The organism is Aquabacterium sp. (genome assembly GCF_021768455.1).
Classification (GTDB): Bacteria; Pseudomonadota; Gammaproteobacteria; order Burkholderiales; family Burkholderiaceae_C; genus Aquabacterium.
Genome location: NZ_JAIZVX010000013.1, coordinates 1 through 46242, shown reverse-complemented (window position 1 = coordinate 46242; position 46242 = coordinate 1). Strand labels below are relative to the sequence as shown.

The window sequence follows — 46242 nt, the reverse complement described above, 5'->3', positions numbered from 1 at the left end:
CACGGGGCTGGCGACCACGAAAATCTGCCCCAGGCCGGTCAGCAACCCACCCTGCGCACCGAGCGCGAGGCCAGTGGGCCGGCCCAGGCTGCCGTGCGCGTGCGCCCCCAGCTGCTGGACCGCCTGGTCAACCACGCGGGCGAGGTCTCCATCACCCGCACCCGCCTGCAATCGCAGGTGGGGCAGATCCGTGGCTCGCTCACCGACCTGACCGACAACCTCGACCGCCTGCGCCAGCAGCTGCGCGACATCGAGCTGCAGGCCGAAACCCAGGTCAACACCCGCATGGAAGCCGCCCGCGCGGCCAGCCAGAACTTTGATCCGCTGGAGTTCGACCGCTACACCCGCTTCCAGGAACTGACCCGGATGATGGCCGAGTCGGTGAACGACGTGGCCACCGTGCAGCGCACCCTGCAGCGCAACCTCGAAACCGCGGAAGACCAGCTGGCCGCCCAGGCCCGGCTGACCCGTGACCTGCAGGACGATCTGCTGCGCACCCGCATGGTGGAGTTCGAGGGCCTCTCTGACCGCCTTTACCGCGTCGTGCGACAGGCCGCCAAGGAAACCGGCAAGCAGGTGCGCCTCGACATCGTCGGCGGTGCCACCGAGATCGACCGGGGTGTGCTGGAGCGCATGACCGGCGCCTTCGAACACCTGCTGCGCAACGGCATCACCCACGGCATCGAAACGCCCGAAAAACGCCTGGCTGCCGGCAAGGACGCCAACGGCCTGATCACCGTGTCGCTGCGCCAGGAGGGCAACGAGGTCAGCATCGAGTTCCGCGACGATGGCGCGGGCCTCGACCTGCTGCGCATCCGCGACAAGGCCAAGGCCCAGGGCCTGCTGGCCTGGGACGCCGAGGCGAGCGACGCCGACCTGGCCCAGCTGATCTTCACCCCCGGCTTTTCCACCGCCGAGGTGGTGACCGAGCTGGCAGGGCGTGGCATCGGCATGGACGTGGTCCGCTCCGAGGTCAACGCCATGGGCGGCCGCATCGAAACCGGCACCACCTTCGGCCAGGGCACCAGCTTCCGCCTGGTGCTGCCGCTGACCACGGCCGTCACCAAGGTGGTGATGCTGCGTTGCGGCGGCCTGAACGTGGCCGTGCCCACCCACCTGATCGAGATCGTGCGCCGTGCCAGGCCGCAAGAGGTGGAGCAGGCCTACCGCCAGGGCAGCTTCGCCTTTGGCGAGGCCGTGCTGCCGTTTTACTGGCTCGGTGCCTTGCTCGACGCCAGCCCGCGTGGCACCGAGGGTGGGCGCAGCCTGCCGGTGGTGATCGTGCGTTCGGCCCAGCAGCGCATCGCCCTGCACGTCGACGAAGTCCTGGGCAACCAGGAAGTGGTGGTCAAGAACCTGGGCCCACAGCTTTCGCGCCTGCCCGGTCTGGCCGGCATGACGCTGCTGGCCTCCGGTGCCGTCTCGCTCATCTACAACCCGGTGGCCCTGGCCACGGTGTACGGTGACCGGGCCCTGGCCCTGACCGCCGAGGCCCTGGCCACCCTGGGCGATCAGCCCGCCGGCTGGCTCTCTCACAGCGCCGAGGCCCACCTCGCACGCCCGGCCGAGACCGCCGCCGAATCCCAGGCGCCCATGGTGCTGGTGGTTGACGATTCGCTCACGGTGCGCAAGGTCACGCAACGCCTGCTCTCGCGCGAAGGCTACCGCGTGGTGCTCGCCAAAGATGGCCTGGAGGCACTGGAGCGTCTGGCCCAGGAGCGCCCGACGGTGGTCCTCTCCGACATCGAGATGCCCCGCATGGACGGCTTCGACCTCGTGCGCAACATCCGCGCCGACCAGAAGCTGGCCGATCTGCCCATCATCATGATCACCTCGCGCATCGCCCAGAAGCACCGCGATTACGCCGCCGAACTCGGCGTCAACCATTATCTTGGCAAGCCCTATGGCGAAGAAGAACTACTGGCCCTCGTGGCCCGTTATGCTTCGTCTCAGGTCGGTGCCCTCTGAGCCCCACCTTTGCCGTGATGCAGGCCTTGCCCCACTCAACCTCGCTCCCTGACGGCCACGCTCCGCGTGCGGACCATGCCATCGACCAGCTCGCCGCGCTCACGGCGCAGCGGGACCGCGAAATGCTGGACGTCTCCCTGGCCCAGGGGGTGATGGAACTGCTCGGCGCCAACAGCGTGGGTGTCTACCGCCTGCTGGGGCAGGAGGGTGAGGCGCGGCACTGGATGTGCGGCGGCCTGGCCCGACCTGGCCAGCTGACCATCAGCGATTCGCCCTGGGCCGACGTCGACACCCTCTCGCGCGAGGCCGACCATCCGGCGCGCCAGCAGGTGCTGAACTCGCGGGCTCTGACGCAGAGCGAGCTGCCTTGCACCACGGTGGAAGACGCGTCCCACCGCTTTGTGGCCGTGTTGCCGTTGATGGTGGAGCTGGGCTCGCCCGGTGTCCTCGAGGTTCACACCGACAAGCCCTTGCCTCCCGGGGCGCTGCGGCCCATCCAGACCCTCCTGAAGGTTTTTGCCAACTTTCAGAACCTGCTGGAGTCCAGCCAGCGGGACTCCCTTACCGGCCTGCTCAACCGCCAATCCTTCGACGCGACCTTCATGAAGGCCACCATGCCCATCGTGGAGGAGGGCGCCGCCGAACGGGGGGGCAGCGAGCGTCGCACGGCGCCGGTCACCGGCTACTGGCTGGGCGTGGTGGACATCGACCACTTCAAGCGCGTCAACGATGGCTTCGGCCACCTCATCGGCGACGAGGTGCTGGTGCTGCTGGCGCGCATCATGCGGCAGTCCTTTCGCCACTACGACCGGCTCTACCGCTTCGGCGGCGAGGAGTTCGTGGTCCTGCTGCGCGCGGGCTCGGAAGAGGACGCCATGGGCGCCTTCGAGCGCTTCCGCCTGCATGTGATGGGTTATCCCTTCCCGCAGGTGCAGCACGTCACGGTCAGCATCGGGGTCTCGGCGGTGCAGCACCATGAAACACCCAATGGGGCTTTTTCCCGCGCTGACCAGGCCGTCTACCAGGCCAAGCACCAGGGGCGCAACCAGGTGATTTGCTACGAGGCCGAGGTGCGCAGCGGCGCCATGCAGTCCGAGCAGAGCCACATCGGCGACGTGGAACTGTTCTGAGCCCGGCGCTCAGCCCGTTTTCACCACTGCATACCGCGCCAGGGTTTCCGCCCGGGCCACGTCGTGCTGCACGATGGGCTGGGGGTAGTCGCGGCCGATCACCACGTCGTCGGCCGCGGCCAGGTCGGCTGGGCGGGCCTGCCAGGGCGCGTGGATGGCCTTGTCGGGCAGCGAAGCGATCTCTGGCACGTAACGGCGGATGAACTTGCCCGTGGCGTCGAACTTCTCGCTCTGGTTGATGGGGTTGAAGATGCGGAAGTAGGGCTGGGCGTCGCAGCCGCTGGATGCGGCCCACTGCCAGCCGCCGTTGTTGGCGGCCAGGTCGAAGTCGAGCAGCTTTTCGGCGAAGTAGGCCTCGCCTCGGCGCCAGTCGATCCCCAGGTCCTTGATGAGGAAGCTGGCCACCACCATGCGCAGGCGGTTGTGCATGTAGCCCGTCTGGTTGAGCTGGCGCATGGCCGCGTCCACCAGGGGGTAGCCGGTGCGCCCACCGCACCAGGCCTCGAAGTGGGCATCGGCCTCCTTGCCCTTGGCCCACTTGATCTTGTCGTAGTCGCGCTTGTAGGCGTGCCCGACCACGTGAGGGTGGTGGAAGAGGATCTGGTGGTAGAAGTCGCGCCAGATCAGCTCCGAGAGCCACACCTGGGCCCCGGCCGAGCCCGCCTGGGCCCGCTCCCAGGCCAGGCCGGCCAATTGCCGGATCGACACCGTGCCAAAGCGCAGGTGGGTGGAGAGGTAGCTGGGGCCCTTGACGCTGGGGAAGTCGCGGGTTTCGTCGTAGCGGTCGATGCGGTCGAGGAAGTCGTCGAGCAGGGCGGCCGCGCCGCTCATGCCCGGGGAAACCTTGAGCGGGCCGGGGTCTTCAAAGCCGATCTCGCCCAGGCTGGGCACGTGTGGGGCGCCCACGGCAGCCACCTTTGCAGGGAGGGCGGCCAGGCGGGCGGCGTAGGGCGCCACAGGGTAGGGCTTGACGTAAAACGGGTCGAGCTTCTTCAGCCAGGCGTTCTTGTAGGGCGTGAACACGCCGTAGGGCGAGTCGTTGCCGGTCAGCACCTCGTTGCGCTCGAAGATCACGTGGTCCTTCGAGGTGTAGAGCGCCACGCCCAGGTTGCTCAGGTGGCCACGCACGGTGGCGTCGCGCTGAAGGGCGGCCGGTTCGTCGTCGTGGTTGGCGTAGACGGCCTGCACGCCCAGCTCGGCCGCCAGCTTCGGGACTTCGACCTCGGCACGGCCGTGGCGCACGATCAGCCCGGCGTCGGTCGCCAGGCGGGCCAGGCCCGCGTCCAGCTCGACCAGGCTCTCGCGGATGAAGGCCACACGGCGGTCGGTGCGGGGCAGGGCGTCGAGGATGTCGCTGTCGAACACGAAGGCGCACCAGACCTTGCGCGCGCCTTTCAGGGCATGAAAGAGCGCGGCGTGGTCGTGGTCGCGCAGATCGCGGCGGAACCAGACCAGGGCAGAGGCGAGCGTGTCGGGCATGGCTTTGTGTGTGCTTTGCAATGGATGTGCGGGCAATTGGCGGAGCGGCGGTCAGGGCGGCGCAGGGCGACTAAAATCGGGGCATGCCAGCCACCGCCTCCACCCCCATCAACCTGACCAACCAGTTTCTCATTGCCATGCCCGGCATGGGTGATGGGCATTTTGCAGGCACCGTCGTCTACATGTGCGAGCACAACGACAAAGGTGCGCTCGGCCTGGTGATCAATCGCCCGACCGACATCAACTTGCAGAACCTGTTCGAGAAGGTCGACCTCAGCCTGGAGCGCGACGACCTGGCCACCCGCCCCGTCTATTTTGGTGGCCCGGTGCAGACCGAGCGTGGCTTCGTGCTGCACGAGAGCCTGGGCGACGACGGCGGCCACTACAGCTCCACGATGAAGATCCCCGGAGGCCTGGAGATGACCACCTCGCGCGACGTCCTGGAAGCGCTGTCCAACGGCGCCGGCCCGCGCAAGGTCTTCATCACCCTGGGCTACTCGGGCTGGAGCGCCGGCCAGCTGGAAGAGGAACTGGCCCGCAACGGCTGGCTCACGGTCGATGCCAGCCCGGAAATCATCTTCGAGACCCCGATCGAGCAGCGTTATGACAAGGCTTTGTCTCTGCTTGGGGTGGACCGCAACTTCCTGATGGGCGAGGCCGGGCACGCATGAGCGGGCCGATCCGCACCTATCTGGCGTTCGATTACGGCCTCAAGCGCGTCGGCCTGGCCACGGGCAACAGCCTCACGCGCCAGGCGCAACCCCTGCGCACCATCGCCGCTGAAGGCAAGGCCCGTTTCGAGGCCATTGGCAAGCTGATCGCCGAATGGCGTCCCGATGCCCTGGTGGTGGGGGTGCCCTATCACCCCGATGGTGCCGAGCACGAGAACACGCTCAAGGCCCGCCAGTTCGGTCGCCAGCTCAATGGCCGCTTCCACCTGCCGGTGCACGAGGTCGATGAGCGCTACTCCACCACCGAGGCCAAGGCCGGCGGTGCGCGCGACCTGGACGCCGCCTCGGCTGCCATCCTCCTGCAACAGTATTTCAACGATGATGCCGACCGGGCGCCGCCGCCCGCCGCATCCCCCAACGAAGAAGAGAGGCCCGCGTGAGCGCCACCACATCCTCCCTGCACCTCGATGCCGAGGCGCTTTACGGCAACCTGCTGGCTGCCGTGCGCCGCATCGTCACCCCCGAGACCACCCTCGTGGGCGTGTGGTCGGGTGGCGCCTGGCTGGCCGAGCGCCTGCACGCCGATCTTGGTCTGAGCACGCCCTGCGGTGTGATCTCCTCGGCCCTGCACCGCGACGACTTCGGTTCGCGCGGCATGGCCACGGGCAAGGACGCCACGAACCTGCCCTTCGAGGTCGATGGCCGCCACATCCTGCTGATCGACGACGTGGTCTACACCGGCCGCACCACGCGCGCCGTGATCAACGAGCTGTTCGACTTTGGCCGCCCCGCCAGCGTGACCCTGGCCGTGCTGGTCGACCGTGGTGGCCGTGAGCTGCCCTTCGAGCCCGCCTTGTCGGCCGCCCGGATCACGCTGCCCGCCCAGGAGCGCGTGGCCCTGGTCCGCGCCGACGACGGTCGTTTCCAATTCCAATTCGAGAGGGTTTGATGACCTCCATCCGCAAGCCACAGCGCAACCCGCAGCTCAACAGCCACGGCGAGCTGATCCACCTGCTGTCCACCGAAGGGCTGCCCAAGCCCATCATCCACCAGATCCTGGACACGGCAGAAACCTTCCTCAGCGTCAATGACCGCGAGGTCAAGAAGCTGCCCCTGCTGCGCGGCAAGAGCGTGTTCAACCTGTTCTTCGAGAACAGCACGCGCACCCGCACCACCTTCGAGATCGCCGCCAAGCGCCTGAGCGCCGACGTCATCAACCTCGACATCGCCAAGTCCTCGGCCTCCAAGGGCGAGAGCCTGCTCGACACCATCGCCAACCTGAGCGCGATGAGCGCCGACATGTTCATCGTGCGCCACTCGGAGTCGGGCGCGCCCTACCTGATCGCCCAGCACGTGGCGCCGCATGTGCACGTGGTCAACGCCGGTGATGGGCGGCATGCGCACCCCACGCAGGCCCTGCTGGACATGTACACCATCCGGCACTACAAGAAGGACTTCAGCAACCTCACCGTGGCCATCGTGGGCGACATCGTGCACTCGCGCGTGGCCCGCTCCAACATCCACGCCCTGACGACCCTGGGCGTGCCCGAGGTGCGCGTGGTCGGCCCGCGCACCCTGGTGCCCGGTGACCTGCGCGAGATGGGCGTGCGCGTCTGCCACAGCATGGAAGAGGGCATCAAGGATGCCGACGTCGTCATCATGCTGCGCCTGCAGAACGAGCGCATGAACGGCGGCATGCTGCCCAGCGCGGGCGAGTTCTTCAAGGAATTCGGCCTGACCGAAGCCAAGCTGGCCCTGGCCAAGCCCGATGCCATCGTGATGCACCCGGGCCCGATCAACCGCGGCGTGGAGATCGACTCCGCCGTGGCCGACGGCAAGCAAAGCGTCATCCTGCCGCAAGTCACCTTCGGCATCGCCGTGCGCATGGCCGCGATGTCCATCATTGCTGGAAACATGGCATGAAGATCCTCATCCAAAACGGCCGATTGGTCGACCCCGCATCCGGCCTGGACCAGGTCGGTGACCTGGCCATCACCTCGGGCCGCATCAGCGCCATCGGCAGCGTCAGCGCCGACTTCGCCCCCGACCGCACCATCGACGCCAGCGGCCTCATCGTGGCCCCGGGCCTGGTCGACCTGGCCGCCCGCCTGCGTGAGCCCGGCTACGAACACGAAGGCATGCTCGAGAGCGAACTGGCCGCCGCGGCCGCCGGTGGCGTGACCAGCGTGGTCTGCCTGCCCGACACCGACCCGGCACTGGACGAGCCCGGCCTGGTCGAGATGCTCAAGCTGCGCGCCCGCAAGCTCAGCCGTTGCCGCCTGTTCCCGCTGGGTGCGCTCACGCGGGGCCTCAAGGGCGAGAACCTCACCGAGATGGCCGAACTGGTCGAGGCCGGCTGCATCGGCTTCTCGCAGGCCGAGGTGCCCGTGCAGAACACCCAGGTGCTGCAGCGCGCCCTGCAGTACGCCGCCACCTTTGGCTACACCGTCTGGCTGCGTCCGCAAGACGCCTGGCTGGGCAAGGGCGTGGCTGCCAGCGGCGCCGTCGCCACCCGCCTGGGCCTCTCCGGCGTGCCGGTGAGCGCCGAGACCATCGCCATCCACACCATCGTGGAACTGGTGCGCGCCACCGGTGCCCGCGTGCACCTGTGCCGCCTCTCCAGTGCGGCCGGCGTCGAACTGGTCCGTGCGGCCAAGGCCCAGGGCCTGCCCATCACGGCCGACGTCAGCATCAACTCCCTGCTGCTGACCGATGTCGACATCGGCTACTTCAACCCCGCCATGCGTGTGAACCCGCCGCTGCGCCAGGGCCGTGACCGCGATGCCCTGCAGGCCGCCCTGCTCGACGGCACGCTCGACGCCCTGGTCTCGGACCACACCCCCGTGAGCGAAGACGAGAAAACGCTGCCCTTCGGCGAGGCCGAACCCGGCGCCACCGGTCTGGAACTCCTGCTCAGCCTGGCGCTGAAGTGGTCCGGTGCCGACCAGACCGACGCGCCCGACCCGGCCAAGCTCCGCCGCGCCCTGAGCGTGGTCACCCAAGGTCCCGTCAAGGTGCTGGGTGAGGCGTTGGGCTCGCTGTCCAGCAGTGCCGGTCGCCTGGTGCATGGTGGCGTGGCCGACATCGTCGTCTTCGACCCGGCCGTGCGCTGGGCCGTGCAGCCCGAGGCCCTCGTGAGCCAGGGCAAGCACACCCCCTTCGCCTTCGAGTCGACCGGCTTCGAGCTGGCCGGTCGCGTGCGCCTGACCCTGGTTGCAGGCCAGGTCGCCCACGAAGCCGCCGCATGAGCACGGTCGCAGGGCAGGGCGCGGACACCCCGGCGACCGTCAAGGCCGCACCGCTCACGGGCCACTGGGGCCGCGCGCCCCTGGGGGCCTGGCGCCTGCTGCGCGTGGTGGGCCACATCCTCTCGGGTGTCGGCATCGTCTTCACCCGCTGGGATGCCTTTGATGCCGCCCGCAAGCGGGCCGAGACCATCCGCTGGTCGGCCCGCATGATCGACCTGCTGGGCGTGAAGCTCACGGTGAGCGGCCAGGCCCATGCGGGGGCCAAGCTCATCGTTGCCAACCACATCTCCTGGCTCGACATCGTCACCCTCAACTCGGTCGAGCCTTCGCGCTTCGTCTCCAAGGCCGAAGTGGGGCAGTGGCCGGTGGTGGGCAAGCTGGTCGATGCGGCCGGCACGCTCTACCTGGTGCGTGAACGCCGCCGAGACGCCGCCCGCGTGCTCGGCCTCATGGCCCAGGCCCTGCGTGACGGGGCCACCGTCGCCGTCTTCCCGGAGGGCACCACCGGCGATGGCCATGGCGTGCTGCACTTTCACCCCAACCTGGTCCAGGCGGCCATCGATGCCGATGTCCCGGTGCAGCCGGTCGTGCTGCGTTACAGCAACCCCGGCGTGCCCGTCAGCAGCGACACGGCCTACATCGGCGACACCACCCTGCTGCAGTCCCTGTGGCGTGTGGTGACCGCGAAAGACCTCTGCGTGCACGTGCACATCCTGCCGGCCCAGCAGGTCACGCATGCCGACCGACGCGCCCTCACCACCCAACTGCACGCGCAGATCGAGGCCTGTCTGGCCGATGGCGTCAAGGCGGCGAACGGCTCTTCCTGAGTCAGCAGGACAACCCTGAGCCCGAACCCAAGGCCGCTGTGAAGCGGCTTTTTATCTGGCGAAAAGCCAAATCCGTCACAGGCAATTCAGGACATTGCCCATGAAGTTTCTTGTCAAAGTGGCGATGTGACATGAGCGCAAGGGGGCCAATGTGGCCGCCCTGTCACCCGGCTTGTAGGAAGCGGGTCGCGCCAAGACATCAACCCCGCTTTGAGGAGCCTCCATGACCCCAACCAAGCTTGCCCGCCTGCCCATCCTTCTGGCAGCCCTGGCGGCCTGTGCCGGCGCCCGCGCCGACTACACCTCGCCCGACGGCAACTTCCGCCTGTCGGGCTTCGGCACACTTGGCTACTCACGCAGCACCTCCGACGACGCCCTCTTCAACTACCCAGGCCAGGGGGGCGGCTCCACCCGCAGCGGCAGCTTCGATCCTGACAGCAAGTTCGCCATGCAGGGCAGCTACAAGTTCACGCCGACCGTGTCGGCCACGGCCCAGCTGATGACCAAGTACGACGCTGCCGGCCAGTACGTGCCCAGCATGGAGTGGGCCTTTGCCAAGTGGCAGGCCACGCCCACTTTGAGCGTCCGCGCTGGCCGCATTGGCGCCCCGTTCTTCATGATTTCCGACTTCCGCGATGTGGGCTATGCCAACACCACCGTGCGCCCGCCGCTGGACGTCTATGGTCAGGTGCCCGTGAGCCAGTTCGAAGGTGCCGATGCCTCCTACCAGCTTCACCTGGGCTCCGCCTCGGTCACGACCACCCTGTGGACCGGCAACTCTGAGGCCGATTTCGCCTCCTCGCTCACCCGCGACCCCAGCACGGTCAAGCTCAAGCGCCAGGTGGGCCTCAACGTCCTGACCGAGCTCAGCAATGGCCTTTCGCTGCGCCTGGGGCGCAGCCAGGGCAAGCTGAGTGTCACCTCGCAACTGGGTGAGCAGCTCACGGCTGGCGCCACCAACGCAACGCTGCTGGCCGGTCTGGCCGGTTACGGCGCCACCAGCAACCCGGGTGCGGCGGGTGCAGCCGCGGCCGGCGGGCAACTCGCCGCCGTGGTCGATCTGCTCAATCCGAACGGGGTTGACGCCTCCTTCACCGGCATCGGCCTGGGCTATGACCAGGACAACTGGGTGGCCGGTCTCGAGTACACCAAGCGCAAGACGAAGAGCTACATCCCCGACACCACGGGCTGGTACGGTTTTGTGGGCTACCGCGTGGGCAGTTTCACGCCCTACGTCGGCGCCTCGCAACTCAAGGTGGACCGTTCGACGTCCAACCCCGTGAGCGCGATCGCGACCGCGTCCTCGAGCCTGAACACCAGCGTCAACACCATCGCCGCGGGCACCAACATCCTGCTTGGCACCCAGAAACTCGCGCAGCGCACCAGCACCCTGGGTGTGCGCTGGGACGCCAGCCCCAGCACCGCGCTGAAGTTCCAGTACGACCGCATCGCCAAGCCTGCCGACTCCAACGGTCTGCTGCTCGTGGCCGACCCGACCCAGGCCTCGGCCGCCGCCTATGCGGCAGCCAAGAAAACCATCAGCGTCCTGACCCTCTCGGTCGACTTTGTGTTCTGAGCCGAAGGGAGCACCACATGATGTACACCACCAAGCTGAAGCACACCGTCCTGCTGGCCGCCCTGACCCTGGCTTCCCTGGCCGCCCAGGCCGAAGTGGCCGTGATCGTCAACCCCAAGAGCAGCCTGGCCTCGCTCTCCGCCGACCAGGTGGCCGCCATCTTCCTGGGCAAGAGCGCCACCTTGCCGTCTGGGGCCACTGCGGCACCGGCCGACCTGCCCGAGTCCAGCGCGACCCGCGAGCAGTTCTACAGCAAGGCCGCGGGCAAGACTTCCGCTCAGGTCAAGGCCACCTGGGCCCGCCTGACCTTCTCCGGCAAGGCCACGCCACCCAAGGAGCTCGGCAGCGCAGCCGACGTCAAGAAGTTCGTCGCCAGCAACCCGGACGCCATCGGCTACATCGAGAAATCGGCGGTCGACGGCAGCGTCAAGGTCGTGCTAACGGTCGATTGAGCGACAACATCGCGACAAGGGTGTCACGCCAGCCTCCAGCGCGACACCCTTTCTTGTGATATGGCAAGCCACGTCACATTGGGGCCCCTACAATCTCGCGTCCCGTTGAAAGGTCCCTGATGTTTGATTCCGTGTTCCTCGGCAGCCTGCACGACAGCCTCGTGCAGTGGGCCGTGCAAGGCCTGGCCGATGCCAGCTGGTGGCAGGTCGTGGCCTACACCCTCCTGGTGACCCATGTCACCATCGCTTCGGTCACCATCTTCCTTCACCGGGCCCAGGCGCATCGCTCCCTGGAGCTCCATGCGATCCCCTCGCACTTCTTCCGCTTCTGGCTCTGGCTGACCACCGCCACCGTCACCAAGCAATGGGTGGCCGTGCACCGCAAGCACCACGCCAAGTGCGAAACCGCTGAAGACCCCCACAGCCCGGTGGCCCACGGCATCAAGACCGTGCTGCTGGAAGGCCGCGAACTCTATGCCGCCGAAGCCGCCAAGGCCGAGACGCTCAAGAAGTACGGCCACAACACCCCGAACGACTGGCTGGAGCACCACCTCTACACCCCCCATGCCACGGCCGGCGTCTTCCTGATGCTGGCCATTGACCTGGCCCTGTTTGGCGCCATCGGCATCACCGTCTGGGCCGTCCAGATGATCTGGATCCCGATCACCGCTGCCGGCATCATCAACGGCCTGGGGCACTGGTGGGGCTACCGCAACTTCGAGGCCGCTGACGCGTCCACGAACATCTCCCCCTGGGGGATCATCATCGGTGGCGAAGAACTGCACAACAACCATCACACCTACCCGACCTCGGCCAAGCTCTCGGTCAAGCCCTATGAATTCGACATCGGCTGGGGTTACATCCGTGCCCTCGAAATCGTGGGCCTGGCCAAGGTCCGCAAGACCCCGCCGCGCCTGACCCTGGGTTCGGTCAAGCCCGTGGCCGATGCCCAGACGCTCGAAGCCATCGTGGCCCACCGCTACGAACTGATGGCCGGCTACGCCCGCGAAGTGCGCGCAGCGTGCGCCAGCGAACTGGCCCGCCTCAAGGCATCCGGCCAGACGGCCTCTGCCTCCCAGTTGCAGCGCGTGCGCCACTGGATGCACCGCGACACCGAGCAGATGCCCGCAGGCATGCAGGAAGAGGTGGACGCCGCCCGAGCCGCCCACCCCAAGCTCGACAAGCTGATCGCCATGCGCGAAGAACTCCGCGCCATCTGGACGCGCACCAATGTCTCGGCCGAACAGCTTGTGGCAGATCTGCAGGCCTGGTGCCAGCAGGCTGAAAACAGTGGCATCGCAGCCCTGCAAGACTTCTCGCGCAAGCTGCGCTCGGCCCACGCCTGAGTTCTGGGCGCCGGGGCTTGCCCCACCACCCTGCCAAGGCCGTCACACGACGGCCTTTTTTTCGCCTGCATTGCACCTGGCGGAGGGGGCTCAGGCGCAGGCCGCCACTCAGGCCATGATGTTCAGTCCGCCATCCACGTAGACCGTCGATCCCGTCATGTGGCGCGCGCATGGGCTGGCCAGGTAGGCGCAGGTCCGGCCCACGTCGATCACGTCGACCCCTTCACCCAGCGGGGCCTCGCTGACCGCATGGGCCAGCATCACGTCGAACTCCTTGAGCCCGGAGGCGGCCCGGGTGGCGATCGGCCCAGGCGAGATCGCATGCACGCGGATGCCCTTGGGCCCCAGCTCATAAGCCAGGTAGCGGCAGCTCGATTCCAGTGCCGCCTTCACCGGGCCCATCAGGTTGTAGTGAGGCACCACCTTCTCTGCGCCGTGGTAGCTCATGGCAAACAGGCTGCCGCCATCTCGCATCAGGGGCACAGCCCGGCGGGCGAGGCGCAGGAAGGAGTGGCAGGAGATGTCCATGGCCATGGCAAAGCCCTCCGCCGAGCTCTGCAGCAGGCCGCCTTGCAAGTCGGCCTTGGGCGCGAAGGCGATGGAGTGCACCAGCAGGTCCAGCTGGCCCCACTTCGCCTCGATCGCAGCGAACACGGCGTCCAGCTGGTCTGGCTGGGTCACGTCCAGCGGCAGGAAGAGGGCTGCGTCCAGTTCGGTCGCCACAGGCTGGACAAAGGGCCTGGCTTTCTCGTTCTGATAGGTGAGGGCCACCTCGGCGCCCATGTCGGTGAAGGCCTTGGCGCAGCCGTAGGCGATCGACGATTCGTTCGCCACGCCCACGATCAGCGCTTTCTTGCCCGCCAGCATGAGAGGGGGCGGGGGGATCTGGTGGTGCATGGTGGTGATTGGGTTGGCGCGGGAATGTCCGATCCTGACCCCTGGATGCGACACCACCGCATCAACCCACTGGATCGCTTGACTGATGTTTGCCTGTGGTTTGCCGTGTGGGGCATGAAAAAACCCGCCGGGCTTGCGCTGGGCGGGTTTTTCGAGGATGAGCCGAATTACTTCAGCTTCACTTCCTTGTAGGCAACGTGCTTGCGTGCCTTGGGGTCGAACTTCATGAATTCCAGCTTTTCGGGCGTGGTCTTCTTGTTCTTGCTGGTGGTGTAGAAGTGGCCGGTACCCGCAGTGGATTCCAGCTTGATCTTTTCGCGTCCGCCTTTAGCAGCCATGGTTCAGTCTCCGATCACAGTTCGCCACGGGCGCGCAGGTCCACCAGGACCTGATCGATGCCCACTTTGTCAATCAGGCGCAGAGCGGCCGTGCTGATGCGCAGACGCACCCAGCGGTTTTCGCTCTCGACCCAGAAACGACGGTACTGCAGGTTAGGCAGGAAACGACGCTTGGTTTTGTTATTGGCGTGGGACACATTGTTCCCGACCATCGGGCCCTTACCCGTGACTTGACAGACGCGTGCCATGACGCTTCTCCGTTCGCTGTGATCGCGCTTTTGATCGCGCTTGTGTTGCGGTACTGGTGCCCAGAGCATGAACTCGACCCTCGTTGCCGAGGCGGCCCTTGATGAAGCACCCTTCCGTGGTTTTTGGCCCAAGCAACAGCGCTGCGGTGCAGCGCGCCTGACTTTGGGTCATCCGCACGGGACGATTTTTGGCAAAAGCGAGATTATAGCCAGATTCTGCGCGCTTGGCAAAATCTGGCCCCATCGACTTCGCCTGAGGCCTGTTTCGAAGGGGCAAGCCGTGTGGCTCAGGCCCCTTGTTCCAGGAAGCGCTGGGCGTCCAGAGCGGCCATGCAGCCTGTGCCGGCCGAGGTGATGGCCTGGCGGTAGACGTGGTCCTGCACGTCGCCAGCGGCGAACACGCCCGGCACGCTGGTCATGGTGGCAAAGCCGTTCGCGCCGCCCTTGGTCAGGATGTAGCCATCCTTCATCTCCAGTTGGCCCTTGAAGATGTCGGTGTTGGGCGAGTGGCCGATGGCGATGAAGCAGCCCTTGAGTTCGATTTCCTTGGTGCTGCCGTCGTTCACGTTCTTGATGCGCACGCCGGTCACGCCGCTCTGGTCGCCCAGGACTTCATCGAGGGTGTTGAACAGGTGCAACTCCATCTTGCCGGCGGCCACCTTCTCCTGCACCTTGTCGATCATGATCGCTTCCGCACGGAACTTGTCGCGGCGGTGGATCAGGTGCACCTTGCTGGCGATGTTGGAGAGGTAGAGCGCCTCTTCCACGGCGGTGTTGCCGCCGCCGACCACGCAGACCACGGCATCGCGGTAGAAAAAGCCGTCACAGGTGGCACAGCCGCTCACGCCGCGACCCATGAAGGCCTCTTCGCTGGGCAGGCCCAGGTACTTGGCCGAGGCGCCGGTGGCCAGGATCAGGGCATCGGCGGTGTAGGTGCCGCTGTCGCCCTTGAGCGTGAAGGGGCGCTGGCTCAGGTCGACCTCGTTGATGTGGTCGTAGACGAAGTTCGTGTTGAAGCGCTCGGCGTGCTGCTGGAAGCGCTGCATCAGTTCGGGGCCCTGCACGCCCATCACGTCGGCGGGCCAGTTGTCCACTTCAGTTGTGGTCATCAGCTGGCCGCCCTGGGCCATGCCCGTCACCAGGGTGGGCTTCAGGTTGGCGCGTGCTGCATAGATCGCAGCGGTGTAGCCCGCAGGGCCGGAGCCCAGGATCAAAACGTTGCTGTGTTGCGGGGTGCTCATGTCGTCGCCTTTCGATGTCTGTCTTGAAACTGTGCGGTTCGCACTGTGTATTTCCGGACTTGCCTTGTGGGCGCCTCCAAATAAAGTGCTAAAAAATCCCGCACCGGTGCCGAAAATTGTAGAGACAGGTTGTTTGTCACACACATGATCGGGTGATTGGTGCACCCGAGCGTCCTGCGCATTCTGGCAGGACTACACCGACCGAACGCAAGAGGAGCCCCCCATGGCCATGCTGTCCAATCTCGATTTGATCCGCCGCGTGCCTTTGTTCTCGATGCTGACCCCGGCTCAGGCCGAGTCCATCGCCGAGGGTGTCGTCAAGCGCCGCTACCGCCGTGGCGAGCTCATCGTCGAGCGGGGACGCAAGACCAACTCGCTCTTCATCCTGCTCACTGGCCGTGCCCGTGTGGTGGCGTCCGACGAGCGTGGCCGCGAAGTCATCCTGGCCGTGCTCGAGGCGGGCGACTACCTGGGTGAGATGAGCCTGATCGACAACGAACCCCATTCCGCCACCGTTCGCGCCGAGGTGCAGACCGATGTGCTGGTGCTGGGCCGCGCCGAATTCGCCCGCTGCCTGCCCGAGAACTCGTCGCTGAGCTACGCCATCCTGCGCGGCCTGGTGCAGCGCCTGCGCAGTGCCGACCGCCAGATCGAGTCCCTGGCCCTGCTGGACGTCTACGGGCGCGTGGCCCGGGCCCTGCTCGACATGGCCGACGAGGACGCTGGTGAAAAGGTCATCCGCGGCAAGGTGTCGCGACAGGACCTCGCCAAGCATGTGGGCGCCTCTCGCGAAATGGTCAGCCGCGTCATGAAGGACCTGGAAGAGCGCGGTCTCATCGAGACGCAGGAAACCGGCAGCGTGGTGCTCAAGGAGCGCCTGGTCGCCACGGCCTGATCCCGCCAGCCCGTCTGGCCGACGATCGCCTGACAACGCCCCTTGCGAGGGGCGTTTTGCATGGCTGCGCGTGCCGGCCGGATGGCGAAAAGCCGCCACAATGCGGGGATGACATTTCCTCTGGGATCCCTCCAAGCCGATGGCTCGTCTGGCGCGCGTGCGCCCGAGCGTCGGGGTGACGCCGCCGCCAGCCGCATGGGTGGCCGCCTCCACCGTGTGCCTCATGTGCCCACGCCTGAGCCACAGGCGCCCATCGAGCACACCCTGCGCTTCCAGGCGGCCCTGCTGTTCGGCGGCGTGTTGTGGCTCTTGCTGCTCCTGGCGCTGGTCAGCCACACCCGGCTCGACCCGGCCTTCACCACGTCTGGCCAGAACCTCGAGGTGGCCAACTGGGCAGGCAAGGGCGGCGCCTACGCTTCCGACCTGATGCAGTTCCTGTTCGGGCACTCGGCCTGGTGGCTGATGCTCATCGGTGGGCGGGTCTGGCTGGGGGCTTTGGCGCGCTGGCTGCGCCGCGACGCAGCCGTGGGCCTGCCCTCTGGCGCTGTGGCTGCGGGGCAGCCACAGGCGGCGGGTTTCTCGGCCTGGCGCTTCTGGGTGGGGGTGGTGGTGCTGATGGCGGCCAGTTGTGCCCTCGAGTGGTCGCGGCTTTACCGCAACGAGGGCTCTCTGGCAGGTGAGCACGCGGGGGGCATCCTGGGCATGAGCCTCGGTAGCCTGGGCAACCAGTGGCTGGGCTTCAACGGTTCAGGCGTGCTCTGGATCGCCATGCTGGTGGCCGGCACCTCCATGGCGCTGCGGTTCTCCTGGCTGGCGCTGGCCGAACGCATCGGCGTGCTGGCCGATGGTCTGCGCCAGAAGCGCGAGGCCCAGCGCGAGGTCGAGCAGGACATCCGCATTGGCGAAAAGGCGGCCATCGAGCGCGAACGCGTGGTCGAGGAAGTGCGCCACGAACTGCCCTCCGAGCCCATCCCCATCATCATCGAGCAACCGGTGGTCGAGGTGCCCAAGTCCGATCGCGTGGTCAAGGAAAAGCAGAAGCCCCTCTTTGCCGAGATGGGCGACAACAAACTGCCCCAGATCGACCTGCTCGACCCCAATGTGGGCCGCATCGAGACCGTCACCCCAGAGACCCTGGAGATGACCTCTCGCATGATCGAGAAGAAGCTCAAGGACTTTGGTGTCGAGGTGCGCGTGGTGGCGGCCTCGCCGGGGCCGGTCATCACCCGCTACGAGATCGAGCCCGCCACCGGCGTGAAGGGTTCGCAGATCGTGAACCTGGCCAAGGACCTGGCCCGCTCGCTCAGCCTGGTCAGCATCCGCGTGGTCGAGACCATTCCCGGCAAGAACCTGATGGCGCTGGAGTTGCCCAACGCCAAGCGCCAGATGATCCGCCTGACCGAAATCCTCGGCTCGCAGGTCTACCACGAGGCCCAGTCCCTGCTGACCATTGGCCTGGGCAAGGACATCGTCGGTGCCCCCGTGGTGGCCGACCTGGCCAAGATGCCGCACTGCCTGGTGGCCGGCACCACCGGTTCGGGCAAATCGGTGGGCATCAACGCCACCATCCTGAGCCTGCTGTACAAGGCCGAGGCCCGCGATGTGCGCCTCATTCTGATCGACCCCAAGATGCTGGAAATGAGCGTCTACGAGGGCATCCCGCACCTGCTGTGCCCGGTCGTGACCGACATGAAGCTCGCCAGCAACGCCTTGAACTGGGCTGTGGGCGAGATGGAGCGGCGCTACAAGCTCATGTCCAAGATGGGCGTGCGCAACCTGGCCGGCTACAACAAGAAGATGGACGACGCCAAGGCGCGTGGCGAGCTCATCCCCAACCCCTTCAGCCTGACGCCGGACGAACCCGAGCCACTGGACCGCCTGCCGCACGTCGTCATCGTGATCGACGAACTCGCCGACCTGATGATGGTGGTGGGCAAGAAGATCGAAGAGTTGATCGCCCGCCTGGCCCAGAAGGCCCGTGCTGCCGGGGTGCACCTCATCCTTGCCACGCAGCGTCCGTCGGTCGACGTGATCACGGGCCTGATCAAGGCCAACATCCCGACGCGCATCTCCTTCCAGGTCAGCAGCAAGATCGACAGCCGCACCATCCTTGACCAGATGGGCGCCGAGGCGCTGTTGGGGCAGGGCGACATGCTCTACCTGCCCTCCGGCACGGGCCTGCCCATCCGGGTTCACGGCGCGTTCGTGAGCGACGAAGAGGTGCACCGCGTGGTCGAGTACCTCAAGACACAAGGCGAGCCCAACTACATCGAAGGCATCCTCGAGGGCGGCACGCTCAGCGACGAGGGCAGCAACCTCGATGGCAGCCCTGCCGGTGGCGCCGGCGATGGCGAGCAGGACCCTCTCTACGACAACGCCGTGTCGGTCGTGCTGCAGCACAAGAAGGCGTCGATTTCGCTGGTGCAGCGCCACCTGCGCATCGGCTACAACCGCGCTGCGCGCCTGCTCGAACAGATGGAAAAGTCGGGGCTCGTGTCCAGCCTGTCGACCAACGGCAACCGCGACATCATCGTGCCCCAGCGCGGCGGGGAAGGCGGTGTCACGGCCGCGCCCTGGGACGCCTGACGCTGCCTCAGCCCAGGTCAATCCAGGTCAACCCAGGCGCGCGCTGGCGCATTGAAGAGCCAGGGCCTGCCAGACGTGCAGGCCCGATCCGACCCACTTTGCCGGGCTTGTGTGCCGGCTCCGCCATGACGAACCTTGTTGCCTTGAACCGATTCTCCGTGTCGCGACGTGCCATGTCGTTCGCGCTGGCCTGTGCTCTGGGGGGCTTCAGCGCCCTGGCCCAGGCCGATGCCGTCGACACCCTTCGCAGTTTCGTGAAGGAGGTGCAGAGCGGCCGAGGCGCCTTTGTGCAGACCGTGACCTCGCCCGATGGCAAGAAGTCCCGGCAGTCCCGCGGCACGCTCGAATTCCAGCGGCCCAACCGCTTCCGTTTTGCCTACAGCACACCCACCGAGCAGCTCATCGTGGGCGACGGCAAGCAGGTCTGGCTTTACGACACCGACCTCAACCAGGTCACGGTGCGTCCGATGAGCCAGGCCCTGGGGGCCACGCCTGCGGCGCTGCTGTCAGGGGGAACGCTGGACAAGGACTTCACCCTCAAAGCACTGCCTGCCTCGTCATCGAGTGCGGTGACCGCGGTCTCGGTGCCTCAACAGGCAGCGACAGTGATCGAATGGGTGGAGGCCTTGCCGCGTCACAAAGAGGGGCAATTCCAGTCCGTGCGCGTCGGCTTCAAGAGCGGGCAACTGGCCGTCCTGGAGATCCTGGACAGCTTTGGGCAACGCTCACGCCTGGAGTTCGCGCAATTCGAATCGAAGGTGGCCTTGCCGGCCACCCGGTTCCAGTTCAGCCCGCCACCCGGGGCGGACGTGCTGAACCAGCCTTGAAATGGGTCGGTGAGCAGGCGGGGGCCCGGGAGGGCTGCGGCCTGTTGACCGAACGATCGCACCACCCAATCGGCCCCTGTGTTGTGCAGGGGGTGGTGGCTGCTTGACGCGCTGTCCTCGCGGGGTACGGCGCGCTGCTCCTGAATCTTGTTGTCGTTGAACCGACCTGGCCCACCTGGGTTCGGCCGATCCTTTGGACACGCACGCCTTCGAGGGCGTGCGGTGCCCGTGCTGTCACCCGAGGGGATCAGCCTTCACGCTTGCCGAAACCCGGGCGCTTGCCGCCGAAGCCAGGCTTGGGGCCGCCGGACTTGAAGCCGGGCTTGCTGCCGAAAGGCTTGTCGCCAAACGACTTGCCCTGGGTGCGGTCACCAAAAGGCTTGTCACCGAACGACTTGCCGTGCGGGCGATCGCCGAAAGCAGGGCGGTCCTGGCGGTCGCCAAAGGCCGGACGGTCGCCGAAGGGGCGATCGCCACGGGGGCGGTCACCGAAGGCGGGGCGGTCGTTGTTGAACGCCGGACGATCGCCGTAAGGGCGGTCGCCGCGCGGACGGTCGTTGAAGGCCGGGCGGTCGCCGAACGGGCGGTCACCGCGGGGGCGGTCACCGAAAGCAGGACGCTCGTTGTGGAAGGCCGGACGGTCATTGAAGGCCGGGCGGTCGCCAAACGAAGGGCGGTCACCGAACGATTTGCGTTCGTTGAAGCCACGGTCACCACCAAAGCCACCGCGATCGCCGCCGAAGCCGCCTTCACGGTTGGCGCCAAAGCGCGGGGCGCCACGGTCTTCGCGGTTGCGGTGGCCAGGCATCGGCTTGTTGAAGCGCGGACCACGGCTTTCACCGGCGCCCATCTTCATCTTGGGCTCGAGGCCAGCGATCACCGACTCGGGGATGCGGTTGGTGGTGAAGCGCTCGATGCGGCGCACCATGCCCACGTCACGACGCTCGCACAGCGTGACAGCCAGGCCGGAGCGGCCAGCACGACCGGTACGGCCAATGCGGTGAACGTAATCTTCCGGCTTCATGGGCATGCCGTAGTTGATCACGTGGGTGATCGTGGGCACGTCGATGCCGCGGGCGGCCACGTCGGTGGCGACCAGCACGCGCAGCTGGCGCATGCGCAGGCCTTGCAGCACGCGGTTGCGGCGGCCTTGCGGCATGCCACCGTGCAGGGCGGCCACGGCATGGCCCATGTCGGCCAGTCGGTCGGCTAGGATGTCGGCGTCGCGCTGGGTGCTGGTGAAGATCACGGCCTGGTCCACGTCCTTGCTGGCCAGCAGGTGGTCCAGCAGTTCGTTCTTGTGGATCAGCGAATCGGCCAGGTGCAGACGCTGCTCGATGTTGGCGTGGCCTTCGGTGTGCGAAGCCACTTCGATCTGGCGGGCGTCGTGCGTCAGGCGCTGGGCCAGCTGACCGACGTGACCGGCGAAGGTTGCCGAGAACATCAGGGTCTGGCGGCCTTCAGGCGTTTGCTCGGCGATGTGCTCGATGTCTTCGATGAAGCCCATGTCCAGCATGCGGTCGGCTTCGTCCAGGATCAGGACTTCGAGGTTTTCCAGCACGCAGGCGCCGGTGTTCAGGTGGTCGATCAGGCGGCCAGGGGTCGCGATCAGCACGTCCAGCGGGCCACGCAGGGCCTTGAGCTGGGCGGGGTAGGGCACGCCGCCCACCACGGTGGCGACACGCAGGCCCTGCATGTGGCGGCCGTAGGTGTCAGCGGCCTTGGCCACCTGCATGGCCAGTTCGCGGGTCGGTGCCAGCACCAGCACGCGAGGGCCGTAAGTCTTGCCCTTTTCGCGGCGTTTGGCGGCGTCGCCACGGGCGGCAATGATGCGCTCCAGCGAGGGCAGCATGAAGGCGGCGGTCTTGCCACTGCCGGTGCTCGAGGCCACGCGCAGGTCGGCGCCTTCCAGCGCGGCCGGGATGGCCTGTTGCTGCACGGTGGTCGGCTGCGTGTAGCCGGAGTCGGCCAGGGCGCGGCACAGCATCGGGCTCAGGCCCAGGGAGGCGAAGTCGGGGCCGGTGTAGGCCTCGGCTTGCTCACCTTCGGCTTCGGCGCCGGCTTCGTCGGCGAACGCATCGCCCTGGGCTTCGGCTTCCAGGCGGCGGGCCAGCGCGTCGATCTGCGAAGCGCTGTGGGCGTCCACGCGGGACTCGTCCAGAGCGGCTTCGTTCTGGTCGTTTTGCGTATTCGGGTTGTCGTGAGACATGATTTCTTTCAAGCAATGCAAAGCGCTGCCGCCTGCCTCGGCGAGGCAAGTAACAAACGCCATGACCGGAGCCTGACCAACACGGTCAAGTCACCCAGTCTGGGTGGGGTCGCTGTGGATTCGTGTCCGTACCTCGTGACAGGTGCCGGAGAGGCAAACCTGGGTCGTCACGGTGAGTCGGTTTGAAAGCGACGGCATCGCCGCCAACCGGAACTCAAGACACGCTCTTGGCTGGCATCCGACGATGCAGCCCGGCTTGAAAAGGTCAGAGGGGATGAACTTTGATTCGTTGACCAACCACCCCGGACAAATCAAGGGCGAACGCTGACCAGCGAATAGAGGGATTCTCCCATAGCCTTGGGCGTTTGTCCAGCGGCGTCTGCGAAGCCCCGCTTTGGACGCCACCTGCTGCCACAATCAAGCCATGTCTGACCTGTTCGCGCAAGCCCCTGTCGCCCCCCTCGCCGAAGCCCTCCGCCCGAAGACGCTGGACGAGGTGGTGGGCCAGTCTCACCTCCTGGGCGAGGGCAAGCCCCTGAGGTTGGCGTTCAAGTCCGGCAAGCCGCATTCCATGATCTTCTGGGGGCCGCCGGGCGTGGGCAAGACGACCCTTGCGCGCCTCACGGCCCATGCTTTCGATTGCGAATTCATTGCGCTTTCGGCGGTCTTCTCCGGGGTCAAGGACATCCGTGCGGCGATGGAGCAGGCGCAGCAATACCTCAGCCAGGGGCAGCACACCATCCTCTTCGTGGACGAAATCCACCGCTTCAACAAGTCGCAACAGGATGCACTCCTGCCGCATGTGGAGTCGGGTCTCTTCACCTTCATTGGCGCCACCACCGAGAACCCGTCGTTCGAGGTCAACTCTGCCCTGCTGTCGCGTGCCCAGGTGTACGTGCTCCAGTCGCTCACGGAAGACGAACTCAAGTTGCTGCTGCGGCGTGCGCAGGCGAAGGCGCTGGGGCACTTGCAGTTTGACGATGCCGCGGTCGACACCCTGGTCGGCTATGCCGATGGCGATGCCCGCCGCTTCCTGAACCTGCTCGAGCAATGTCAGACGGCAGCCGGTGCCGCCGGCATCACCCAGATCACGGCCGACTTCATCACCAACGCGTTGAGCCTGAACGCCCGCCGCTTCGACAAGGGTGGTGACAACTTCTACGACCAGATCTCGGCACTGCACAAATCGGTGCGGGGCTCCAACCCCGATGGCGCGCTGTACTGGCTCAGCCGCATGCTCGACGGTGGTGCCGATGCGCGTTACCTCTCCCGCCGCATCGTGCGCATGGCCTGGGAGGACATTGGCCTGGCCGACCCGCGGGCCATGCAGATCGCCAACGATGCCGCCCTCACATTCGAGCGACTGGGCAGCCCCGAAGGCGAACTGGCCCTGGGCCAGGCCGTGATCTACCTGGCCATCGCGCCCAAGAGCAACGCGGGTTACAACGCCTACAACGCCGCCCGCGCCTTCGTCAAGCAGGACCGCAGCCGCGAAGTGCCGGTGCACCTGCGCAATGCCCCCACCAAGCTCATGAAGGAGCTGGGATATGGGCACGCCTACCGCTACGCTCACGATGAGCCTCACGCCTATGCAGCGGGCGAAACCTACCTGCCTGAGGGCATGGCGGAGCCGGGCTGGTATCAGCCGGTTCCGCGGGGGCTGGAAGTCAAGATCGGCGAGAAGCTCGCCTTTCTTCGCAAGCTCGACGACGAGGCCGGCAAGGGCTGATCAGGGCAGGGTGATCGTGATGTTCGCCACCTGGGGGGGCATCTGAACGATGTGGTGCAGCTCGCCCAGTGAGCGTTTGCTGTGCTCGGTCAGTTGCCATCGAAGGCCCAGGAAGCCGGCCAGCGCCAGGAGTCCGAATACGGAGCCCACGACCCAGAGCGGCACCTCGTTTTTCAGCTGGTGCTGAACCTTGTCGGGCGCGGCCCAGTGCGGTGCAAAGCCCGCGCCCTTGCCTTTGAGTCGCGCGATCTCGTCGCCCAGGCGGGCGGTGAGGTAGTTGAGCTTCTCGCTGCCTTCAATCAGGTACTTGCCCTGGAAACCCAGCAGCAGGCACATGTGGAAGACCTCCAGCGCCTGCACCCTGGGCAGGCCATGACGTCGCATTTCTTCCAGCTTCTCGAAGAACTGCTCGCCCGCCAGCTGCTCGCCAAAGAACTGCACCTGCAGCGGCAGCCGCTGCCAGGATTCCCGGGCCTTGAAGCCCGACATCAGCACGGCTTCGTCCACCGTGGCGCAGAAAGCGTATTTGCAGGCGTAGACGTCTTCCGCCGAGGCGTGCAGCTTGGTGGCACCACGCTCGAAGGCGGTGAGGAACTGCTTGATGCGCTCACGGAAGAGTTCGGCATCCAGCGGCGCGTGTTTGGCCTTGAGCAGGAAGAGCAGGTAGAAGCCGTCGTACATCAGGTCGAGCAGGCTGCTGGCCTCGCGTGGTGCTGCGACGGTGGTCTGGCGGCTGGGTGGCAGGCCTGGGTCGGTGTCGGCAAAGAGCTTGGGGGCAAGCGATGAAGAAGCCATGGTGCGGTGATCCTCAGGCGTTGACGGCCACGAGTTCCAGGCGCAGGTCCTGGAAGCCCGATGGCGCATACAGGGTCAGGGCCTGGGCCTGCATCATGCGTTCGTACAACATGCCACGGGGCTCCAGCGTGAAGTAATAACTGCCCGGGCGCACAGGCACCGCGGCAGGCACCTGGGGTGCGTGCACCAGCCTCACCCCCGGCATGGCCGACAGCACCAGCTTGTCCACGTCGTCCGGGGCGCCGACCTTGAAGCGCTGGGGCACCACCTCGACCAGTTCGGCTGGCGCCATCGCGGCCGACACGCCCAGGAAGAACTGGGTCTTGGCGTTGATCTGTTCCGAGTCCAGTCGTCCCTGATGGAAGGAGGGCACGTTCTCCTGAAGCACGATCGAGAAGTAGCGTGTGGAAATCACCGTCTCCAGCAGTTCACGCACGATCTGGTCCAGGCGGTTGAAGCCCGGACCCGGGTTGAGGTGGTCGTAGGCGGGGAGGTCGGCCAGGGTGAAGCTTTTCGAGAAGGTCATCAGCGAGCCTGCCAGCTCCAGCAACTTTTCGAACAGGCGCTCGGGGTGCAGGGCCGGGTGCCGCGCCAGGTGCGACAGGCCTGCAAAGGCCGAGCTGGCGGTGTGCAGCAGCCAGAACGACGCCACATCGCCTGATCTGAACTCGATGATGTTCTTGCTGGGTTCGCGGTGCAGGCCATAGAGCGCATCGACCTTGGCTTGCAGCACATCAAGCAGCCGGCGCAAGTGCAGGAACAGCGTGGGCGAGGCCTGGATGTTGGCGCAGGGAGGGATGAAGCGCCCATCCTGTTCGAAGCCGCCGGTGGAGGTCTTTTTCAGCCTCAGCAGTGGCAGGCTCACCAGGTGAGCCCGTGGCGCTGAATCAGGCAACAGCTTGGCTGACTTGCGCAGCACCACCACCTCGGCGCTCACGGCATCGGTGTAGGCGTCGCCCGCCTGCTGGGCCTTGCGGTAGTAACGCACCGCGGTGTCGGCCTCTTCGCGCGTCGCAGCCATGTTGGTGCCGTTTGCGCGCAGCGGCGCCATGGCCACATGAAAGGTCCATTCGCCCGTGAGCTGGTCTGCCGAGTCAGACAGCGACGCCAGGGCCACGGGCGGCGGCAGTTCGTCGTCGGCAGGGGCATTGAAGAGTTCGCCATCGGGCATCACCACCTGCAACTCCAGCAGGCGCAGGAGGCCAGTCTGCAAGGCATCGGGGTCGACCTTCACGTGGCGCACGCCCCAGGCATAGGGGTGCAGCAGGCGGGCCATCTGGGCCAGTCGCCACTCGTGATAGGCGTCCTGCTGCTGGAAGTGCTGGGGGCGCAGGAAGAGGCCTTCGCCCCAGAGGATTTTGGGAGACTGGATCAAGAGGTGTCCTTCGTACTGCGGTGTCGGTGCGGACTCAAGGGCAGGCGATGGCCACGGAGCGCACGGCACTCAGTGGCAAGCCGATGGGTTCGCCCACCTGCACGCTCATGGCGCAGGCGTGCGCACCGATGGTCAGCCCGGTTTGCGAGGCGACAGGCGTGCTGAACGCATAACGCCAGTGCTGGGGAGAGGGTTTGCGAAACAGGGCGACGATGCCGATGTAGCGCGCACTGCGTGTGACCTTGTCGAGCGATTCGTGCTTCTGCCCCGGGATGAGCTGCAGCTCGCGCACGGACACCAGGTCTTCGCCCAGCACTTCCTTTTCCTTGGCCGCATCGCCAAAGGTGTCGATGGGGGCGCTGAGGAAGGCGTCAGGGCTCTTGAGTTTGTAGATGCGTGTGAGCAGGGCCAGGGGCTGGCCGCGTTCGTCGACGTTCAACGAGCCGCTGGCGTAGACCTTCCACTGCAGCCGCCAGTCGGGCATGGCGCTGTCTGGCACTTCGGGCAACTTGGGCAGTTCGGGCTTTTTGAGGCCGATGGTCTCGAGCGCCTTGTCCTTCATGGATCCCAGCGCTTCGAGGAAGCCGCCTTCCGTGCTGGGGATGCTGGGCAGCTCTGGCACGGTCGGGATTTCCGGCACGGTGGGCAGCGTCGGCAGCTCCGGAGCCTTGGGCAAGGCGGGGGCAGAACTGCTGCAGCCCATGAGGGTGACCAGCGCCCATGCGCCCGCCAGACACCATGCTGCCGACTTCATCCCTGAGTTCATTCTTGTCATGGGCGGAGCGACCAACGCCCATCGCCGGCGCGTAGTGTAAGAACGGTTTGAGCCCCTGCTGACGGGTGATCCCTCCCCTGGGTGGGGTGCAGTTGAAACCGAATGCAAGAGTCTGTAAACCACCCCCGAAAGAGGGCAGATGCTGCAAATGAATTCGGCTCTAATCCGCCCAGTTGTCGGCCCGCCTCGATGCGGGTCTGACCTGAACACAAAGTCAATCAGGGAGTGAAGCGTGATGCTGGAAAGCGTGCGCCGCGGCATGTCTTGCGCGGTGATGGTGGGTGTGTTGGCTGCGCTGGCGGCTTGTTCTTCAGCGCCCAAGAAGGACGATGCAGCGGCCAGGTTGGCGGCTCAGCAGCAACTCAACGAGAGCCTGGCCGCGGCCGAACTGGCTCAGAAGCAAGGTCAGCCCGAGAAGGCCATCCTGCAGCTCGACAAGGCCATCCAGGCTGATCCGGCAAGCAAGGAGCCCTGGCTGCGCAAGGCCCAGATCCACTTCGATGCACGCCATTACGGTCAGGCGATCACCTCGTCGCAAGAGGTTCTGCAGCGCGATGTCAACGACCTGACGGCCAAGAGCATCCTGGCCGTGAGCGGTCTGCGTGTGAGTGCCGATGCCCTCGAGCAACTGCGCAAGGCCAATGAGGTGACGGGCTCGACCCGCAGCGAAGCCGAGAGCGTGGCCCGCATCATCCGAGAGGCCCTGGGCGAGCCGATCATCATTCCTGCCACGGCCGCTGGCGAAGGGGGCGGCAAGCCCAAGGCACCGATCGCCCGCGTTGCCCCGCGCCCCATGGTTCGCCCCAATCCCGGTACGACGGTCCCACCAGCCGCCATGCCCGTCGCCAAGTCCACTCCGGCCAGCGGCAATGTCGCCCCGGCCACCAGTGGGCGCAACAACCCCTTTGGTGCTTTGCAGTAAACAGTTCAAGGAAGGAACCCGGTCATGGCAAAAAATGAAAGCGTTCAACAGCGTCTGGGGCGTGTGCGTGCACCCCGTGTCCAGCTGACATACGACGTGGAAATCGGTGATGGCGTGGAACAAAAGGAACTGCCTTTTGTCGTGGGCGTCATGGGTGATTTCACGGGGCAGCCTGATCCTGACAAGCCTCAGTCCCGACTCAAGGACCGCAAGTTCGTCAACATCGATCTCGACAATTTCGATGACGTGATGGAAGGGGTCGCACCGCGCGCTTCTTACCGCGTGGCCAACAAGCTGAGTGCGGATGGCGGCGAGTTTGCGGTCAACCTGAATTTCAACAAGATGGACGACTTCCGCCCAGAAGCCGTGGTCGAGCAGGTCGAGCCATTGCGGAAGCTGCTGGAGGCCCGCACCAAGCTGTCGGACCTTCGGAACAAGCTGGCCGGCAGCGAGAAGCTGGAAGACGTCCTGGCCGAGGTGCTCGGAAACACCGAGAAGTTGAAGCAGCTGGGCGAAGAAGCCGCCCAGGGCGACAAGGAGTGAATCATGAGCGCACAACTGCAGCCCACCCCTGGCACCTTGACCGAGTCGGTGTCTTTGCTGGATGACATCGTTGCCAAAAGCAAGGTCGCCAAAACACACGTTGAGCACACGCGCGCCAAAGACTTGATCAGTGAGTTGGTCAAGGAAGTTTTGGAAGGCACGGTGGTGCTGTCCGACAACCTGGCCGCGACGATCGACGCTCGGATCGCCGAGATCGATGCACTGATCTCGACGCAACTCAGTGAAGTGATGCACGCGCCAGAGTTCCAGAAACTGGAGTCGTCCTGGACGGGCCTTCACTACCTGGCCAAGCACACCTCAACCGGCGAACGGCTGAAGATCAAGGTTCTGAACGTCACCAAGAAGGAAGTCGTCCGAGACTTCAAGACGGCGATCGACTTTGACCAGTCCGCCATCTTCAAGAAGGTCTACGAGGAAGAGTTCGGGACCTTCGGTGGCGCACCCTTTGGTGCGATCGTCGGGGACTTCGACATTGGTCGTGGTGCGGAGGACATGTACTTCATCGAGCAGATGTCGCACATTTCGGCGGCTGCGCATGCGCCGTTCCTCACCGCTGCGTCCCCCGATCTGTTTGGCCTCGAAGGCTTTTCCGATCTGGGCAAGCCGCGAGACCTGGCCAAGGTGTTCGATACGGTGGAGTATGCGAAGTGGAAATCCTTCCGGGAGTCAGAGGACTCGCGTTATGTCGCGCTCACCGTGCCGCGCTTCCTCGGGCGCTTGCCCTTCAATCCGAAAGATGGTTTGACAACAGACGGCTTTGCGTTTGTCGAGCAGACCGACGGCACAGACCACTCCCGTTACCTCTGGGTCAACACGGCTTATGCATTGGGTGCGCGGTTGACCGAGGCGTTCGAGCGCTATGGCTGGTGCGCAGCCATTCGTGGCGTGGAGGGTGGAGGGCTCGTCGAGGATCTGCCCGCGCACACGTTCAAGACCGATGACGGTGAAATCGCGCTGAAGTGTCCAACGGAGATCTCCATCACCGATCGCCGTGAAAAGGAGCTCAGTGATTTGGGCTTCATCCCCTTGGTTCATTGCAAGAACACGGATTACGCAGCCTTCTTTGGCGCGCAATCTGTGCAAAAGCCGAAGAAATACGATTCGGATGCGGCCAATGCCAATGCGATCTTGTCCGCGCAGCTGCAGTACATGTTTGCGGTTTGCCGTATTTCGCATTACCTGAAGGCGATGATGCGAGACAAGGTGGGTTCGTTCACCTCCGCCATCGACATTCAGAATTTCTTGAATCGATGGATCTCCCAATATGTGACCACCGATGAAAGTGCGTCACAAGCGACCAAGGCCGAGTACCCCTTGCGTGACGCGAGTGTCGAAGTGCAGGAGGTTCCTGGTAAGCCTGGCGTGTACCGTGCAGTGGCTTTTGTCCGGCCGCATTTCCAGCTGGACGAGCTTTCTGTGTCCCTGCGTCTAGTGGCCGAGTTGCCATCGGGTGGCAAGGGTTAATCATTCAATCTGGAGAGGTTCATGAAGGATATTTACGTCGTTTTTCCGACCAGCGCGGACATCAAAGGCGACACCACCGATTCGAAGCACGCCACTGAAAAGGCGATCGAGGTGTCGACCTGGGCGCACAAGATTTACCAGCCGAAGTCTTCCACGGCGTCTTCTGCTGGCGGTCATACCGCAGAGCGCACCGAACACGGTGAAATGATTTTCACCAAGGACATCGACAACGCGTCGCCCAAGCTGTGGCAGGCCTCGTCGGCTGGCACCTACTACAACACCGTGGTGATCTATTTCTACCGCTCATTGGGTGGTGTGAACACAACCTCCACGAGCAACAACACGGGCACCAGCAAGACTCGGGTCAACTACCTGAAGATCGAGTTGAAAGACGTCGTGGTTTCGTCGGTGACGACCAATGTGGGCGAGGGTGAATTGCCCACTGAGACGTTTGGGCTCAAGTACAGCGCCGTGAAGTGGACTTACACCACGGCCAAGGTGGATGGCACGACGGCCACGGGTGCCGTGGGTTCCTGGAACCTCAAGAAAAACGACACCAGTTTCTAAAGCAAGTACCAGGCGGCCTCTGGCCGCCTTTTTTCATGTCCGAATTGCAGTTCACGCCATCCATCTGGGACCGGTTGATCGGATCAGACCGGGATGTGCCCCAGGGGCGATGCAGCAGATCCTTCTTCGTGGCGTCCGTTGCCCGTGACCTTGAGCATGTGCTCAATTCGAAGTCGGCACCTGAAGAGGCTGGCTTGGGGCGCCTGGGGTCATTTGGCATCAAGGATGTGATTGGGTTGAACCTCACGGCCCAAAAGGATTGCGATGCCCTGATCGCTTCGATCACCCAGGCGATTGCCCGCCACGAGCCTCGGCTGAAAGACGTGTCGGTTCGCTTGCTGGGTTTCGGTGACGCTGGCAAGCGCGTCAATTTTGCGATTCAGGCTGTGCTCGTCATGCCGGACTCGCTGGAGCCCGTGTCGTTCAACACCACCCTGACCACCGTGCGGCAGCAGTACCACATTGAGCGTTGAATCCATTCATGGCCCAGAGTTTGTTGCCCTATTTTGAGCGAGAGCTGACCCAGTTGCGTGAGCAGGGGGGGCGCTTTGCCAAAGAGTTCCCCAAGATCGCCTCGCGGCTGGCGCTTGGGGGGGACATGTCGTCCGATCCCCACGTCGAGCGCTTGATCGAGTCTTGTGCGCTCCTGTCTGCCCGTGTTCACAAGCGTCTTGATGACGACTTTTCCTTGTTTACCGGGGGGATGCTGGAGGTTCTGTACCCTCATTACCTGAGGCCGTTTCCATCTTGTTCCATCGCCCAGTTTCATCTGGGGACGACGGCCCAGATGGGCCGGGGGGCGGAGGTCCCGCGTGGCACGGTGTTGGCTTCACGGCCGGTGAAAAATGTCCCGTGCCGATTCAGCACCAGTCAGGACGTTCAACTGTTGCCCCTGACGGTGGTTTCTGCCGCCTACCGTTCGGCGGTGACAGCGCCCGATGGCACACGGCTGCCCCAGGGTGTGACATCGGTTTTGTCCCTGGTCATCGAATCCCAGTCCAGCAAGACCGATTGGAGCGCCCTGCTGGAAAGGCCTCTTCGTTTCTATCTTGATGGAGAGCCGTCGCAATCCAGTGTCTTGAGGGAAGTCCTGTGTCACCGGGCCGCGGGCGTGATGGTCCAGACCGATGCGCATGGGGTCTGGCTGCCCGTCGAATCGGATGCGGGGTGGGCCATGCCAGAGCCGGTCGGGTTTGCCCCTTCAGAAGCGTTGTTGGAGCATGACGCTCGTTCGCATGAGGCTTACCGGCTTTTGTTGGAGTACTTCGCCTTCCCTGACAAATTCAACTTTGTCGATCTGCCTTGTCGTCTGCCCTCGTCCGCCGTGGTCAAGGAAGGGGCAAAGCTTGGAGGGTTGAGGCGTCTGACGGTTCATGTGTTGATCCGTGGCGTGAGAGCGGATTCCACCGAGTCCCACCTCCTCGAGGCGGTGAACGAGCGAAATTTTCTGCTGGGTTGTACGCCGGTGGCCAACCTGTTTGAGCAAGCGGCGGAGCCGATTCGTGTCAGTCACACGGTTTCGGCTTACCCGGTATTGGTGGACGCACGCCGCGCCTACGCCTACGAGGTTTACGCGATTGACCGTGTTTTCCGGGTCCAGCAGGGGCCACAAGGAGAGTCGGTTCAGGAGTTCCGGCCCTTTTTCTCCTTGCGTCACGATGACGGGTTGGTGGATGCGCTCGATGGTGAGGCGGGCGATGCGGAAATCGCGCACCTCGGTGCCAGAGATGCCGCGGGCCAAGCGCGCATGGCGGGACGCTATTGGTCGGCGAGACGCGACGAGGATGTGGCCGCAGCCAGCCCCGGGTACGAGGTGGAGCTGTCCATCGTTGACATCAACTTTGACCCGACGGCTCCAAATGTCGACACCCTGTCGCTCAGGGTCCGCGCCACGAACCGAGATCTGCCCTCTTTGCTGCCATTTGGTGTGCCTGGAGGAGATCTGTTCATGGATGGCGGGGGTGCGGCGAAAGAGATTCGGTTGTTGAAAAAGCCGACGTTGACGCGTCGCTTTGAAGAAGGCGGCGGCACTTTGTGGCGGCTGATTTCTCACCTGTCGCTCAACCATTTGTCGCTGTCTGCGGGGGGCATCGATGCGCTGAAGGAGATGTTGCGGCTGTACGACCTGCCCCGCAGTGCCAGCAATCGACGGCAAATCGACGGTCTGGTGGCCGTCGAATTCAGGCCCGCCACGGCCTGGCTGGCTGGGGAGCCATTTGCTTCGTTTGTGCGTGGCACCGAGGTGCGTCTGACGGTGGACGAGACGGGCTTTGTCGGCGCAGGTCTGGGCGTGTTCGCGACGGTCATGGACCACTTTTTTGGGCTGTATGTGCAGGCCAACAGCTTCAGCAAACTGACCATCGTTTCGGCCCAAACCCAAGAGGAGGTGCTGAGATGCCCACCGCGCAACGGCGATTTGCCACTCCTGTGATCGACAGGCTGCTGCAGGATCCGCAGCAGTTCGGGTTCTTTCAGGCGGTTCGACTCCTGGATCGGTGGATGGCCTCGGCTGACGGGGCACCCCATGCCCTGTCACGCATTCATTTCCGCAATTCGATGGCGCTGTCCTTCCCGCCAAGCGAGGTGGAATCTTTGACCGTGCATTGGCGTGACCTGCCTGGCGCGCGTCAGGCGGCTGCCGTGGACAAGGTTGACGTCACGCCTTCTTTCATGGGCTTCCTGGGGGCAAATGGGACCCTGCCCTTGTTTTACACCGAGTCCCTGGTGCAGGGGGAGTTGTACCAGAAGGACTATGCGGCACGCGCCTTCATGGACGTGTTCAGCAGTCGCTCGGTTTCTTTGTTCTATCAGGCATGGCGCAAGCACCGCTTGCCGATGCAGTACGAGGCAGACCGAGAAAACCAATTTTTGCCGATGGTTCTGGCTCTGGGCGGGCTTGGGCACAAGGCGTTGAGAAACCGCTTGAGTGGTGACCAAGGAGGTGTGCCCGATGAAGCGTTGGCCTTTTTTGCGGGCGCCCTTCAGCAACGCACCATGTCAGCCAGGCAACTGCAGCAGGTGCTGCAGGGGTATTTGAACGTGCCGGTTCAGATCGACCAGTTTGTGGGGCGCTGGTACCAGTTGCCCGAGTCCGGCAAAGCCCATCTGGGTGTGCGTGATGACCGTGGCGGCACCCATGCCGTCCTGGGCCGCTCCGCCATGCTGGGTGATCGCGTCTGGCAACGTGATCTGCGCATGCGCGTGGTGTTGGGGCCCTTGAATCACCAACGTTTTCAGCGGTTTCTGCCCGGCGGCAAAGGTGCCTTGGCCTTGAAGGAACTGTTGACCGTCATGGGCGGTGTGAGCCTGGAGTACGAGGTCCAGCTCAAGTTGACGCAGTCTGATGTGCGGGGCTGCGAACTGGCATCCGAGCGTTTGCCCGCCACGGGCCGCCTTGGGTGGGACACCTTCTTGCAAACCCTGCCAGCGAACGACGACCGCGCCGATGTGCGTTACGACATCCACGCCGCAGCCTAGCGTGTCCGCACAGACCGAGCCTTGTATGCCTTCCTTTGAGGTTGCCACACCTCGGCCCCCCTTGATTTTCAAAACAACAAGACCGACCAACCCGTCACGCTGTCATCACCATGAGCCAAAACCTCAAAACCTTGATCTCCAAACTCAATGACCTGACCCGCAAGGCCGCCGAGCGTGCGGCCAGCCTGTGCATGGGCCGTGGCCATTACGAGGTGGATCTCGAGCACTTCATGCTGGCGCTGCTGGAGCAGCCGCAGAGCGACATGGCGGTGCTGGCGCAGCGCTTTGGGGTGTCGCTCACCGAATTGCAGCGCGACCTGGAGACCGAGCTGAGCCGCTTCAAGACGGGCAACGCCCGCACGCCGGTGTTTTCCGAGCACCTGCCGGTGCTGCTGGAGCATGCCTGGCTGATCGCTTCCCTGGGTTCGCACACTGCGCGCATCCGCAGCGCCCACGTGCTGCTGGCGCTGCTGACAGAGCCGACGCTGAGTCAGCTGGCCCATCGTTCGTCCAAGGTGTTTGCCCGCTTCCGTCTGGATGAGCTCAAGCACAAGCTGCCGGAGCTGACCAAGGGTTCGGTCGAGGCTGTGCAGTCGGTGCGCGATGCGGATGCGCCCGCCGAGGCTGACGAGGGTGAAGCCGAGGGCGGCGATGCGGCCCAGACACTGAGCGGCCAGACGCCGGCGCTCGACCAGTTCACGACCAACCTCACGCAGCGCGCGCTGGATGGCAAGGTGGACCCGGTGATCGGGCGTGATGCGGAGATCCGCCAGGCCATCGACATCCTGATGCGCCGCCGCCAGAACAACCCCATCCTGACCGGCGAGGCCGGTGTGGGCAAGACGGCGGTGGTGGAAGGGCTGGCGCTGCGCGTGGCACAGGGCGATGTGCCTGCGCCGCTGCAGGGTGTGGCCATCCATGTGCTGGACATGGGCCTGCTGCAGGCCGGCGCCTCGGTGAAGGGCGAGTTCGAGAACCGCCTGAAAAACGTCATCGACGAGGTGAAGAAGAGCCCGCACCCGATCATCCTGTTCATCGACGAGGCGCACACCATGATCGGCGCGGGCGGGCAGGCTGGTCAGAACGATGCGGCCAACCTGCTCAAGCCGGCCTTGGCCCGCGGTGAGTTGCGCACCATCGCCGCCACCACCTGGGGTGAGTACAAAAAGTATTTCGAGAAGGACGCGGCCCTGGCCCGCCGCTTCCAGGTCATCAAGGTGGAGGAGCCCAGCGAGGAGCTGGCTTGTGCGATGCTGCGTGGCATGGCGCCCCTGATGGAGAAGCACTTTGGCGTGCGCCTGTATGACGAGGCGATCTCGGAGGCCGTGCGCCTGTCTGCGCGCTACATCAGTGGTCGCCAGTTGCCGGACAAGGCCATCAGCGTGCTGGACACCGCCTGTGCCAAGGTGGCCTTGGGCCAGAGCGCGACACCCGCCCGCATTGAAGAGGCCCGCAAGCGCCTGGAACGCCTGGATGCCGAGGCTGCTGCGCTGCAGCGCGAAGCGGCCGCGGGGGCGCGCCATGGTGAGCGCCTGGATGAGCTGAAGGTGCTGCGCGACAAGGTTGAAGCGGTGCTCAAGGCCGATGAAGCCCGCTGGACCTTCGAGCAGCAACTGGTGCTGGACATCAAGGCGTTGCGTGAGAAGCTGGAGCAGCAAGCCGGGGGGCTGTCGACGGCCGAGGTCAGCTCAGGTGAAGGCGGCACCAAGCCTGTGTCCAAGGGCAAGAAGAAGGGGATGGTCACACACGCCAGCCCGGAGCACGAGCTGTTGGCTGGCAAACAGGCCGAGTTGGCGGCACTACAGGGCGAAGCGCCGTTGGTGCCCATGCAGGTCGATGGCCTGGTGGTGGCCGAGATCGTGTCCTCCTGGACGGGCATCCCCCTCGGCAAGATGGTCAAGGACGAGATCAAGACGGTGCGCAACCTGCAGGCCACGCTGCAGGAGCGCGTGATCGGGCAGGACCACGCTCTGGCGGCGATTGCCCAGCGTGTGCGCACGGCGCGTGCAGGCCTGGAAGACCCGAACAAGCCCAAGGGTGTCTTCCTGTTCGCCGGCCCCAGTGGCGTGGGCAAGACCGAAACCGCGCTGGCCCTGGCCGACATCCTCTATGGCGGTGAGCGCAACCTGATCACCATCAACATGAGCGAGTACCAGGAGGCGCACAGCGTGAGCGGCCTCAAGGGCTCGCCCCCGGGCTATGTGGGGTATGGCGAAGGCGGCGTGCTCACGGAGGCCGTGCGCCGCAAGCCCTACAGCGTGGTGCTGCTCGACGAGGTGGAAAAGGCGCACCCCGATGTGCTGGAGATGTTCTTCCAGGTCTTCGACAAGGGCCTGATGGACGATGCCGAAGGCCGTGAGATCGACTTCCGCAACACGGTGATCATCCTGACCTCGAACGTGGCGTCACAGCAGATCATGCAGGCCTGCTTCCGCCACGACCAAGAGGCCGGTGGGTCGGTGATGAAGTCGCCCGCCGAGTTGCCCGAGGCCGATGAACTGGCCGAGGCCCTGCGCCCTGCGCTCTACAAGGCCTTCAAGCCGGCGTTCATCGGCCGGACCAAGGTGGTGCCGTACTACCCGCTGAGCGACGACGTGCTGGTCAGCGTGATCAAGCTCAAGCTCGACCGCATCGCGGCGCGCGTACTGGCCAACCACAAGGCGGTGCTGGACTACGACGAGGCGCTGGTCGAGACCGTGCTGGCGCGCTGTACCGAGGTGGACACCGGTGCCCGCGCCGTGGACCACATCCTCAATGGCAGCCTGCTGCCCGAGGTGGCCGACAGCGTGCTGGCGCGCATGGCCGAAGGTCAGCCGATTCAGAAGATCAAGGTCAGTGCGGGCAAGGACGGCAAGTTCAAGTTCAAGGTGTCCTGAGGCTTGCCCGGGTGATGGCCCAAGCCGCCAGGACGGCGCCCCGTCGGCTTTGGGCTCAGTCGCTCAGCACCAGCATGGCTTCCTGGCACCAGTCGTTGGCGGCGGTGTAGAAGCCTTCCCAGACGCAACCATTGCAGCCCCGGCCGCAGCAGGTGGTGGGCTCGGGCGGCGGGTCGCGCAATTCAAGCCCGCGTTGGGCCGCCTGGCGTTGGAAGTGCGCGAACATGGCGAGGGCGGATTCGCGGTCGGAGAGTTGCAGGTCCATCGGGGCAGCGCGGGGCAGTGAGGGCGGGGCAGGGTGTGCCGCGCCCTGATGCCCTGAGTCAGTTGAAACCCCTCAGGGACTCAGGGAACATCGCGCGGCGCGAGGGTGTTCAGGGGCGGATGATAACGAAGCGGCGTGGCATAGTCGTTCGGTGATGTCGCCCAAGCCGCCCCCTGTCGTGCCCGCCCCCCCGCAGCGCTGGTCTGCCACGGTGATGGCGGCGCCGGGACGGCCCGTGACCTGGCGTGCCCTGGTGCTGACCTCGCTGGTCTTGTTGGGGCTGATGAGTGCCTCGGCCGCCGCGGTGGCCTGGTGGGCCTGGACGCACCTGGCGGCGCATGCCCAGATCAAGGCCCAGGCGGTCGATGTGCTGCTGCCGCCGACCATGGCGGTGCGCGCGGCCGTGACGCAGAACGTGCAAGTCAAGGTGGACCAGCGCCTGCCGGTGCGCGTGCCCATTCAGCAGACGCTGAGCATCCCGTTGAGCGAGGCCATTCCGCTTCAGGTGAGCATCGACACCACGGTGCCGGTGAACCTGGACGTGCCGGTGAAACACACCCTTCACGTCGACCAGACAGTGAGCCTGGACACCACGGTGCAGACCAGGGTGCTGGGTATTGCGCTGAACCTGCCGGTGCGCGGCCAGGTGCCGATCAGGGCAGACGTGCCGCTGGACGTGGTCATTCCCATTCGTCACCGGCTGCCGGTGGTGTTGAACACGCCTGCCACGGTGCGCCTGAGCGAGCCACTGCGTGCGCAGATCGACACGGTGATCGACACCGAGGTGCCCATCCGGGCACAGCTGTCGCTGCCGGTGACCGCCCCGGTCGCTGCGACCTTGACCTTCCCGCAGCAGCAGGTGAGGGCGGGGCTGGCACGCATGGACGTGACCCTGCCGTTCCGGGCGTTGAGCGTGTCGCAGGCGGTGGCGGGGCCCGCATCGGCGGGGTCGCGGTGAACGGCGCTGTGAGGGGCGCGGTGACTGCGCTGTCAGCGGTGTCGTCACCCGAGGCCTCGTCCTGGACGTCAACCCCGCTCAAAGGCTGGCACCGCCCCATCAGCCGGGCGCAGTTGCTGGGGGTGAGCCTGGTGGTGCTAGGGCTGTGGCTGCTGGCCATGGTTGCCGGGGGCTGGGCGTTCTGGCAGCACTGGGAGACCCGCCTGCTGTTGCGCCATCAGCCGCTCTCGCTGACCCTGCCTGAAGGCCTGCTGGCTCGTGCCGAGGTGGTGGCGCCCTTGCGCACGCCGATCGACATCCGCCCCCGCATCCCCGTGACCGTGGACCAGGTGCTGGACGTGCGGCTGCAGGACAGCCTCACGGCGCGTGTCCAGCTGCAGGCCAGCCTGCCGGTGGACACGGTGGTGGCGGTGCGGCAGGTGGTGCCGGTGCAGACCGAGGTGAGCCTGCCGTTTCGTTTTGACGGCTTGCTGTCCTGGTTGCCAGCGTTCACGGTGAAGGTGCCGGTGGCCATGAGCCTGCCGATCGATATGGCCGTGCCGGTGAAGACCCAGGTGCCCGTGGCGCTGGACATGGTGGTCAGCGGCCAGTGGCCGGATCACCTGCCTGTGCCCCTGAAGGCGCAGATGGTGGTGCGGCCCAGGGTGCGCGCAGAGGTGAGCGCCCAACTGGTGCAGCAGGTGAACTTTGCCCTGCTGGGGCCTGTGCAGCCGGTGGACCTGCTGATCACCCAGCTGGACCTGGGCTTGCCCCTGCGATCGCTGGGCTGGCGCTGGGCAGACCCCGATGCCGCACGGCCCTGGTGGTGAGCGCGCTCACTCGGCCAGCAGCTTGAGCGTTTCGGCAGACCACCGGGCCCAGGCCTCTTCGTACATGATCCCGGTCTTGAGGATCATGTGCTGGATGCGGGCTTCGCGGCTGAGCGAGCGGCCGATTGGGAAATCACGCTGTTCGATGGCACGGTAGGCCGCCAGGCGGGCTTCGTGCAGGGCCTGGCGGCGGCGCAGTTCGGGCTCCAGGCCCAGGGGGCCGATGGCGGCGTCGGCGCGCAGGCGCACCATGAGTTCGTCGCGCAGGTCGGTGGGGGCGGTGGGCTCCAGCACCCAGCGGCGCAGTTCGGTCTCGCCGTCAGGGCAGACCTGGTAGAGGCGCTTGCGGGTTTTGCCCCCGTCGGGGGCGGCCTCGGAGGCGATCCAGCCGGCTTTTTCCATGCGGGCCAGTTCGCGGTAGATCTGCTGGTGGGTGGCGTGCCAGAAGAAGCCGATGGACTTGTCAAAACGGCGAGCAAGGTCGTAGCCTGAGGACGGTTTTTCCAGCAGCGACGTCATCAGGGCGTGGGCGAGCGACATGCACGCAGTGTAGCGGCGGACCTCGGGTATGCAACCAGTTGCATCCCTGCTCAAGCTGGATTAGAGTCGCGGTCACTATGCAACTGGTTGCATGATTGGTTCTTGAAGCCAGACCGTTCCCCCTCCATGGAGACAGACATGAGCGCCTACCCCCACCTGCTGCAACCGCTTGACCTCGGCTTCACCACCCTGAAAAACCGCGTGCTGATGGGGTCCATGCACGTGGGCCTTGAGGAGGCCAAGAACGGCTTCGAGCGCATGGCGGCCTTCTACGCCGAGCGTGCGCGCGGTGGGGTTGCGCTGATGGTGACGGGCGGCATCTCGCCCAACGACGATGGCCGGCCCTTTCCTGGTGGTTCGCGCCTGGCAACGCCCGAGGAGGCCGCGCATCACAAGGTCGTGACCCAGGCCGTGCACGAGGCCGGGGGCAAGATTGCGCTGCAGATCCTGCACTTCGGTCGCTATGCCTACCACCCTGGTCTGGTTGGCCCCAGCCCCATCAAGGCGCCGATTTCACCCATGCCGCCACGCGAACTGAGCAGCGCCGAGGTCGAGCAGACCATCGCCGACTTCGTGAACTGCGCCAGGCTGGCGCAGAGCGCCGGTTACGACGGCGTGGAGGTGATGGGGTCCGAGGGCTACCTGATCAACGAGTTCATCGCGGCGCGCACCAACCAGCGCACCGACGAGTGGGGCGGCAGCTATGCCAACCGCATCCGATTCCCGCTGGAGATCGTGCGCCGCACACGAGAGGCGGTGGGCCCGAACTTCATCATCATCTACCGGCTCTCGATGCTGGACCTGGTGGACGGCGGCTCCAGCCTCGATGAGGTGGTGCAACTGGCCAAGGCGGTGGAAGCCGCGGGCGCCACGCTGATCAACACCGGCATCGGCTGGCACGAGGCACGCATCCCGACGATCGCGACCAGCGTGCCGCGCGGTGCCTTCGCCTGGGTGACCCGGAAGCTCAAGGGCCAGGTCGGCATCCCCCTGATCACGACCAACCGCATCAACACACCCGAGGTGGGTGAGCAGATCCTGGCCGATGGCTGTGCCGACATGGTCTCGATGGCGCGGCCCCTGCTGGCCGACCCGGATTTCGTCAACAAGGCTGCAGCCGGCCGTGCCGACGAGATCAACACCTGCATTGGCTGCAACCAGGCCTGCCTGGACCACACTTTCAGCGGCAAGATCACCTCTTGTCTGGTGAACCCGCGTGCGTGCCACGAAACCATCCTGAAGATCGAGCCGGTGAAGGCGGGTGCCAAGCGCATTGCCGTGGTGGGCGCCGGCCCGGCCGGCCTGGCCTTTGCCACGACCGCGGCCAGCCGTGGCCATGCGGTGACCCTGTTCGATGCGGCAGACGACGTGGGCGGCCAGTTCAACATCGCCAAGCTGGTGCCGGGCAAGGAGGAGTTCTACGAGACGCTGCGCTACTTCCGCAAGCAACTGCAGCGCACCGGTGTGAGCACCAGGTTTGGCGCCCGCGTGACGGCGGCCGAACTGTTGGCCGGTGGTTTTGACGAGGTGGTGCTGGCCACGGGTGTGGTGCCGCGCCAGCCGGCCATCCCCGGGGCCGACCACCCCAAGGTGCTGAGCTACCTCGACGTGTTGCGCGACGGTAAGCCCGTGGGGGCGACCGTGGCCGTGATCGGTGCGGGCGGGATCGGTTTTGACGTGAGCGAGTTCCTGACGCACGAGGGTGAGAGCCCGGCCTTGAACGCGGAGAAGTTCTATGCCGAGTGGGGCATCGACACCAGCTATGCCGACCGCGGTGGCATAAAGGCACCCCACCTGGAGAAGGCCCCGCGCCAGGTCTACCTGCTGCAGCGCAAGACCAGCAAGGTGGGCGATGGGTTGGGCAAGACCACGGGCTGGATTCACCGCACCTCGCTGAAGAACCGCCAGGTGGAAATGATCGCGGGGGTGAGCTACGACCGCATCGACGATGCGGGCCTGCACATCACCGTGGGTGGCAAGCAGATCGTGCTGCCGGTGGACAACGTGGTGCTGTGCGCGGGCCAGGAGCCGCTGCGCGAGCTGCAGGACGAGCTGGTGGCGGCGGGCAAGCCGGTGCACCTGATAGGCGGGGCTGACGTGGCCGCCGAGCTGGACGCCAAGCGGGCCATCAAGCAGGGCACCGAGCTGGCGGCGGCCATCTGAGCCGCCTGTCTTCGCACGATGAGGATCACACCATGAGCCACCCCACCCACGACCTTGCCGAGAGCCCGGTGCCGCCTGCGCTGGAGACCTTGCGCCTGACCCTGGCCGATGGCATCGCCACCGTCACGCTGAACCGACCGGACAAAGCCAATGCCATGAACGGCCCGATGTGGCAGGAGATCCGCACGGCCATGGTGTGGGTGGATGCCACGCCGCAGGCACGCGTGGCCATCATCGAAGGGGTGGGCAAGCACTTCACCTCGGGCATCGACCTCAGCTTGATGATGGGCCTGCAGGCGCAGATCAAGGACGAGTGCGATGGCCGCATGCGCGAGAAGCTGCGGCGTCTGATCCTGGACCTGCAGGACACGCTCAGCAGCATCGAACGGTGCCGCAAGCCGGTGCTGGCGGCCATCCACGGTGCGTGCGTGGGCGGGGGCATCGACCTGATTGCCTGCACCGACATGCGCTATGCCTCGGCCGATGCCAGTTTCTCGATCAAGGAGATCGACATCGGCATGGTGGCCGACGTGGGCACGCTGCAGCGGCTGCCCAAGCTGCTGGGCGGCCAGGGCATGGTGCGCGAGCTGGCCTACACGGGGCGCCGGGTGGACGCGGCCGAGGCGCGCGAGATCGGCCTGGTCAACCGGGTGTTCGGCGACCGCGAGGCCCTGCGGGCCGGGGTGCGCGAGGTGGCGGCCAGCATCGCGGCCAAGTCGCCCCTGAGCATCCGGGGCACCAAGGAGATGCTGAACTACGCCCGCGACCACAGCGTGGCCGATGGGCTCAACCATGTGGCCACCTGGAATGCGGCGATGCTGATGTCAGGCGACCTGATGGCGGCCATGATGGCCTCGATGGCCAGGCAGGTGCCGCAGTTCAAGGACTGAGTCCAGGCTCCTGCATGGGGCCTTCTTCAGTGCCGGGGCACGCCACTCGTCTCACAGCATGACCTGCGTTCCCAGTTCGACCACCTGGTTGGCCGGTAAGCGATAGTAGGTGGCGGCCCCTTCGGCCTGGCGTGTCATCCAGGAAAACAGGGCGCAACGCCAGGCGGGCAGTGCACCCGGTCCGTCGACGATGGTGGCTCGGGCCACGAAATAGGTGGTGCTCATGGGGGCGAGGTCGAGCGTGGCGTGCTTCAGCAAGGCCAGTGCTCGCGGGATGTCAGGTTCTTCCCGGAAGCCGAAGCGCACGGTCACGCGCCAGGCACTGGCGTCCAGTTGGGCCACCTCCAGCCGCTCCGCATCGCTCACATAGGGGATGTTGTCGTTCACCACGTGCAGAAACACCGTGTGCGCGTGCATCACCTTGTAGTGCTTGAGGTTGTGAAACAGTGCGCTGGGCACGATGCTGGGGTCGGATGTGAGGTAGACGGCGGTGCCGGTCACATGGGGCACGTCAGGGCGCGGGCCATGGATGAAGTCGTCCATGGGGATGTCGATTCGCCTGCGCTGGTCGGCCACCAGCATGGAACCCTCCTTCCACGTGGTCAGCGCAAGGAAGATCAGTGCGCCGAGGGTCAGCGGGAACCAGCCGCCTTCACTCAACTTGCTGAGGTTGGAGGCAAAAAAGCCCAGCTCCAGCACGGTGAAGGCGCCCAAGGCGATCAGCGTGGGGCGACGCAAGGTGCGCGCGCTGACGCGTGTCACAAAGAGCGTGAGCAAGGTGGTGATGATCATGGTGCCGGACACCGCAATCCCATACGCAGCCGCCAGTGCCCCCGAAGATTTGAAGGCGAGCACCAGCGCGATCACGGCCAGCAGCATGAGCCAGTTGATGGTGGGCACGTAGATCTGCCCTTGTTCGCTGTCTGATGTGTGCAGGATGCGCACGCGCGGCAGGTAGCCCAGGCGGCTGGCCTGCAGCGTCATGGAATAGGCGCCGGAAATGGTGGCCTGGGAGGCGATGACGGTGGCCGCAGTGGCCAGCATGACCAGAGGGATCAACCAGCCTTGGGGCGCCATCAAGAAGAAGGGGTTGGACACCGCAGATGCATCGCGCAGCACCAGTGCGCCTTGCCCGAAGTAGTTCACCATCAGGCATGGAAAAACCAGGCCATACCAGGCGATGCGCACGGCCTTGCGGCCAAAGTGGCCCATGTCTGCGTACAGGGCTTCGCCCCCGGTCAGCGCGAGGAAGACCGCGGAGAGCAGTACGAAGGCACTGCCGGGGCGGTCCACCGCAAAGCGCAGCGCGTGCATGGGGTTGACAGCCTGAAGCACCTCGGGGGTCTGGATGATGCTGTGGGCACCCATCGCGGCCAGGCAGACGAACCAGAGCACGGTGATGGGACCAAAGAGCCGACCCACGCTGCCAGTGCCCTTTTTCTGGATCAGGAAGAGGCCGATCAGGATGCCGATGGTGATGGGCTCGATGAAGTGCTCGAACCTGGGTGTGGCCACGCTGATGCCTTCGACCGCCGAAAGCACAGAAATGGCCGGTGTGATGATCGCGTCGCCATAAAACAGGGCGGCGGCGAACACCCCGGCGCTGACAACCAGCAGCGAGCGTCTGGGCGCATCGTGGGTGAGACGGTGAGCCAGGGCTGTGAGTGCCAGCACACCGCCTTCGCCCTCGTTGTCGTACTTGAGCACGATCCACACGTACTTGACGGACACGATCAGCAACACGGCCCACAGCAGGGCGGACAGGGTGGCCAACACGCTTTCAGGGGACAAGGGCAATGCGTGGGGGCCGTTGAAGGCTTCCTTGAAGGCGTACAGCGGGCTGGTGCCAATGTCGCCAAACACGATGCCCAGGGCTGCGAGCGTCAGGGCGACCAGGCCGGACCGGTCATGGATGGCTGTGTGTTCAGGGCCGGCCGGATTCGGGAGAGCAGGGGAGGACATGGTGGTTCAGGTTCCCAGATTGAAGCGGTAACCCACGCCGATTTCGGTGAGCAGGTGGCGAGGTTGCGCGGGATCGTCTTCGAGCTTGTGCCGCAGGTGGCCGACGTAGACTCGCAGGTAGTGGTTGCTCTCGACGGCTGTGGGGCCCCAGACCTCGCGCAGCAACTGTCGGTGCGTCATGACCTTGCCTGCATGGGCCAGCAACACGCCGAGCAGGCGGTATTCGATGGGGGTGAGGTGCAGGGGGGCGCCGTCTCGGCGTACGTGGCGGTGAACCAGGTCGATCTCGATGCGGCCGAAGCGCTGCACAGGTTGTTCGGCCTCGGTGCCCTGGCGTGCCCGGCGCAGCATGGCCCGCACACGCGCCAGCAACTCGCCCACGGAGAAGGGCTTGGTCAGGTAGTCGTCGGCACCGGCGTCCAGCACCTCGATCTTGTCGACCTCGTTGGTGCGGGCCGAGAGCACCAGCACAGGCATGGTCGACCAGGTGCGCAGGTCCTTCACAAACTGTCGGCCATCGCCATCGGGCAGACCCAGGTCAAGGATGGCGAGGTCGGGGTGGCGGGTGCCGGCATCGATCAGGCCCTGGGCCAGGGTGCCAGCTTCGGCCACCTGGCAGCCCTCGGCTTCCAGGGCGGCCTTGACGAAGCGCCGGATGTGGGGGTCGTCTTCCACCAGGAGGACGTTGGCGAGGCTCATGGGGTGATCCTGTCTGGGGGCGATGGGAGGGCGGCTGTCGGGTCGGTGGCCATGCCATCGTCGACGTCGATCTCTGGTGGCTGGCCCAGGGGCAGACTGAAGCGCACCTCGGCGCCGCCTTGTGCGGGGTTGTGGGCCGAGATTTCGCCGCCATGGGCTTGCACGATCGCTTTGCAGATCGCCAGACCCAGGCCGATGCCTGGCACGCTCGATTCGGGCTGGCCGCGCTCAAAGAGGCCGAAGACGGTTTCGAGACGGTCTGGCGGAAAGCCCGCGCCAGCACTGCAGACGCGCAGTTGCAGCCAGCCGCCTTCTGGGGTGGCGTGAACGTGGATGTCGGTCCCAGGCGGGGCGTAGCGGCTGGCGTTGTCGAGCAGGTTGCCGAACACGCGTTCCATCAGCACGGCATCGATGTGGACCAGGGGCGTATCGGGAGGCAGGTGCACGCGCACGGGGTGGGCCTTGAGCGCCTGGCCCAGGGTCTGGATGCTGGCGCCAATGACTTCCTCGATGGGCTGCCATTCTCGGCGCAAGGTGACGTGCCCCAGGTGCTGCCCGCTTTGCAGACGCGCCATGTCAAGCAGCTTGCTGACCATGTCGTGCAGGCGCAAGGCCTGATCGCGGATGGCGTCCACGATTTCGCTTTGCGTTGCTGGCGAGGTGAGTGACAGGCTGTCGGCCAGGCCGCACAAGGCCGTGAGGGGGGTACGGATGTCGTGGGACAGGGCTTGAAGGATGGCGCTGCGCAGGCGTTCCGAGGCCATGTCGAGCTGGGTGCGATGGGCAACATCGACAAAGTGGATGCGCTCCAACGACGTGGCAACCAACAGGGCGACGGCATCGAGCAATGGCGTTTGGACCTGCAGGTGCGAGCGGTGGCCGGTCGGGTCGGACACCACCATGACGCCACGTGTGCGTGTGGCGCCTCGCAGGGGGAAGAGGGCCAGGGCCTCGTCATGATCTGCGAGTTGGTCGGCCTGAAGGCTGTGCTGGCTGCCGCACGCGGCCCGCGAGGCCATCAACAAGGTGGGCGTGAGGCGGATCGCTGAAGGCCCCATGGGCTGGAGGTTTTCAGCATCGTCCGGCACGAGCAGCAGGGCTGTGACCTGGAGCTCCTTCTGAAGGAAGCCAGCCACAGCCAACTGGATGTCTGGGGCGGTCAAGGCCGAGGCCAGGTTGCGCGCCAGGGCGGCGAGGGCGTTGGCTCGCTGGGCGGTTTGCCGTGCGGCGTCGGCGCGTTGCTGCAGACCGGTGGTGAGGTGGCTGATCAGCAAGGCGACGCCCAGCATCACGGCGAACGTCAGGAGGTACTGCACATCGCTGACCGCGAACGACCACTGTGGCGGCACCAGAAAAAAGTCGAACAGGCCGACGCTCACGAACGAGGCCAGCACCGCCGGCCCCCGGCCCAGCTTCGCAGCCACGGTGACAACCGCCAGGAGGTAGAGCATGACGCTGTTGGCCGGCGCCAGCC

General features: G+C 65.5%; 41 protein-coding genes. 27 read left to right on the top strand and 14 right to left on the bottom strand.

Annotated elements, in window-relative coordinates; genetic code table 11:
* Together QZ994_RS03370 and QZ994_RS03365 are read left to right on the top strand one after the other, a co-directional pair.
* Positions 1 to 1968, top strand: a 1968-nt coding sequence (locus QZ994_RS03370; RefSeq protein ID WP_290868201.1) for a response regulator, incomplete at its 5' end; no start/stop codon positions are given.
* Positions 1969 to 1985: 17 nt separating this feature from the next.
* The gene (locus tag QZ994_RS03365; protein WP_290868197.1) at positions 1986 to 3098 is read left to right on the top strand and encodes a diguanylate cyclase; all 1113 of its coding nucleotides are present in this window, start codon (positions 1986 to 1988) and stop codon (positions 3096 to 3098) included.
* A 9-nt stretch (positions 3099 to 3107) separates the two neighbouring features.
* On the opposite strand, the gene QZ994_RS03360 is transcribed toward QZ994_RS03365, so the two are convergent.
* Positions 3108 to 4577, bottom strand: coding sequence for a deoxyribodipyrimidine photo-lyase (locus QZ994_RS03360; protein WP_290868194.1), 1470 nt, complete (start codon positions 4575 to 4577; stop codon positions 3108 to 3110).
* A gap of 83 nt (positions 4578 to 4660) precedes the next feature.
* Between QZ994_RS03360 and QZ994_RS03355 the strand changes: the two genes are divergently transcribed.
* From QZ994_RS03355 to QZ994_RS03315, 9 genes are all read left to right on the top strand, one after another.
* Positions 4661 to 5248, top strand: a complete 588-nt coding sequence (locus tag QZ994_RS03355; protein WP_290868191.1) for a YqgE/AlgH family protein — start codon at positions 4661 to 4663, stop codon at positions 5246 to 5248.
* Positions 5245 to 5688, top strand: coding sequence for a Holliday junction resolvase RuvX (ruvX, locus tag QZ994_RS03350; RefSeq protein WP_290868188.1), 444 nt, complete (start codon positions 5245 to 5247; stop codon positions 5686 to 5688). Before QZ994_RS03355 ends, ruvX begins: the two co-directional genes overlap by 4 nt.
* Positions 5685 to 6197, top strand: a complete 513-nt coding sequence (gene pyrR / locus QZ994_RS03345; protein WP_290868185.1) for a bifunctional pyr operon transcriptional regulator/uracil phosphoribosyltransferase PyrR — start codon at positions 5685 to 5687, stop codon at positions 6195 to 6197. The genes ruvX and pyrR overlap by 4 nt, the downstream gene beginning before the upstream one ends.
* Positions 6197 to 7171 carry an aspartate carbamoyltransferase catalytic subunit gene (locus QZ994_RS03340; RefSeq protein WP_290868182.1) on the top strand — a complete coding sequence of 325 codons (975 nt, stop codon included), beginning with the start codon at positions 6197 to 6199 and terminating at the stop codon, positions 7169 to 7171. Before pyrR ends, QZ994_RS03340 begins: the two co-directional genes overlap by 1 nt.
* Positions 7168 to 8496 (top strand): dihydroorotase, encoded by a 1329-nt coding sequence (locus tag QZ994_RS03335; RefSeq protein WP_290868179.1) that lies wholly within the window; start codon positions 7168 to 7170, stop codon positions 8494 to 8496. Before QZ994_RS03340 ends, QZ994_RS03335 begins: the two co-directional genes overlap by 4 nt.
* A complete protein-coding gene (locus QZ994_RS03330) occupies positions 8493 to 9323 on the top strand; it encodes a 1-acyl-sn-glycerol-3-phosphate acyltransferase (RefSeq protein WP_290868176.1) in 831 nt (276 codons plus the stop codon). The genes QZ994_RS03335 and QZ994_RS03330 overlap by 4 nt, the downstream gene beginning before the upstream one ends.
* 223 nt (positions 9324 to 9546) lie before the next feature.
* The gene (locus QZ994_RS03325; RefSeq protein ID WP_290868174.1) at positions 9547 to 10899 is read left to right on the top strand and encodes a hypothetical protein; all 1353 of its coding nucleotides are present in this window, start codon (positions 9547 to 9549) and stop codon (positions 10897 to 10899) included.
* A gap of 17 nt (positions 10900 to 10916) precedes the next feature.
* Positions 10917 to 11351, top strand: coding sequence for a hypothetical protein (locus QZ994_RS03320; protein ID WP_290868172.1), 435 nt, complete (start codon positions 10917 to 10919; stop codon positions 11349 to 11351).
* 119 nt (positions 11352 to 11470) lie between these two features.
* Positions 11471 to 12697, top strand: a complete 1227-nt coding sequence (locus tag QZ994_RS03315; RefSeq protein ID WP_290868169.1) for a fatty acid desaturase — start codon at positions 11471 to 11473, stop codon at positions 12695 to 12697.
* Between the two features lie 108 nt (positions 12698 to 12805).
* Here QZ994_RS03315 and fabI read toward each other — a convergent pair whose 3' ends face one another.
* The 4 genes from fabI to trxB form a co-directional block, all read right to left on the bottom strand.
* Positions 12806 to 13594: an enoyl-ACP reductase FabI gene (fabI, locus tag QZ994_RS03310; RefSeq protein WP_290868166.1), complete on the bottom strand. Its 789-nt coding sequence runs from the start codon at positions 13592 to 13594 to the stop codon at positions 12806 to 12808.
* 167 nt (positions 13595 to 13761) lie between these two features.
* Entirely contained in the window at positions 13762 to 13932 is a 171-nt protein-coding gene (gene rpmG, locus QZ994_RS03305) for a 50S ribosomal protein L33 (RefSeq protein WP_058087945.1), read from the bottom strand.
* A gap of 14 nt (positions 13933 to 13946) precedes the next feature.
* On the bottom strand, positions 13947 to 14180 hold the full coding sequence (gene rpmB / locus QZ994_RS03300; protein WP_290645379.1) for a 50S ribosomal protein L28: 234 nt from the start codon (positions 14178 to 14180) through the stop codon (positions 13947 to 13949).
* A 287-nt stretch (positions 14181 to 14467) separates the two neighbouring features.
* Positions 14468 to 15421: a thioredoxin-disulfide reductase gene (trxB, locus tag QZ994_RS03295; RefSeq protein WP_290868163.1), complete on the bottom strand. Its 954-nt coding sequence runs from the start codon at positions 15419 to 15421 to the stop codon at positions 14468 to 14470.
* A 223-nt stretch (positions 15422 to 15644) separates the two neighbouring features.
* Between trxB and QZ994_RS03290 the strand changes: the two genes are divergently transcribed.
* From QZ994_RS03290 to lolA, 3 genes are all read left to right on the top strand, one after another.
* Positions 15645 to 16316: a cyclic nucleotide-binding domain-containing protein gene (locus QZ994_RS03290; RefSeq protein ID WP_290868160.1), complete on the top strand. Its 672-nt coding sequence runs from the start codon at positions 15645 to 15647 to the stop codon at positions 16314 to 16316.
* A 108-nt stretch (positions 16317 to 16424) separates the two neighbouring features.
* Positions 16425 to 18902 carry a DNA translocase FtsK gene (locus QZ994_RS03285; RefSeq protein ID WP_290868157.1) on the top strand — a complete coding sequence of 826 codons (2478 nt, stop codon included), beginning with the start codon at positions 16425 to 16427 and terminating at the stop codon, positions 18900 to 18902.
* Positions 18903 to 19075: 173 nt separating this feature from the next.
* Positions 19076 to 19729, top strand: coding sequence for an outer membrane lipoprotein chaperone LolA (gene lolA, locus QZ994_RS03280; protein ID WP_290868207.1), 654 nt, complete (start codon positions 19076 to 19078; stop codon positions 19727 to 19729).
* A 247-nt stretch (positions 19730 to 19976) separates the two neighbouring features.
* On the opposite strand, the gene QZ994_RS03275 is transcribed toward lolA, so the two are convergent.
* Complete coding sequence (locus QZ994_RS03275; protein ID WP_367172251.1) at positions 19977 to 21938, bottom strand: DEAD/DEAH box helicase; 1962 nt, start codon at positions 21936 to 21938, stop codon at positions 19977 to 19979.
* A gap of 424 nt (positions 21939 to 22362) precedes the next feature.
* Between QZ994_RS03275 and QZ994_RS03270 the strand changes: the two genes are divergently transcribed.
* Positions 22363 to 23667, top strand: a complete 1305-nt coding sequence (locus tag QZ994_RS03270) for a replication-associated recombination protein A (protein ID WP_290868154.1) — start codon at positions 22363 to 22365, stop codon at positions 23665 to 23667.
* Here the strand turns inward: QZ994_RS03270 and icmH are convergent, their stop codons facing one another.
* From icmH to tssJ, 3 genes are read right to left on the bottom strand one after another with little or no spacing between them, the layout of a single operon-like run.
* Positions 23668 to 24462 carry a type IVB secretion system protein IcmH/DotU gene (icmH, locus tag QZ994_RS03265; protein WP_290868151.1) on the bottom strand — a complete coding sequence of 265 codons (795 nt, stop codon included), beginning with the start codon at positions 24460 to 24462 and terminating at the stop codon, positions 23668 to 23670.
* Positions 24463 to 24475: 13 nt separating this feature from the next.
* Positions 24476 to 25837 (bottom strand): type VI secretion system baseplate subunit TssK, encoded by a 1362-nt coding sequence (gene tssK / locus QZ994_RS03260; RefSeq protein WP_290868148.1) that lies wholly within the window; start codon positions 25835 to 25837, stop codon positions 24476 to 24478.
* A 34-nt stretch (positions 25838 to 25871) separates the two neighbouring features.
* Positions 25872 to 26591, bottom strand: coding sequence for a type VI secretion system lipoprotein TssJ (tssJ, locus tag QZ994_RS03255; protein WP_290868145.1), 720 nt, complete (start codon positions 26589 to 26591; stop codon positions 25872 to 25874).
* Positions 26592 to 26847: 256 nt separating this feature from the next.
* Here tssJ and QZ994_RS03250 point away from each other — a divergent pair, with 256 nt between their 5' ends.
* The 8 genes from QZ994_RS03250 (at position 26848) to tssH (ending at position 36482) form a co-directional block, all read left to right on the top strand.
* Positions 26848 to 27534 carry a tetratricopeptide repeat protein gene (locus QZ994_RS03250; protein ID WP_367172252.1) on the top strand — a complete coding sequence of 229 codons (687 nt, stop codon included), beginning with the start codon at positions 26848 to 26850 and terminating at the stop codon, positions 27532 to 27534.
* Between the two features lie 24 nt (positions 27535 to 27558).
* Positions 27559 to 28077, top strand: coding sequence for a type VI secretion system contractile sheath small subunit (gene tssB, locus QZ994_RS03245; RefSeq protein ID WP_290868139.1), 519 nt, complete (start codon positions 27559 to 27561; stop codon positions 28075 to 28077).
* 3 nt (positions 28078 to 28080) lie between these two features.
* Entirely contained in the window at positions 28081 to 29562 is a 1482-nt protein-coding gene (gene tssC, locus QZ994_RS03240) for a type VI secretion system contractile sheath large subunit (RefSeq protein ID WP_290868135.1), read from the top strand.
* A gap of 21 nt (positions 29563 to 29583) precedes the next feature.
* Positions 29584 to 30129, top strand: a complete 546-nt coding sequence (locus QZ994_RS03235) for a type VI secretion system tube protein Hcp (RefSeq protein WP_290868132.1) — start codon at positions 29584 to 29586, stop codon at positions 30127 to 30129.
* 35 nt (positions 30130 to 30164) lie between these two features.
* A complete protein-coding gene (tssE, locus tag QZ994_RS03230) occupies positions 30165 to 30602 on the top strand; it encodes a type VI secretion system baseplate subunit TssE (protein WP_290868129.1) in 438 nt (145 codons plus the stop codon).
* Positions 30603 to 30610: 8 nt separating this feature from the next.
* Complete coding sequence (gene tssF / locus QZ994_RS03225) at positions 30611 to 32560, top strand: type VI secretion system baseplate subunit TssF (RefSeq protein WP_290868126.1); 1950 nt, start codon at positions 30611 to 30613, stop codon at positions 32558 to 32560.
* Entirely contained in the window at positions 32524 to 33606 is a 1083-nt protein-coding gene (gene tssG / locus QZ994_RS03220) for a type VI secretion system baseplate subunit TssG (protein WP_290868124.1), read from the top strand. Before tssF ends, tssG begins: the two co-directional genes overlap by 37 nt.
* Before the next feature lie 110 nt (positions 33607 to 33716).
* On the top strand, positions 33717 to 36482 hold the full coding sequence (gene tssH / locus QZ994_RS03215) for a type VI secretion system ATPase TssH (protein WP_290868121.1): 2766 nt from the start codon (positions 33717 to 33719) through the stop codon (positions 36480 to 36482).
* A gap of 55 nt (positions 36483 to 36537) precedes the next feature.
* On the opposite strand, the gene QZ994_RS03210 is transcribed toward tssH, so the two are convergent.
* The gene (locus QZ994_RS03210) at positions 36538 to 36747 is read right to left on the bottom strand and encodes an oxidoreductase-like domain-containing protein (protein WP_290868119.1); all 210 of its coding nucleotides are present in this window, start codon (positions 36745 to 36747) and stop codon (positions 36538 to 36540) included.
* 178 nt (positions 36748 to 36925) lie between these two features.
* On the opposite strand from QZ994_RS03210, the gene QZ994_RS03205 reads away from it, so the two are divergent.
* The gene (locus QZ994_RS03205) at positions 36926 to 37705 is read left to right on the top strand and encodes a hypothetical protein (RefSeq protein ID WP_290868116.1); all 780 of its coding nucleotides are present in this window, start codon (positions 36926 to 36928) and stop codon (positions 37703 to 37705) included.
* Positions 37706 to 37725: 20 nt separating this feature from the next.
* Positions 37726 to 38514 (top strand): hypothetical protein, encoded by a 789-nt coding sequence (locus QZ994_RS03200; RefSeq protein WP_290868115.1) that lies wholly within the window; start codon positions 37726 to 37728, stop codon positions 38512 to 38514.
* Positions 38515 to 38520: 6 nt separating this feature from the next.
* Here QZ994_RS03200 and QZ994_RS03195 read toward each other — a convergent pair whose 3' ends face one another.
* Positions 38521 to 39054 carry a PadR family transcriptional regulator gene (locus QZ994_RS03195; protein WP_290868112.1) on the bottom strand — a complete coding sequence of 178 codons (534 nt, stop codon included), beginning with the start codon at positions 39052 to 39054 and terminating at the stop codon, positions 38521 to 38523.
* 138 nt (positions 39055 to 39192) lie between these two features.
* Between QZ994_RS03195 and QZ994_RS03190 the strand changes: the two genes are divergently transcribed.
* Both QZ994_RS03190 and QZ994_RS03185 read left to right on the top strand, forming a co-directional pair.
* Positions 39193 to 41217 (top strand): NADPH-dependent 2,4-dienoyl-CoA reductase, encoded by a 2025-nt coding sequence (locus QZ994_RS03190; protein WP_290868110.1) that lies wholly within the window; start codon positions 39193 to 39195, stop codon positions 41215 to 41217.
* A 32-nt stretch (positions 41218 to 41249) separates the two neighbouring features.
* Entirely contained in the window at positions 41250 to 42107 is an 858-nt protein-coding gene (locus QZ994_RS03185) for a crotonase/enoyl-CoA hydratase family protein (RefSeq protein ID WP_290868106.1), read from the top strand.
* Positions 42108 to 42158: 51 nt separating this feature from the next.
* On the opposite strand, the gene QZ994_RS03180 is transcribed toward QZ994_RS03185, so the two are convergent.
* The 3 genes from QZ994_RS03180 to QZ994_RS03170 form a co-directional block, all read right to left on the bottom strand.
* Positions 42159 to 44069 (bottom strand): potassium transporter Kup, encoded by a 1911-nt coding sequence (locus QZ994_RS03180; protein ID WP_290868104.1) that lies wholly within the window; start codon positions 44067 to 44069, stop codon positions 42159 to 42161.
* Between the two features lie 6 nt (positions 44070 to 44075).
* The gene (kdpE, locus tag QZ994_RS03175; RefSeq protein ID WP_290868101.1) at positions 44076 to 44768 is read right to left on the bottom strand and encodes a two-component system response regulator KdpE; all 693 of its coding nucleotides are present in this window, start codon (positions 44766 to 44768) and stop codon (positions 44076 to 44078) included.
* Positions 44765 to 46242 (bottom strand): DUF4118 domain-containing protein (locus tag QZ994_RS03170; RefSeq protein WP_290868099.1); only part of this gene is annotated, 1478 nt, incomplete at its 5' end. The genes kdpE and QZ994_RS03170, both read right to left, overlap by 4 nt.

Coding starts and splice junctions, on each gene's coding strand:
- rpmG (WP_058087945.1), bottom strand. CDS start 13,932: ATGGCTGCTAAAGGCGGACGCGAAAAGATCAAGCTGGAATCCACTGCG.
- lolA (WP_290868207.1), top strand. CDS start 19,076: ATGTCGTTCGCGCTGGCCTGTGCTCTGGGGGGCTTCAGCGCCCTGGCC.
- QZ994_RS03185 (WP_290868106.1), top strand. CDS start 41,250: ATGAGCCACCCCACCCACGACCTTGCCGAGAGCCCGGTGCCGCCTGCG.
- QZ994_RS03360 (WP_290868194.1), bottom strand. CDS start 4,577: ATGCCCGACACGCTCGCCTCTGCCCTGGTCTGGTTCCGCCGCGATCTG.
- kdpE (WP_290868101.1), bottom strand. CDS start 44,768: ATGAGCCTCGCCAACGTCCTCCTGGTGGAAGACGACCCCCACATCCGG.
- QZ994_RS03210 (WP_290868119.1), bottom strand. CDS start 36,747: ATGGACCTGCAACTCTCCGACCGCGAATCCGCCCTCGCCATGTTCGCG.
- QZ994_RS03355 (WP_290868191.1), top strand. CDS start 4,661: ATGCCAGCCACCGCCTCCACCCCCATCAACCTGACCAACCAGTTTCTC.
- rpmB (WP_290645379.1), bottom strand. CDS start 14,180: ATGGCACGCGTCTGTCAAGTCACGGGTAAGGGCCCGATGGTCGGGAAC.
- tssJ (WP_290868145.1), bottom strand. CDS start 26,591: ATGAAGTCGGCAGCATGGTGTCTGGCGGGCGCATGGGCGCTGGTCACC.
- QZ994_RS03340 (WP_290868182.1), top strand. CDS start 6,197: ATGACCTCCATCCGCAAGCCACAGCGCAACCCGCAGCTCAACAGCCAC.
- tssG (WP_290868124.1), top strand. CDS start 32,524: ATGCCCACCGCGCAACGGCGATTTGCCACTCCTGTGATCGACAGGCTG.
- QZ994_RS03325 (WP_290868174.1), top strand. CDS start 9,547: ATGACCCCAACCAAGCTTGCCCGCCTGCCCATCCTTCTGGCAGCCCTG.
- tssC (WP_290868135.1), top strand. CDS start 28,081: ATGAGCGCACAACTGCAGCCCACCCCTGGCACCTTGACCGAGTCGGTG.
- QZ994_RS03315 (WP_290868169.1), top strand. CDS start 11,471: ATGTTTGATTCCGTGTTCCTCGGCAGCCTGCACGACAGCCTCGTGCAG.
- QZ994_RS03365 (WP_290868197.1), top strand. CDS start 1,986: ATGCAGGCCTTGCCCCACTCAACCTCGCTCCCTGACGGCCACGCTCCG.
- QZ994_RS03275 (WP_367172251.1), bottom strand. CDS start 21,938: ATGTCTCACGACAACCCGAATACGCAAAACGACCAGAACGAAGCCGCT.
- fabI (WP_290868166.1), bottom strand. CDS start 13,594: ATGCACCACCAGATCCCCCCGCCCCCTCTCATGCTGGCGGGCAAGAAA.
- QZ994_RS03330 (WP_290868176.1), top strand. CDS start 8,493: ATGAGCACGGTCGCAGGGCAGGGCGCGGACACCCCGGCGACCGTCAAG.
- QZ994_RS03235 (WP_290868132.1), top strand. CDS start 29,584: ATGAAGGATATTTACGTCGTTTTTCCGACCAGCGCGGACATCAAAGGC.
- QZ994_RS03250 (WP_367172252.1), top strand. CDS start 26,848: ATGCTGGAAAGCGTGCGCCGCGGCATGTCTTGCGCGGTGATGGTGGGT.
- QZ994_RS03285 (WP_290868157.1), top strand. CDS start 16,425: ATGACATTTCCTCTGGGATCCCTCCAAGCCGATGGCTCGTCTGGCGCG.
- tssB (WP_290868139.1), top strand. CDS start 27,559: ATGGCAAAAAATGAAAGCGTTCAACAGCGTCTGGGGCGTGTGCGTGCA.
- trxB (WP_290868163.1), bottom strand. CDS start 15,421: ATGAGCACCCCGCAACACAGCAACGTTTTGATCCTGGGCTCCGGCCCT.
- QZ994_RS03290 (WP_290868160.1), top strand. CDS start 15,645: ATGGCCATGCTGTCCAATCTCGATTTGATCCGCCGCGTGCCTTTGTTC.
- QZ994_RS03190 (WP_290868110.1), top strand. CDS start 39,193: ATGAGCGCCTACCCCCACCTGCTGCAACCGCTTGACCTCGGCTTCACC.
- tssH (WP_290868121.1), top strand. CDS start 33,717: ATGAGCCAAAACCTCAAAACCTTGATCTCCAAACTCAATGACCTGACC.
- icmH (WP_290868151.1), bottom strand. CDS start 24,462: ATGGCTTCTTCATCGCTTGCCCCCAAGCTCTTTGCCGACACCGACCCA.
- QZ994_RS03270 (WP_290868154.1), top strand. CDS start 22,363: ATGTCTGACCTGTTCGCGCAAGCCCCTGTCGCCCCCCTCGCCGAAGCC.
- QZ994_RS03320 (WP_290868172.1), top strand. CDS start 10,917: ATGATGTACACCACCAAGCTGAAGCACACCGTCCTGCTGGCCGCCCTG.
- tssE (WP_290868129.1), top strand. CDS start 30,165: ATGTCCGAATTGCAGTTCACGCCATCCATCTGGGACCGGTTGATCGGA.
- tssF (WP_290868126.1), top strand. CDS start 30,611: ATGGCCCAGAGTTTGTTGCCCTATTTTGAGCGAGAGCTGACCCAGTTG.
- ruvX (WP_290868188.1), top strand. CDS start 5,245: ATGAGCGGGCCGATCCGCACCTATCTGGCGTTCGATTACGGCCTCAAG.
- QZ994_RS03335 (WP_290868179.1), top strand. CDS start 7,168: ATGAAGATCCTCATCCAAAACGGCCGATTGGTCGACCCCGCATCCGGC.
- QZ994_RS03195 (WP_290868112.1), bottom strand. CDS start 39,054: ATGTCGCTCGCCCACGCCCTGATGACGTCGCTGCTGGAAAAACCGTCC.
- QZ994_RS03180 (WP_290868104.1), bottom strand. CDS start 44,069: ATGTCCTCCCCTGCTCTCCCGAATCCGGCCGGCCCTGAACACACAGCC.